This is a genomic window from Chryseobacterium metallicongregator (assembly GCF_031324065.1).
GTDB classification, from domain to species: Bacteria; Bacteroidota; Bacteroidia; order Flavobacteriales; family Weeksellaceae; genus Chryseobacterium; species Chryseobacterium metallicongregator.
The window spans coordinates 576,715-631,884 of record NZ_JAVIXS010000006.1 but is presented as its reverse complement, the minus strand read 5'-3'; the positions used below and the strand labels follow the sequence as shown (position 1 = coordinate 631,884).

The following is a 55,170-nucleotide window of genomic DNA, read 5'->3' as shown; positions in this document are numbered from 1 at the left end:
TTCAGATGGCCGAAAATATTCAAGGTCAGGATGCAGGAAAAGGCAATGAAATGATGAAAGACTTATTCAAAATGGTAAGTGATTATGCTGAAGTAAAAGCAAAAATTTCCAATACTATTTATAATGTCAACACGCTTCCTGTCTCAGAAGCTCTTCCTTCTCCCCTATCTTACACGGAAGTTTCTCCTGAAGCTGAAGATCCTGAAAAAAAAAACGAGTAGATCCGGTTCCGGAAGAAGTCTCATCAGAAAGAGAAAGTATGAGAAAAAGTTTTATAAGGGCTGATCAAGGGGGAAAATTAGTATTAAAGTCGGTTAAACTGACACAGCCACTCGTAAAGCCAGAGATTAAAGAAGCGGTAATTCCTTCTGTAGAAGCGGAAGTGAATTCCAAGAAAAAAACAATTATAGCCCAACTCATTGAAAAAATTAAAATAAATAAGAGATGAATTATTCCTCAGTAACCAAACCCGCCAAAATTTTAAATCTGGAAAGTTTAGATGATTTAAATGAACGACTTTACCTGCTTAAAAACAATGAAATCAGTTATCTGGACACCAAAAGTGCAGAACCTAAAAAAACGGAACATAATTCGGAACGATTTGTATTTAATCTTCAGACATCAGACATTAATCTTCAGCCTTCTTTAAGACTGGTCAACTGCATCGGCAGAGGAGGTAAAAGATACAATCACTTTCAGTCTTTTGTTGTGGAACCTAAAGATAAATCAACCGGAATTGCCGTGATCATGGTCAAGCTGGATGATCCAAAGATATTTTACTGCAATGTCAGAATTATGCCTCTTACTACCCTGAACGAAATTGCTGTTTCTGATTATGATTCAAAACTTCTTACGATCAATCTTGAAAGATCAAAATGTATACTGAAAGCAGATATTACAATCACACCGTCTAATACGGGTGAAGCACAATATTCTGTGCATGATGTGGATGTAAGTGCCATTTCCGAACTGGTTACCCAAGATGAAATGGTGGGATTAAAAAGAGAGTTGGAATTTCAGGCCTCCAAGCTGATTGCCCATTATTTTCAGGAAATTCTGAGTATCATCGTCAATGAAGTTCCATCTGGCAATAAACCACTGATGATTCCGAATGATTATGTCCTGACCCTTCCTCCGCATCAGTTAAAAGAAATGCTGACTGCCAGTGCTATTTCCGCATGTATAGCTTTGGAAATTACAGGATATAACGTTGTTAAAGACCTTAACCGCGACTGGAAATCTGCGTCTGCATTTATTAATTATCTGCTGTAAAGAATATATGTTTTTACCCATAAAAATAAAACGTATGCGCAGAAAAATCCGTAAGAAAGCTCCCGCTCCCAAGCCGCCTGTGCCTGTGACAGAACCTGAAATGGTAGAAAAAGAAATCATGCCTTTTGTTTTAAGACATGAAGATGAAATCATCAATTACATCAAGGAAAAAGCCATCAAAGAGACCATGAAGTCACTGGCTCCTCTTCTGGAAAAACTTGAAGAAGCTGTAAAACAGCATGAAGCAGCTCCTGTTCCTCTGGTCACTCCTCCACCGCCTGAAACTCCTGTAATGAATTATGAAGAACAGCTTAGAAAACTACAGGAAGCCTCAACAGCAAAGGTAAAAGAGAAAGAACTTAAAATAATGGAGCGAATGAATAAGCTGAATACAAGATTAGGCAACATCCAAACTTAGAACCACCAAAACAAATAAATATGAACGAAATTGATACGATAGTTACAGGAATGTCTACCGCTGTACCTCAGGCTATTTCCGCACAGGTAAGCGCACACTCCACCGGACAAATGCAGATCAATTCTGCATTGAACCAACAACGGAATGCCATAACCGGTATCAGCCATTATGTGATGGGATTAAAAAAAATGAGTCCAAAAAATATAAAGCTCAAGCAAATGGAAGCCATTAAAAAAGAACGTTTTTAATCCAGGTCTTTAAAAACTACGGATGCGGTTTATTTCCCTGCAAAGATGAAATCCGGTGCCCTCAGCATAATACAATCAGGTCAGCATTTATTCTCGCACCGCTTTTCAGATGCTGTCAATGCCCAAAAGCAATCATTCAGAATCCGTCTTTAGCCCAAAGGAATCCGGCATTGCCAGTATACCTGCAGCAGGAATTTATTTTTGAGACAGATATTAAAAATAAGGACCGCATCCTTTTACAAAAAAATATGCTTTAAACTCGCGCAGATTTTACAGATAGGGTTTCAACCATTGTATTCAGAGCCACCCTCAGATCCAATTTATTCATAACCTGTTAATACCAATGCTTTTGAAATATATTCATCTGCAGGATCTGTGGTGAGTTTAAAACTCCAACATAAAACTAGTTTACCTCAATAATTTATTAACCGAGATTAGATCTCAAAAAAAACAATTACAATTATGCCAGTTAATGAACAAATCACAGACGCAGTAACGCAATCGAACGTAAAAGTAGTAGGAGAATCTCCTGCAATGGCTTTGGCCAACGTGTATCAATCTGCAGCACATTCTACAGGAATCATGTTTGAAAATGCGGTAAATACGCAAAATCAACAGAACATTTTAGGCCAGGCAGCAACCACTCAAGGTATTCTGCAAATCTATAGCCTGGATACTGTAGCAGACGCAGTTTCTATTGCGAAGATCCTTAAGCCTTAATTTTTAAGCTATTTGATCAAAGTAATGACCTCAACCGGAAAGCCCGGTTGTTTTAACCCAATAAACCTTACTCATTATGCCAGTTAATGAACAAATCACAGACGCGGTAACGCAGTCTAACGTAAAAGTAGTAGCAGAATCACCTGCCATGGCGTTAAGTAATGTGTATCAATCTGCTGCACATTCTACAGGAATTATGTTTGAAAATGCAACGAACGCTCAAAATCAACATAATATTGTTACCCAGGCAGCCACTACACAGGGTGTAACTCAAATCTACAGTAAAGATACCATCGCTGATGCGCTTTCTATTGCTAAAATTCTTAAACCTTAAACCTATTCTGCAGACCGCAGATAAATTAACCCGCCGGAAAACCCGGTGATTTTAATCCAAATAAACAATAATCATTATGCCAGTAAACGAAAAAATCACAGACGCAGTAACTCAATCCAACGTAAAAGTAGTAGCAGAATCTCCTGCAATGGCTCTAAGTAACGTGTATCAATCTGCAGCACATTCCACAGGAATTATGTTTGAAAATGCAATTAACACTCAAAATCAACAAAATATTGTTACTCAGGCAGCCACTACACAAGGGGTTACTCAAATCTACAGCCTGGATACGATAGCCGATGCGGTTTCTATTGCTAAAATCCTTACTCCGTAATCCCATTTTGCCAAGAGCTTATATCCTTATCCGAACAGCCGGAAACTCCGGTTGTTTTTTAAACCAAAATAAACAATAATCATTATGCCAGTAAACGAACAAATCACAGACGCAGTAACGCAATCCAACGTAAAAGTAGTAGCTGAATCTCCAGCAATGGCTATGGCCAACGTATATCAATCAGCAGCACATTCTACAGGAATCCTGTTTGAAAATGCAGTGAATACTCAGAACCAGCAAAACATTGTTACTCAAGCGGCTACTACGCAAGGTATCGCACAGATCTACAGCCTTGATACAGTTGCCGATGCAGTTTCAATTGCAAAGATCCTTAATCCGTAATCACTTTTTGCGAACAGCTTAAATACCATTATCCGAACAACCGGAAATTCCGGTTGTTTTTAACCCAAATAAACAATAATCATTATGCCAGTAAACGAACAAATCACAGATGCAGTAACGCAATCGAACGTAAAAGTAGTAGGAGAATCTCCTGCAATGGCTCTTGCCAACGTATATCAATCAGCTGCCCATTCTACAGGAATTATGTTTGAAAATGCTGTGAATGCACAAAACCAACAGAACATTTTAGGCCAGGCAGCCACTACACAGGGTGTAATCCAGATATACAGCCTGGATACTGTGGCAGATGCAGTTTCTATTGCTAAAATTTTACATCCTAAATTATAGTGTTTTTAGATTTCTTGTTATCAGGGAGTACATCAATGTGCTCCCTGATTCTTTTTGGATCAAACTATTTATCAAATAATACAATTTCATCCGGATCTATCACCTTATTCTGTACAGCATAAATAACAAGTCCGGCCATATTTTTCACTCCGGTTTTGATCATCAGATTGGTCTTGTGAGTTTCTACTGTTTTGGGTGAAATAAACAATGAATCTGCAATTTCTTTGGTGCTCAACTGTTGGCAAACCAATTTTAGAACATCAATCTCTCTGTCCGTCAGTTCATTTTTGGAGAATGCATGAAATTCCGGAAGCTTATTGGAAAGCTGGGTTCTCATGACATCAATCTGGTCATTGGAGAAATAATGTCCTTTATGATAAACCGTTTTGATAACCGATAATAATTCCTCAAGTTCAATTTCTTTGGGCAAAAAAGCATGGACGCCCATTTTCAGCATTTGTCCCATAAATGAGCGCCGGTAGAAACTGGAAAGAACAATGATTTTTGTTTCGGTTTCTTTTTTGGCAAGTTCAGCCATGACTTCAATTCCATCGCCATTGGTCATCCTCAGATCCAGAATAAGTATATCTAAAGAATTAGAATCCTGCTCCGCAAGAAACTGATATCCTCCTGTAGAAGTCAGGATAACCTGATAGTCTCCATTATTTTCAATATAATTTTTCAAAAGCTGTACAAACAGCAGATCATCATCTACAATTCCGATTTTAATTTTTGAGTGTTCCATGTTTATTTTTATTGTATGGCCATACAGGCAATGAATTTTGTGCCTTTTTCAGGCTGGGTTTTAAGTTTATAAATTGCTTTAATTTTTTGTGCTCTGGACTGAATATTCCTCAGCCCAATACCTCCTGATTGTTTTTCAATGGCGAATCCACGACCATTATCCTCTATGGTTAATATTAAATAGTTCAGAGAGATTCTTAAGGAGACATCCACTCTGGTAGCTTCAGCATGTTTTAAAATATTGGTAATTAATTCCTGAATAATTCTGAAAAGGTTAAGTTTTACAGGGTTACTGATGGTTGTCCTTATCGTCATATGGCGGAAAATAACCTCTATATTTTTATTGATCTGATCAAGATAATCTGCAATTAAATCTTCCAGCTCTATCTCATCGAGATCAGGTGGCGTAAGATTATGAGATAACTCCCTTATCAGCTGCATCGATTTTTTTAAATCATGATTAAGATCTTCCGGTTTTTTATCATTGATATTCAAACGGATAAGATTCAATTGTGAAATAATATTATCATGAAGTTCTTCTGCCAGGCGTTCCCTGTCCTGTTCCTGCCAAAGCAGCATGTTGTCCCAATATTCCTTTTGGGTATTCCGGACCAGCCTTGAAACCTTCTGTTTGTTTTTCTTTATACTTTTCAAATAATTAATCACCAATAACGTAATGAATAGCGTTGTTAAAAAAAACAGCCCAATACCGATCCATATCCATAGAACTATCTGATCCTGATTTTCCCAACGCCACATCCCAGATTAATAAATGCTATATAAAAAGACAATAGTAAGATCCCTCTAAAAAGCCAGATAGGTGCTACCCAACTCAGATGATTGCTGATTAAAAAATTAAAGGTAGTGGATATGATACATTCTATAGAAAAAAACAAGAATACAAGGATGTTCACAATAAACATATCCCTGTCTGCCCTGCCTTCCCTAATGATTTTCATAAAATAAGAAGCGGCATAGCTACAAATAATAATACTGGTGATAATATTGGAATAAAAAGTAATCCGTGTATCGTTTTCCACATATAACAGGTTAGTAATCAATGCCAATATAGCATAACAATAGATCATCCATCTTAATTTCAGGGAAAGCTGGATATAATAATGGTTATAAATCACAGTAAGAATCATCAAACCAAAAAACTGACTCAATGTATAATTGTAGATATTGAGTGTATTTAATTTCATCAGCCGGTCCGTTAAGTCCGTCAGCTCCAGCATCAATTCTCCTGAGAGCAATATAATCACAGGAAGTTTTGTTTTGATCCCTTCTTTTATCAGTACAATCAATCCGGTACATAAGACCAGGTTAATCATAATTTGTAAATACAGGGATAGGCTGTTATACGAAAACACTGGTACTTTGCTTCAGAAGTTGATAATCATTAAGAGTATCAATAATCGTAAAAGGAGGCCTTGGTGTAGAATAATTTTCAGCAGTCTCGCTCATATGATTAATGGCCAGACTTTTCACTGTAATGATTTCGATATGATAAGGGAAGTCGGGGTCTTTTTTTTCCAGATCATTTGTAAGTCCAAAGAAACTGGTACATGTCTGCCCTTCTGTAATTCCTATATTTTCATAATCTGAAAACGGTATGGAAATCAATTGAAAAATATCTTCTGTTTTCTGAGCCTGCAGCCACGAACTTCCAAACATATTCCATCTGAAACTACGGTTAATGGCTGATTCCGCAGTAATAGGAGGAACATCTATCACCATATTATTGCTGCTTTCTATTTTTGATTCACTGAATTCTGCTAAAAAGTCTTTTATAAGAATGGTATTGAAATGAGCGTCTTTATCACTTTTAGAATCAATGAGAAAAAATTTCAGCTTACCTTCATGAATTCCCACATAGGCATGGATCATTGGGATCTCTGTAGTTCCAAGATTTCTTTTCCATTGTTCAATGTCTTCACCTGAAACGCTGAAGTGAGTTCCCTGATTCAAATAATTCAAAATTTCTGCTCCATTTGTATCAATTCCGTTTTTGTAAGAATCAATAAGATGTTTCCATTTTCTGATAGCTTCAAAGATGTTTTCAGTAGTCATGATAATATTTATTTGTGAATGATAATTATTTTATGAGTTGAAATTTACAAAAAAAACAGACTGATCTATTTTTTAAATCACATTCAGGTGGAAAATAAAATATAATTTTTTAAAAAAATACTTTTTCTTGTGTCTCTGAAAAATTAAACCGGAAATACCTCTTATCTTTGCACCGGAGACCTCCTCATTTAAATGTACTAACATGATTCCATTTCACGAACTTATATTTTTCATTCTGGCCGCACTTATTTTAGTAATCAGTCCTGGTCCAAATATGATTTATCTGATTTCAAAGTCTATAACGCAGGGAAAAAAGTCCGGGTTTATCTCATTAGCCGGAGTTGTCTGCGGATTTTTGTTCCATATCATCATGGTATCTTTTGGTCTCACCGCTGTTTTACTGGCTGTTCCGCTTGCGTATACCGTTCTTAAAACACTGGGAACTGTCTATCTTTTATATCTTGCTTATCAGGCTATAAAACCGAAAAGCAAAAATATTTTTGATGTTGACAAAAATATTGCCCATGATAGTCCGAAAAAGCTTTTCACCATTGGTTTTTTAACGAATGTATTGAATCCGAAAGTAGCTGTTTTTTACCTGTCTTTCTTTCCTCAGTTCATCAAACCAGAGTATGGTTCGATATTTACCCAAAGTCTGGAACTTGGGATCATTCAGGTTCTGATCAGCTTCAGCATCAACTTTATCATTGTATTAACAGCTGCAAGAGTTGCCTTATTCTTTTCCAATAATCCGGCCTGGATAAAAGTCCAGAAATGGTTTATGGCCAGCGTATTAACTTATTTAGCCATAAAAATGGCATTTTCAAAAGCAAAATAAAATCCGGAACAGGTTTCTTTCTGTTCCGAATTCCAGTGTATATTCATATAAAATCTGACTTGAAGAAAGCATCATGGTTATGCACCGCGAATTTGAGATTAATATTCCGAATGTAAAACCGTGAAAATACGTAATTTTACCGTTACGTATTATCCTCATCACAACAGGTTTAAAGATGAAACAGACCATTCCCACCTATGATTTAAACGGTATTACCCATCATCAGTTCCATGTCAAAAGGATGGATAAAAGGACTCATGATGCCGGGGATATTCTTCTGGACAAAGGCATACACCGAGACAGTCATTATATTTTTACCTGCATGGAAAGTGGTCATGTAAGAATGATGGTTGATTTTAAAACAGTTGAAGCCAGAGAATCCACTATTTTCTGTGTATTGCCTGGGCAGGTACATCAGGGACTTTTAATGAAGGAAGTCTGTGGATGGTTTGTGGCGGTAAAAGCAGAACTTGTTCCTGACACAGTGCGTTCTTTTTTTGATGAATCGTTGGGTGAAATACAACCGCTGCCTATGGATAAAAGTCTTGTCAAAAAGATTAATACAACAGCAAGTCTGCTTCATGCTTCCTATACGAACGAAATGCTTTCCACTAAAGAAGGATTTCTCATCGTTCAATCGCTACTTAATGCTTTTCTCGGAATGTTTGCTCTGATGTATTCCCGGAAGAATATTTCTCCGGCTTCAGATGAAAACCGTGCTTTACAGTTGTCAAGAGCATTCAGAATTTTGGTTCGGAAAGATTTTAAAACCATGAAAAGTCCATCTGAATATGCAGCAGCTTTACATATCACAAGAGGATATTTAACGGAAACGGTTCGTGAAGTTACAGGAAAGCCTGCGCAACACTGGATTCATCAGGAAATTTTGATTGAAGCCAAAAGATTACTGGTCTTTACCAATCTGAGTATAAAAGAAGTGGCTTATGAGCTTGGATATAGTGATCACACCTATTTCAGTCGTTTATTTTCCAAACTGGAAGATCAATCTCCATCAGAATTCCGGAATCAGCACCAATAGAGAACCAACCACGAATAGTCCAATTAATTCCCCGAAACCGCTATCGGTATTTTATGATTTTGCAACGTCCTTTGCAATAAAAATAATTTATGCCAAGCCTACCAAAATGGATCAATGACACCGTAGAAAATGTTTGGTCCTCCAAATTTAAAGAATGTACCGTTAGCCATATAGAACAGATTACAAATGATCTTCGACTGATACGCTTTGAAACTGAATTACAGGATGTACTTTATGAACCGGCCTATGCCATTGGAATAAGGATCAACGATAGGGATTTCAGGAATTATTCTCCTTTTAATTTTAACAAAGAAGCAGGAACTTTCGATGTTTTGTTTCATTTGCATGATATGTCTGCTGCGGGAAGTAATTTTATCACTCAACTCGTAAAAGGAGCTTCCATCAAGCTTTTAATGCCCAGAGGAAAACAATTTTTTACTCCTGATGCTAAAATTCATTTTTCTGTGGGTGATGAAACTTCTTTGGGAAGTTCTATTTCCATCAAGGAAGCCGTAGAGGAATGTGGTTCTTTATTCATTTGTCTTCATGAACTGGATGAGTGTTCCGCTCTGGAAAAACTTAATTTATATGGGTATCACAGTCCCAAAAATAATACCATGAGAATGATTGAAGCCTTGAATGACTTTCTGAGAGAAGAAAAAGAATCTATTTCTGATGATGAAGTTGTGTTTTATCTTACAGGAAACGGAGAAAGAATGTCATTAATCAGAAAATTTCTTAAAGCCAGAGGTGTATCACCAAAATGTATCAAATCACAGGCATATTGGATTGAAGGTAAAAAAGGATTGTAAAAATGGAGAAATAAAGTTTTTTCACTTTAACAATGAAACTTTATCTGATAATAAAAACAATTATTACCGGATAAAGTTATCATTGCTCAATACCTAAAAATATTGTGCGGGTTATTTCTGTTTCCTTCCTAATTCCTTCACTTTTCTCAACCATTTGGATCGCTGCTCCTCTTTAGAATTTCTGATAATTCCAATATAAGTCACCTTCACCGGTTTTACTCCACAGTATTCTAAAATAGATTTTCTAAGCTGATTTACACTAGGCCTGCCAAAAAACAGACGGTAATACCATCCCGGTTGGTCTAATGTTGTTATGATATGGGCTGTTTTGCCTTTTAAAAGTTTATCCCACCATACCGAATTTTCACGGTATTTATAAGCCATTCCAGGTAAAAAAAGTCGGTCTATAAATCCTTTCATTAAGGCAGGAAATCCTCCCCACCAAACCGGATGTACCCAAACCAAATGATCTGCCCACTGAATAACTTCCCAGGCTTTCACTAGATCAGGTTCAAGCTCTATTCTTTTCTGATATCCAAACTGTAAATTGGGATTGAAGTGTAAATCCCTTATCACTATTTCTTTTACCTCAGCTCCTGCTTCTATTGCTCCTGATCTGTAAGCTTCTGCTATCCCAAAATTGAAAGAATCTTTATTGGGATGTCCGTTGATAATGACTATTTTTTTCATCGTGTTATATTAATATTGATGGAATCATAGGCATTAAGCTGTGCCATTAATGATAAAGGCTCATGCAGCTGATGGCTGAAATAGACCTTGTTTTCATGAGGATTTCTCAACAGTTCTTCGGTATGCAGAACAGCAGATAAAGCGGTTAATTCCGCCTGTCCTTTTTCACTCTGCAAACTTAGTTTCTTTTGTCCTGACTGATCATCAACTACAATTTCAAAGACTGCCTGATCCCCGTTACCACTGGATCCAAAAATCATTTTTCGTTCTTTTAAAGATAAAATATTATAGATTCTGAGATACTGAAAAGAACCCAACAGCCAGGTAATGAATTTTGAGTTGTAGGTCATCTTCACACTCACATCGGAAATTCTTTCCACTTTGTTGAGAATATACAGATCCGGCACATCAAAATTATAAGCACTTCTTTTCCCTATTCCAAAGGAAAAATTAAAAGCTTCTGTATCCAGGAAATGTCTGATGGAAACCGGTTTGTCATTCTTATAATGTACAAAAGGAACGCCTACATTTTCTGCCATAAAGTGAGCTGAACTCTCGCCTGCACGATCCTTTACGGAATAATAGACAAAGAGTTTTACTTCATTAATATCTCCTGAGTCTGAAAGGATATTAGCCAATCCTGGGACAATCCCACCCATCCAGCCGGAACTGAAGACAATTCTACTGTTTATATCTGATTTCCCTGCAATATCATAAGCTTTCACCAAAGCCGGAGTAGGTTTTGTAATATCCAGATAATCTATTTGATGATCAATGGCAAAACGTAGTACATGATCTTCTTTATCATTCACAGAAAGAATAATGAGGTGTATTTTTTTGTCGGAAATAATTTTAAAAGATGAAGGATCTGTAACATCAATCTTCAGATCTTTATCTGTTTTTCCTCCTTTTCTTCCCCCGATAAAAACAGTAAGATGAGGATTTCTTGATTTCAGTATACGGGAAATTGTTTTACCTACCAGTCCATTTCCTCCAATTATAAGAATATTTTGCTCCATAACTTTTTTTGACAAAAGTAGAGCGCTCCAATTTCAATAAGCAGGACAAATGTCTAAAAAGAAATTTCCTTTCTGATACGGCTCAGGTGGCGTTGGGTAATGCCCAGATAAGAAGCCAGATACTGTAATGGAATATTTTGAATATAATCAGGATGTTTTTTTACTAATGTTTCGTAACGCTGGGCAGCACTGTCTCTTTGCAGCTGAAAAAACCGTGTTTCAAGTTCAAGATATTCCTGCTCTGCAATGATTTTTAAAAACTTTGTCCAGTTAAGACTGTTCTGAACGAGTTCATCTACAGCATCTTTTTTAAGGATAATCAGCTCTGCATTGGTAATGGCCTGCATACTTTCTTTGCTTGGGCAACCTGAAACAAATGATGAATAGGCCGCTATCATATGATTGGGAAACCGGAAGCAATACGTCATATCTTTTCCTTCATCAGAAGTATAAAAAGAACGGAAAATACCAGACTTCACCAATCCTACTTCTTTGCAAAGCTCTCCTTCCTGTATGAAATAATCATTTTTACGGATAAGTCTGAACTCAGAAAACTTCAGAAATTCTTCAATTTCATCTTCTGAAAACAGATTAAAGCTTCGGAAATATTCACGTTCCATGATATCAAATAAGTTTCAGCGAAAATAAATAAAAAAAATCATCTCAGGACGAGATGATCTACCGTTTTGAATTTACTTGAGTTATTTATGAAGATATGAATGATGTTTTGTTGTAACAAAGATAGGTGAACCTTATTTTTTATGCATCAGTGGAATCCCTGGAATTATATCCGTAAAAATACGGTTGTATAAAAAGAAAAGCCCTGCAGGAAATACCTTACAGGACTTTGGATTATCTAACAATATTCAGTTTACTGTTTACCATTCAAGGTTTAACGTTATGATTGTCATCTGCTTTCACCTTGAATCTTTATTAAAGAGGACTTACCAGCTGAAGGAACCATTCTTTAACTTCTCCTTCCAAATGTGGAGCAAGCTTTTCTTCACATGTTTTATGATAACCGTTCAGCCATGCGATTTCGCTTTCTGAAAGGATTTCTTTTACTACTGTATCTTTGAAGAACGGACAGAATGTTAATGTTTCAAATTCATAGAATGTTCCGTGAATTGTTTTTTCTGCTTCTTTTACGGCAATCAGGTTTTCGTGACGAATTCCATAGTGCCCTTCAAGATAGTAACCAGGTTCATTGGAGCATACCATTCCCGGAAGAAGTTCCTGAGGGTTCAGGTCTTTCCTGATGTTTTGCGGTCCTTCGTGTACATTCATGAAACTTCCTACCCCATGTCCTGTTCCGTGGTTGAAATCTTTCCCTTCCATCCATAACGGAAGTCTTGCAATAGCATCAAGATGTACTCCTTTTGTTCCTTTCGGGAATTTCACCATAGATAAACGGATTAATCCCTGTAGTACCAATGTCGAATTTCTTTTAAACTCTTCCGAAGAGGTTCCTAAGGCAAAAGTTCTTGTAATATCTGTAGTTCCTTCAAGGTACTGACCTCCTGAATCTACCAGGATGGTCTCCTCGTTGGTCACTTCTTTGCTTCCTTCTTTTTTGGCAGAATAGTGCATGATAGCACCATTGTCTTTATATCCTACGATAGACCCGAAACTTTCTCCGACAAAATTTTCACCTTCTGCACGGAAGCCTCTCAGTTTTTGTCCGATAGAAAACTCATTCATGGCTTCTTTTCCTGCATTGTGCGTTAGCCAATAAAGGAATTTCACCATTGCTACTCCGTCTCTTACCATTACTGTTCTGAAACCTTCCAGCTCAGTTTCATTTTTCTGGGCTTTCATCAGGTTGCCGGGAACGGGAGCTTTGATAAACTGATTGTCAGTTTTTAATGTTTCAAAAATCTGTTGGTTGCTGTTCGGAGAAACCAGAACTTTTTCGTTTTTGAAGGTCTTCAGGTAATTGTAGAATTCTTCGTAAGGCATCATTTTTACAAAGGAATCATCCATTTGTTTTCTTGCAGCCACTTCCATTTTCTCTAATCCTGTGAATAAAACAGCATCATTTTTAGTAATCACAATATATCCTAAGAATACAGGATTGCTTTCTACATCACTTCCTCTCAGATTCACTGTCCAGGCCACATCATCAAGACTTGATATAATGTGTACGGTAGCCTCCTGCTCTTCCATTTTCTGACGGATTGCAGAGATTTTATCGGATACTGATTTCCCGGCTCTTTCTATCGGATGTACGAAAATAGGATTAACAGATGGAGTTCCTCTGTCTTTCCAGACTTCTTTTAAAAGCGGAACATCTGCCAGTGTAATATTTTTGGAATTGAATTTTTGAGAAAGCATTTCCCAGTTAGCATGAGAAGCTGCAACAGCATTTACCGCCACTTTACCGCCTGCTGGAATTTCCGAAATAATCCAGTCGATATAATTGGGAGTTCCTTCCATTCCATCTTTGAAAAGATCAATTCCGGAATCCTTCAGCTCAATAGCAGCTTGTGTAAAGTATCTTCCATCTGTCCAAAGTCCACCTTTATCTTTGGTAATCACCACGAAACCGGCAGAACCTAAGAAACCTGACAGCCAAGCTCTCTCCTGCCATTCTTCAGGAAGGTATTCGCTCATATGCGGGTCTGCAGAATATACTATAAATGCATCAACATTATTTTTCTGCATTTCTTCACGAAGCGCAGCAACTTTTTCCTTTGAAGTCATTCTTTTTATTTTTAACCACCGAAAGTTACAAAAAATTTGATGTCGGAAAGGTAAATCTATCCGCTATTTTGCTTAATAATTCTTTATTGTTAAAGAGGTCTAAAAAAATCAAACCACTAAACATATTTCATTAAATAAATCATTTTTAAGTAAAAAAAACTACCACATTATCAAAATAATAAATTTTTGGAAGGATTATTGCTACATTCTATTGCATGAAACAGCAAAACTACAATAACCACAGAAAATTTTATCCGCCACATCATTTTATTTATCTTCCATTGCTTATTATATTGGAGATTTTAGGAATTTATAAAATCTGGGATGATCCCGGAAATCAACTGATCTGGATACTTTTTTCTGTTGTGATTTTTTTGCTTTTTTATCTGGCATTTATGACACGGCAGCATTATGCACTGGGACTTCAAAACCGTATGGTGGTTCTTGAATTTAAACAGCGTTATTTTGAGATCTTCAATAAAAGATCTGATGAAACTGCTGAGAAACTGAAATTCGATCAGATTGCTGCATTGAGATTTACTTATGATGATGAATTCAAAGAGCTTTTATACAGAGCGCTTCATGAAAACATCTCAGGAGATGAAATTAAAAGGTCTATCAAAAAATGGAGAGCTGACCGACTCAGAATTTAGCACACCCACAAAAATAGATACCTATGAAAAAATGGAGCTTTTACAGTATTATGATATTAAGTGTAATGACACTTACAAGTTGTGAAGCCGTAGAAACGATTTTTAAGGCAGGAATGTGGTGGGGAATAATCTTAGTCTGTGTGATAGTAGGGATTCTTTTACTGATTTTTTCGAAGGGTAAAAACTCTTAACCATGTTTTATGGAGAAGAATACAGATTTGGAGATGATTTCTCACCTTAAGCCTTCAAAAATTGTTAAAATAATGAAGGACCCGGAAGCTTCTGCAAAGGCGGTACATCTTGTATATACCACCGATGCAGAAACCGCCGGAATTATTCGTAAAAAAACCGGAAAGAAATATTCCTATTATAAAGATGGGGAGAAAATAAAGGATAAAGAAGAAATTACAAGGATCAATAAACTGGTCATTCCTCCTGCCTGGGAAAATGTATGGATCTGTGCTCTTGATAACGGCCATCTTCAGGCAACAGGCTTTGATGTAAAACAAAGAAAACAATACCGCTACCATCCTCTGTGGAGCGCTTTAAGAAATCACACAAAATTTTATAGAATGCTTCAGTTCGGGTATGCATTACCGGACATTCGTCTGCATGTAGAACAGGATCTCGCCCTGAGAAATTTTGAGAAACGAAAAATCCTGGCCTTAATTGTAAGCCTTATGCAAAGAACCAATATCCGTATCGGGAATAATGTATATGAAAAACTGTATGGTTCTTTTGGTCTTACCACATTAAGGGATAAGCATGTAAAAATAAACGGCCAGAAAATCACTTTTTCTTTTAAAGGAAAGAAAGGTGTTATGCATCAAATTGACCTCAGGAGTAAAAGGCTGGCAAGGCTTATTCAGAAATGTAAGGATATTCCCGGGAAAGAACTTTTTCAATATTTTGATGATGAAGGAAACCGTCATTCTGTAGATTCCGGAATGGTGAACGATTATATCAAAGAGATCAGTGGCGAGGATTTTACCGCTAAGGATTTCAGAACATGGTCCGGAACGGTAAGTGCTTTGATCGCTTTCAAAGAAATAGGATATGCTGAAAATAACACTCAATACAAGAAAAAAGTAAAAGAAGCCCTGGATATCGTTGCTGAAAATCTGGGAAATACATCGGCTGTCTGCAGAAAGTATTATGTTCATCCTTTAGTTATCAACCTTTACGAGAATAATACCATCAAAAAATATCTTGATGAACTGGAAGTTATAGAAGAAAATGATGGAAAAGCCGATCTGACAAAAGAGGAAAGACTGGTTCTGAAGATCCTGGAAAACGAGAAAATGTAAGGGAACCCAATCAATAGTGAATGGTGAATTTGCTTCGCAGTGAATTTTTTATTCTGTACTTCATCAACTCATTGACTATTCACTTGCGCAGCAAAGATTGACTATTGACATTACACAAATTCTATTCTTTATATCAGACAGAAATTCTACTATTGTTCAAGAACTGAACCCTGTATTCCTTCGGCGTAATTCCTGCAATTTTTTTGAAAAGCTGGGTAAAATGAGATGCGGTATGAAAGTTCAGTTCGTAGGCAATCTCTGCAATATCTTTACTGGAGTGAAGTAATGCTTTGCTATAATTGATATCAATCTCATTGATCCACTGTTTGGGAGATTTTTGAGTTACTCCTTTTACACACTTATTCAGATAACTTTCTGTAACGGACAGTTTATCGGCATAAAAAGCCACTCTCTTTTCCCCTACATGATATTTAAACAAAAGATCACGGAACTGAAGAGACAGCTCCATCGGACGAGTTGCAGATTTGTGATGGTTGTCAGAATCTGTGCTGAGCATTTTGATTAAAATAAGATGAAGCATAGTTACTACGACATCATTAACATTGAGGTTATTCAACCACAATTCCTGTTCCATAATCGGGAGAAGCTGTGTAATGGTTCCATACGTCAGGCTGTCCAGATTCAGGAAGGGAGTCATGAAGAAAATACTGCTTTTATGTTTTGGAAGTTCCTGTTCAGACAGAATATTATTTTCATAAGCAAGGAAGAATCCTTCAATATCGTCTGATAGCTCAACAGTTGCGGTAATTGTTCCTTGCTTAATAAAAATCACACCTCCTTTTTCAGCATGATATTCTTTATTTTCAAGATACTGTCTGATATGGCCGTTAGTAACGAAAATAATAAAATTGAATGTGGTACGGTACGGAATGACCGGCATCAGAATACCTTTAAGATAATTTTCTATCCGATACAGCTGTATATCAGCATTGTTAGCTAATATCTTGTCAGTAATATTGGGCAGAAAAAGCTTTTTATATTGAAAATTGGATAGCACTTCCATATCCTTGTTATGATTATTTAAAGTTATACAAAATTTGCAATGCAGAAATTAAAGAATTTGAAAATTTGAGAATGCACTAATCTGAAGATCTCTTCATTCTTAGACCATCACACTCTCAAACTCTTCCAATTTAAAACTTGTAGTACACTCCTACTCTTACTCCAAAAGGGCTTCCCGGTGTGTAGGTAAGATCTGTAATAGGTTCTGCTTCTCCTTTCAGCTGTGTTTCAGTTGCAAACTGGGCTTCATTCCACTTTACATTGAAAAGATTGTTCAGCTGAACATTTGCACCCCATTTCTGACGGTTATAGGAAAGCATCAAATCATTCACAAAATAGGCTTTCGTTCTGATACTGTTATCTTCTACGGCAGGTCTTGCTCCCAGATATCTGTACTGAAGTCCCAGAGAAAAACCATTCAGGAAATCCCAGTTCACAGATCCTGTACTGGTGACTACCGGAGCCAGCGGAACATAGTCCTGGCCTTTTTCTTCTTCAGTAAATCGTGCGTGGGAATAATTGATATCTGCATTCAGATAAAAGTTCTCCAGTGGCTGGAAGCGAACTCCAAGATCAGCACCAAAACGTCTTGATTTTCCGGAAGGCTCTACTACGGCATCATCACCTACATATACAAATTCCTGCTGAAGATCCATATACCATAATGCCGGAGTAATAATCAATGATTTGAACGGGTGCAATCTCACCCCGAAATCTGCACCTATAGAATAAGGAAGGGTATTTTCATTTTTATTGGGAACAACCACTCTCAGATCATTGGAGTGAAAGCCCATTCCTGTTTTCAGGAACCACATCACATTGTCATTCTGAGCGTATGAGAAATTCAATTTTGGACTAAGCCTTGTTGCTTCTTTTGATTGTCCGGACGGCAATTGCTCCACATCCAGCAGATTATGCATGTTGAAAATAAAATGATCTACTCTCAAAGCCGGATTGATGGTCCATTTTCCGACTTTCCATATCAATCCTGAATACGCATGAAGATTGGTTTCTGTTCCCGTCACATCTGATAATCTGTCCAGCAGAAGATCCCTGTGATAAACGTGATTAAGCTGTAGCGTATTAATATCATCATTTCTTAATCCGATTCCTGACGTCCAGTTTAAAGAACTGTTAGCCAAGGAAAAAGTCTTTGTATACTTTACTTCAGCTCCGTAAATATTTCTGCCGTCAGTCTGCTGAATCTCATCACCATGCTCTTTATCTTTTAAATTAAAGGTAAAATCAGAATACAGATTGAAGTTGTATTTTGAATAGAAAGCCATGGCATCAATCTGCTCGGAAGGAGAAATAATGTGCTTAAAGTTCATCTGAAGGTTTGTTCTGGAAGTTTTTCCGCCTTCTGTAGGATCAATACTTCCCCATCGTCCGATGATTCCCTCATCTACGGCACGTTCCGGAATTTGTCCGGAAGCATTCCATGAAGAATTGAATGTTGAGAACTGGATGTTGAAATAGTCTTTATCCGTAAGCCACTGGTTGTATTTTCCGAAGATATTGACTCTGTTAAAATTCTGTTTTACATCAAAAGGGCCGTCTGTATAATTGTATTCTGCAGCTATGTAAGCATTTTTTCTTCCCAGATCATCATGCAGAATATTGAACATTCCCAACACTCTTTTGGAGTTGAAAGAACCTCCTTCCAGCTTAATCATACTGTTTTTCAACCCATTGTATGTCTGAAAATCTACATATCCGGCTGTATTAAAGTCTCCACGATCCATGTAATAAGCTCCTTTTCCAAAATCGATATTATTGACCGTTTCAGGAATCACAAAGTGCAGATCAGAATATCCCTGACCATGGGCATGGGAAACAATATTTACAGGCATTCCGTCTACATTAACGCTTACATCGGTACCGTGATCGGCATCAAATCCTCTTAGAAAAAGCTGTTCTGCTTTTCCTCCTCCGGCATGTTGTGCAATAAACAGTCCCGGAACTTTTCTCAACAAATCCTGCGCTGAGCTGACCGGAAATTTATTCAGATCAACCTTTGTAATAGCAGACAGAAATGAACTGTGATTGATGGCTACTTCAGAAATCTGAAAAGGTTTATGCTGTAAAAAAATAACTTTATTTTTATCATCATCATTGGTCACCACCCATTTTACCTCATCGTATCCCTGACGGCTGATTACAAGGGTATCAGGAAGAGTTTTTACAGGAACAGCAAATGTTCCGTCTGTTCCCGTATGGGTATGACTGTTTCCGTGGTCGTATTTTACCAAAGCATCTGCAATGGGAAATTTGTCATCTGCATCTTTTATCAGCAACTGTTTTTCTGCTTCCTGCGCCATTATTTTTCCACTGAATGCCATGACCAGAAATACTGCGGCTATTTTTGTTATTTTCATTTTTTAGTTTAATTATATTTAAATTTTAGAAGTTAGAAATTAGAAGTTAGAGGAATATCAATAGTGAATTTTGCTTCGAAAATGAATCGTCAATCATCATGAAAAAACTTTAAACCTTGAACTTGAATATTGAACTGTCTCACTCTCAAACCCTCAAACCCTCCAACTCTAAGACTCTCTAACTTTTTATTTTTTTGTTTTAAGAAATATTTTTTGAATCAAAAGCGTAATCCATGTTCCCGCTACAAAAGGGAAAGTAAATACTCCTCCCACAATATCCAGACAGTGATTGTCTATCAATACGTCATCAATGGCAATGGTGATAAGAACAGCTATCAATACCCATAAACCATCCGTTTTTTTAACTCCGGAAAAAACGATAGCGGAAAGTACTGCGTTAAAACCAAATAATCCCATGTGGATTTCTTTGATAGGCTCTCCGTTCAATTGTGATAATCCTGCTCCCAATATAGAAGCGGCCAATCCATACAAAGCCGCTATGGGAGAACTTATGAAAACAGCCAGGAAGAAAATCATTCCTGAAAGTATTCCTCCCTGAAATATCACTTCCCCAAAACCGTTGGTACAAGCAAGAAAATCATCATATTCTGTAGGAATAACTTCACTACTTAACATCGCAGAAGGCGGAATATGCGTAAAATGATGGAGCGCAAATACCAATACCCAAGTGATAATGATGAAAGGAAAAGTAAACACCGGAATTTTCTTTTGAATAAAGAAATGCTGAATAACAGCAGCCAATGCACCTCCCAATACGATAAGAATCCAGATCAGTACTGTTGTCTGAAACAGAAAAGCCAACGCTACTCCCACCAGTGCTGCACTGAAGCCGTAAAGCCCTGCGTTGATTTCAGATTTGGTATAGTTAAGCTTCATCGCAGTAAAAGTTCCGGCTGCAGTTGAAAGCAGTACTGCCACTCCACACTGCCAGCTTCCCATAAAGATTCCTATAAGAAACAAAAGACCCGTCCATCGGTTTTCCTGGAGCATAATCTGCCCGATTCCTTTTAAAATATTGTCTATAAAGGGGAGTTTTTTGAAAAATTCGTCCATAGTTTTTTTAATTGTATTAATAATGTAGAGTGATTTTAGATGGTTGTTTTTTGTTGCTAGATGCTAGATGCCAGTTTCAGGGTTAGAGGTACTAGATGCGAGGGGCGGGGATTAGATTAAGATAAAAAGATACTAGATTGAAAGTCTATCATTTTTTAGCTTCAATTTTTTCTTCAACCTTCGAACTCTCATACTCTCTTACCCTCAAACTCTACCACTCGCATCCCGAAACTCGTTTACCATCCAAGAAAGACCATCCCGACACCGCAAACGGTTACTACCGCTCCGCTTACCACTCCCATATACCGTTCCAGTTTTTCAGTGTTGAATAATGTTGAGTAACCATATCTCCCCAGAAGAACCATTCCAAGCATGGTCAACACAGTTGTTGCTGTGAAAGAAGTGACCAGTACCGCAATTTCAGACATGGAATGTTTTACTCCTGAATAAAATAATAAAGGAATAAGAGGCTCGCTGGGTCCCATCACGAAAATCATAAAAAGCACAAGCGGAGTTACTTTTATTCTTTTTTGGGGCATTACCACTTCGCTGTGATTATGTTCGTATACATATACATCATCCCCCATCACATCAAAATGTTTGTGAGGTTTGTTTCTGATTGCCTGAATGAGGCCATATACCAGATAAACTCCTCCAAAGATCAGCAATGCCCATCCTGAAAAATTCCCTCTGATATCCTGAAACCAGGAGATTTTATTCAACTGCCATCCCAGAAAAACTCCGATAAATCCTAAAATCAGGGAACTGAACACATGTCCAAATCCGCAGACAACGGTTAATATGGCAGTTTTCATTCCGCTCCATTTTTTGGATTTGGAAATAACAATGAAAGGCAGATAATGATCCGGCCCTGAAGCTGTATGTATAAAACTTATTGAAACTGCACTTAAAAGAAGTGCCCAAACTGTACTATCCATTTTTATTAATTCTGTTATTTCAGATTCTTTATTAAGTTTTGGCTAAAGCCAGTGGAAGATTTCTTTCTATTAAGCGGGCTAAAGCCCACTTCTATTGAATATGCTTCTCGCAAATTTTGTAAATGAATCAATATGAGGATCCTTTTACTCCAACGACCAAAGGATTTCCTGAATATGAAGGAAAAAGTTGTACATCATTTCTCCGCCATGTCCCAAAGCTCTTACTACAAAACCATTATCTTCCATAGCGGAAACACCCACTTCCATTTCTTCATGATGCTGTGTTGCAGCTTCAACAATCTCCTCAATCAATCCGGTTTTATCTATATTTTCTTTCGTACTGTAAAAAATAAGGGTTCCCTGGTGGGTATATTGTTCCAGATTTCCGATGCTGTTGATTGGGATCATATCAGGCTGGATCAGGACATTATCTTTCACTACCAGTTTATTGTTGTGGTAGATTTCCATCACATTCTGAAAACGTTTCAGTTTAAAAACCTCTCCATAATGTTTTCTACCACAGGTAATAATCTCACTGATGATGATCTGACTGTTTTTCCCGATATGAATATTGGCTTTACTCTTAAAGTTTGAATCTTCGTGAGGAACAATTGGATGAGGAACATAAGCGAAAGAAGTTTCATCTTCCATAGAAACATTGAGTTCCTGAAGCGCTTTGTCCTGCATGTTGAAAAGCCTTTGGTAGGATTGTGACTGTAACTGCAGCGCTGCTCCTTTTTCAAGGGTAACCTCCAACTGATAGTGATCTCCATCCAGAATTCCCGGAGAGGAGCTCATTACCATCTGATAGAGCTTTTTGTCACTTTTTCGCTGTCCTACAGAAACCACTCTGAAAGGAAGTGAGACATAAAGATCTTTCACATAGGATTCTCCTCCCTTGAATCCTGCAATAATTTTTAAATGACTATCCATTTATCTTACCAAATTCGGTTCTTCAATTTCTTCTAAAAGAGCATATTTTTTAATCCAACCTATTACTTTATCCAGTCCTTCATCTGTTTTCAGGTTGGTGAACACGAACGGATTTCCTTTTCTCATTCTTCGGGCATCATTTTCCATGACTTCAAGGCTGGCACCTACGTGAGGAGCAAGGTCAATTTTATTGATGATCAATAAGTCTGACCTTGTAATACCGGGACCACCTTTTCTAGGAATTTTTTCTCCTTCTGCTACGTCAATGATGAAAATAGTAACGTCAGCAAGGTCCGGGCTGAATGTCGCTGAAAGGTTATCTCCACCACTTTCAATCAAAACCAATTCGATTTCCGGGAAACGTGCTGCCAGCTCATCTACGGCTTCAAGGTTCATACTTGCATCTTCACGGATGGCGGTGTGGGGGCAACCTCCTGTTTCTACTCCGATAATTCTGTCGTGGGGAAGAAGACTGTTTTTCGCCATAAATTCAGCGTCTTCTTTGGTATAAATATCATTCGTGATGACTCCAAGATCATAAGTTCCGAATAATTTTCTGCTTAAACGTTCTAATAGTGCAGTTTTTCCTGAACCTACAGGGCCTGCTACTCCTACTTTTATGTATTTTCTGTTTTCCATTTTTTTAAAAAATTTTGATTGAATTCTTAACGCCAGGCGCGCTAAGTTTTCTTTATTATGAATATTTTACAATCGCAAGGGCGTTTCACTTAGCAAAGAGCACCTTGTTTCACGTATATATTTTTTTTAATTGAGAATATTGTAAGGGATGCAAAGGCATTTCATTCGGCTAAGAAGCATATTCATTGAGTCTTGCGTTTCTTCATTTTCTTAGCTTTCCCAATCTTCTTTTATCTTTTGCCTTCCCCCCTTTTTGTCATTTATTTTTACTTTTTAGGACATATAAAGTCTTGAATACAATCTTTCATGCTGCATACATCTGATATCAAAAGCGGTATTACAAAGTCCCACCATATCCCTGTCCAACTCCATGGTTTCCCAGACTGTCTTTTCCATTACGGGATATAGTGAGAATAAAATATCTTGTCCGTCCAATTGCCCAAGAGGAACTAGTTTTACAGCATTGGTAATCATTCCCGCAACCGAAGTGTAATAGAATCCTAAAAGTGCTTCATACAAAGGAATTTTCATCAGATAAGCATACACTCCAAACACAATACAATAGTGAGAATTGGCTTCTTTATGCTGAACAGCTTTCTCAAAAGCTTCCATAAAAGAAAAACTTTCTCTTCTTTTGAAGATTTTAATCAGTCTGAGTCCCAGTTTCTGGCTCGCCTGGCGAATTTCCTTTGGACATTTTATCGCATTACATTCGTTATCCAGTTCTAAAAGCTGCTGTATATCTCCCTTTTTTGCCGCTTCATAAGCCAGTTTTACAAAAGCTCCGTCATTGAATTTAAGATTGTACTGAAGCATATTCTGTACAAATTCTTTCGCGGTTGCCAGATCATGTACAATTCTTTCCTGCACATACGTTTCAAGTCCGTTGGAATGGGTATAGCCTCCGATAGGAAGTGTAGGATCTGCGAGATGAAGCAATCCTGATAAGAAATTGATATTCATATTATTCATCTTTCGGAGCGGCCATTTTTAAGATTTTTGTAAAGATTGTGGAGCCCAGACTTCCGTGTCCATGAGGTTCTACATTCGATTTAAGAAGATTCAGCAGTTTCACAGATTGTTTCTCCGGTTTGAAACCGCTTGCCTCCAGCCATCTGAACATCGGCATTTCAAAAGGAAGTAATACTTTATCATTCTGAATGAAAAGCGGAATATGTTTGTTTCCGATCTCATAGCACACGGTACCCATTTCCAGCAGTGAAGCTGGTGACATCACAATGGCTTCTGTTTCCAAAACATTGATTGCTATTATTTTTTCTGCATCCTCAAAAAGAATATCTCCTTCACGTAATCGTTGCCCTTCTCTGAGAAATTTGATGGCAATATCAATTCCCTGTCTGGTTTTTTTACGCTGGATTCTTTTGGTGGTTTCAAACCATTCCAGATCAAGATAGTCTATGGTTTTCTCCGAAGGATTTTCAGCAATATTGCCTATGATTTGATTAATTATCATTTTTCGTTTTTTTTCTGAAGTCTAAGTTTTTGGAGATTCCTACCCCGAATGTTGAACCACTGATTCCGGCTACATAGCTTTTTGTCCAGCCTTCTTCTTTTGTTTTGGTCTGAAGCATTGAAAGTTCTGCGAATTTGAATTTCAGTGCCCAGCCTCCTCCTAATACGATTCCGATCAAAGGATAAGCACGAAGGCGGAATCCGTTAAAATTCTGCATAGCATCCGCTGCTGTCGAAAGTTGTTGTCCCCAAACATAGTGGGCATCCACCTGACCAATCAACACAAAATATTTTCCAAGCATTACCGAAGGACTATACCAGATTCCTGCTTCATTTTGTTTGTATACTACATTGTGGTCCACAGTATTCTGCGAGTAAGCATAATTAACCCCTATAAGATCATTATTATTAATGAAGTAGCCTACTCCAAGCGGTGCACTGGAAACAGTACTGCTGCTGCTTGACGGTGTTGTAATTTTAGAATAGTCTAATGAACCATACACCATAAACTGTCCTTTGGGTCCGTCTTCATCACTTTTAAGCCTGTGACCACCCAGAAACTGAGCATTCAGATGTCCTGAAAGTATAGACATACCCGTTATGGCAAGAGAAAAAACTGTTTTATTTAAATATTTCATTCTACACTTAGAGTTCTATAATTGTTTTACAATATGGTCTGATAAATCTTTTTTTGTTGTTTAATAAACCTAACAGGTTTTTGAAACCTATTAGGTTTTATTCGTAAAATTTATCTTAGAACAAGTAATACAGCTGTGTTAAAGGAAGTGTCTCTGCCGGTTCACAAGTGATGTATTCACCGTCTACCGTTACTTTATAGTTTTCAGGATTCACTTCAATTAAAGGCGTCTTATCATTGTGAATAAGGTCTTTTTTACCAATATTTCTACAGTTTTTCACCGGAAGAATCATTTTTTCCAGTTTGTAAGAAGCGATTGTTCCGTTGTCGATAGAAATCTGAGAAACGAAGTTCGCGCAAGTACCAAACTTGGCTTTTCCGTGAGCTCCGAACATATTTCTGTAAATAATAGGCTGAGGCGTTGGAATAGATGCGTTGGGATCTCCCATTTTAGCAGCAATGACAAATCCTCCTTTTACAATCATTTCCGGTTTTACACCAAATAAGGCTGGTTTCCAGATCACCAAATCCGCCAGTTTCCCTTCTTCAAGAGAGCCTACATATTCTGAAATACCGTGTGCTATAGCCGGATTGATGGTATATTTAGCCACATATCTTTTTGCACGATAATTGTCATTTCCGCTATCTTTATCTTCAGCCAGATCACCTCTCTGCTCTTTCATTTTGCTCGCTGTCTGCCATGTTCTGGTAATCACTTCTCCCGGTCTTCCCATCGCCTGAGAATCTGAACTCATGATACTGAAAACCCCCATATCGTGAAGGATATCTTCTGCTGCAATGGTTTCGGGACGAATACGTGAATCTGCAAACGCTACATCCTCAGGAATGTTTTTACTCAAATGGTGACAAACCATCAGCATGTCTAAATGTTCATCAATGGTATTGATGGTGTAAGGACGTGTAGGATTGGTAGAAGCCGGTAATACATTCGGATACATAGCTGCTTTAATGATGTCTGGTGCGTGACCTCCACCTGCACCTTCTGTATGGAAAGTATGGATTACCCTTCCATTGATGGCTCTCATGGTATCTTCCAGAAACCCTCCTTCATTCAAAGTATCCGTGTGGATGGCCACCTGAACGTCATATTTATCAGCTACTTTCAATGCGGCATCAATGGTTGCAGGAGTTGCTCCCCAGTCTTCGTGAATTTTTACTCCCAAAGCACCTGCTTCTACCTGCTCTTCAATAGGTTCTTCAGCTGAACAGTTTCCTTTTCCGAAAAAACCAAGATTCATAGGATATTCTTCTGCTGCTTCAAGCATTTTCTGCATATTGAACCTTCCGGGAGTAACCGTTGTAGCATTTGTTCCGTCATTTGGACCTGTACCTCCGCCAATCATTGTTGTGATTCCGCTGTATAAAGATGTCTCAATCTGTTGAGGGCAGATGTAGTGAATGTGAGTGTCAATTCCTCCGGCCGTTACGATATACCCTTTTCCACCATGAACTTCCGTTGAAGCCCCGATAATCATATTAGGTGTTACACCATCCATCGTATCAGGGTTTCCGGCTTTTCCGATTCCTACAATCTTTCCGTCTTTGATTCCGATATCTCCTTTTACAATTCCCCAGTGGTCAATAATTACGGCTCCTGTGATACAAAGATCCAAAACACCTTCATCTCTTTTAGCTGTCACATTCTGTCCCATTCCGTCACGAACTGTTTTTCCTCCTCCGAAAACAGCTTCGTCTCCGTAGTGGGTGAAATCTTTTTCGATTTCAATAATAATTTCAGTGTCTCCCAATCTGATTTTATCTCCGGCTGTAGGACCTAATATATTGGCGTATTGTTTTCTGTCTACGTGTAAGCTCATCTTAATGATTTTTAAAGTTTAACTCTTCAACTTTTGTAAGGCTTACTTTTTTTTGTTGTTCAGAATCTATCTGTCCGTCAACAAGATTGTTGAAGCCCATTGCTTTTTTGGTCCCTCCTATCTCTACCAATTCCACTTCTTTTTCTTCTCCCGGTTCGAAACGTACGGCAGTACTTGCTACGATATTCAATCTCTTTCCGAAAGCTTTTTCACGGTCAAAGCTCATCGCTTTATTGACTTCAAAAAAATGGAAGTGTGAACCTACCTGAATAGGACGGTCTCCTGTGTTTGTTACTTTTATTTTTACAGTTTTTCTGCCTTCATTGCAGATAATTGTACCTTCTTTTACAAAAATTTCTCCTGGTATCATAATCAGTAGTATTAGCGGATTGGATTGTGTACGGTTACCAGCTTAGTTCCATCAGGGAAAGTAGCTTCAATCTGAACATCATGGATCATTTCTGAAACGCCTGGCATCACATCTTCTTTGGTAAGAAGGTTTGCTCCTTCCTGCATGAGTTCAGCTACTTTTTTACCATCTCTTGCTCCTTCAAGCAAAAAGTGACTGATCAGAGCTATTGATTCCGGGTAGTTTAATTTAAGGCCTCTTGCCTTTCTTTTCAGAGCGAGTTCGCCTGCCAGAAATAGCATAAGCTTCTCCGTTTCTCTCGGTGTTAAGTGCATAATATTTTTATTTAAAATTGGACAAACAATATCCGGTTCACCTCTCCGTAAAGGCAAACAGACATGTTCAAAAATGTAGATTGGGAATGATTGTTATGAGTCTGTACTCGTGAGAATACAAACCATAGCAGATCATTAAAAATTGAAAAAGAATTAGCAGCCCGCTATCTGCAGGGAATGATACAGAATGTACCTTGGTGCTGTAATATAAATGCGGTTTTGAACAGCCGCAACCTGTGTATTGTAAGTGTAACCTGCAAAGAAATAGTGCAACCACTGCTGTGCAAGTATTGAGTAATCAAATTTTACTTTCTCCCAGTCATTGGAATCCTGCACATCCTGCACATCTGAAAAACTATAGATTTCAGGTTGTGTTTGCTGATCAGATTTCTGTTGTAAAAGATGAATTTTTGAAAGGACATCAGTGTATGATTGAGTTTTCCCTTTATGTGCAAAAAGACCTGCACACAACGCTGAGAAAAATATCACAAAAGAGAAAAATAAGACTCTTTTTTTCATACCTGTTAATAATGGTGTAAAATTAGAACAATCTTATCCCTCCGGCTATCAAAAAAATTATTTAAAATGTTCAAAATCGCAACAAATGTGAATTTATATAATTTTAACACTCTGCCATAAATCCTTTATTTACAGCAATTAATAACTGTTTTTAAACTATGACAAATATTTTATTGTCCTAATTCCTATAATTATAACAAAATGATGCATTTTTTTCTAAAAGCTAAAGAATTATCAAAACATACCAGGGTTTAACAAAATCTATCATCAAAAAAAGCTTAAATATTATCAGAAAACATATTTTATATTTTATTTGACAAAAACAGATGGTATTTTTTCTTTCTTTATAATTATTGTAAATTTGTATACACATCTTATTTAATTTAATAAAATAATAAAACGTAATATGTCAAAAGCAATTTCGCAAGTACCATTAGCGGTAAACGAGCCTGTAAACTCATACGAACCGGGATCTCCGGAAGTTAAAAGCCTTATCGACACGTATAAAAAAATGTGGGCTGAAAAGGTAGAAATCCCAATGATCATCAATGGAAAAGAAGTAAAAACTGAAACAAAAGTACAACTTCAGTCTCCACAGGATCATGCTCATGATTTCGGGTTCTACTATCAGGGTGGTATGCAGCATGTGGATGACGCTATCAACGCGGCATTGGCAGCTAAAAAAGAATGGAATGAACTAGGCTGGGAACAGCGTGCAGCAATTTTCTTAAAGGCAGCTGATCTTTTGGCTGGTCCTTACAGAGATGTGATTAATGCAGCAACAATGATCGGGCAGTCTAAAAATGTACACCAGGCTGAAATTGATTCTGCTTGTGAATTCATCGACTTCTTAAGGTTCAATGTAGAGTTCATGACAGAAATGTATGCTGAGCAGCCGGTTTCTGACAATGGAATCTGGAACCGTGTTGAATACAGACCATTAGAAGGATTCTGCTTTGCGGTAACTCCGTTCAACTTTACAGCGATTTCTGGAAACCTTCCTACTTGTATGGCTATGTTAGGAAATGTAGTGGTTTGGAAGCCGTCTGACAAGCAGGTATATTCTGCAAAAGTAATCATGGATGTATTAATTGAAGCGGGTCTTCCTGCAGGGGTTATCAATATGATCTTTACTGATGGAAAGGAAACTGCTGAAAAAGTATTGGCTCACCGTGACTTCGCTGGTCTTCACTTTACAGGGTCTACAAAAGTATTCCAGGGAATGTGGAAAATGATCGGTGATAATATCCACAACTACAGAACATATCCAAGAATCGTTGGAGAAACTGGTGGTAAAGACTTTGTTATTGCTCACCCTTCTGCTAACGTAGAAGCTGTAGCGACTGCATTGGTAAGAGGTGCTTTCGAATATCAGGGACAGAAATGTTCTGCAGCTTCAAGAGCTTATGTACCTAAATCTCTTTGGGCTGATGTGAAAAAAGTAATGGAAGCTCAGATGAGCACCATCAAAATTGGTTCTCCGGAAGATACTTCTAATTTTGTAAACGCTGTAATCGATAAAAATTCTTTTGAAAAATGTAAAGGATATATCGACAGAGCAAACGCTTCAGGTGAAGCTACTGTAGCTATTGGTGGTAAAGTGGATGATTCTAAAGGATGGTTCGTACACCCAACAGTAATTGAAACTACAAATCCTCAATACGAAAGTATGGTAGAAGAGATCTTCGGCCCAATCCTTTCTGTATTTGTATATGAAGATCAAGACTGGAAAGAAACTCTTAAGTTAGTAGATTCTTCTTCTCCATATTCATTGACAGGTTCTGTATTCTCACAAGACCGTTACGCAATCAATGAAGCGTACAAAGCTTTAGAGAATGCATCTGGTAACTTCTACATCAATGATAAACCAACTGGTGCTGTAGTAGGACAACAGCCTTTCGGTGGTGGTAGAGCTTCAGGAACTAATGATAAAGCAGGTTCTAAAATGAATCTTCTAAGATGGACCTCTGTAAGAAGCGTAAAAGAAACGTTTGTTTCTCCAAAAAACTACAAATATCCATATTTAGGGTAATAAACGATAAACAATCAATGATCATTGATAAATGATTTAACAGCCTCGGAATTTTTGTTTCGGGGCTTTTTTGTGGGATACGAGATTAGAAATTCGGGTTCAAGGTTCAAGGTTCAAGGTTACTGGCAGTTAACAAAGTACTTTCATTTCCATAACACACTCCCACCTCTAACTCCTATTCCCTATTCCCTGCTACCTGCTACCTAACATCTTTTAACAAACTTTACCGATATTTTACGATTCTTCAGGCCCTGTTAGGAATAATTGTTGATTTTTTCATTACGACAACACCACAAAATAGAAGAATATGAAAAAGTTATTGCTAGCAGCCGTTGGAATAGGAATATTTGCAGTGAGCTGTGGAACCAAAGAATCGACAATGTCAACGAGTAGCCGGGATTCAGCGGCAGTAGGTAATACGCAAAAAAGTATGACGCCTACTACTACTGACACCATGACTACAAAAATGACGAATCCTGATACTACCAAGATAAAAAGGGATTCTATGGCAACATCTCCTGTTAAGTAGTAATGATAACATTCAATCTAAAAATGGAAAATCTGCAGATGAAAGCTCTGCAGATTTTTTTATTTTTTATGAAGAAAAGAATTTTATCCATTTTGAGTTAAAATTTATTCCTTTTATTTTTGGTTTTGGCTACAGCCAACAGAAGGATGATTTATCTTTAGCTGGGTTAAAACCCAGCCCTATTGAATTTTAATAACAAGATCTTTTATCTTTTATCTTTTATCTTTTATCTTTTATCTTTTATCTTTTATCTTTTATCTTTTTAATCCTTATATTTGATTAACATCAACAATCAAAATTAACTATTATGAGAAAATTATGGATAGGGGCAGTTCTTGGACTTCTTTTCCTTGGAAGTTGTGCTCAAAACAAAGAGAAAAGAGAGGAATATAAAGATGCCCACAATAAAGATTCTTTAAGAAACAGGATGGGTGATTCTGCCGTAGCGAACTCCATACCTTCAACCGCAACCTCTGATACTTCAAAAGTAAAAACCGACAGTACGAAAGTTAAATAAAATCACAAATCCACAGAAATCTGTGGATTTGCACTTAAAAAAACTTGACTGAAAAAAAACCGGGCAATCAACCCCGATTATAATATATGGTTCATATTCCTGATCAGAAGAATATTTTCCTTAAAAGCTAAAAAAAGGGAATTGCAGTTTGGGCTTACTCTTATCTTGAAAGAAGAAAATAAAAATGATAAGCTGCAGCAGAATTACATCATGTCCCGTGAAACTGACGCAAAGATATACCAGCAAAGCTTTTCTTTAAAATAATAGGTTGTTCATTTTCACGAAAATGGTAAGGTAGAATAAAAAAAACAAGTTGTTTTTAATCATTTTCAGGAAAATGGACATTTTTGTCTGATTGATTTTCAGTATCCAGATATTTGATATAGGCTGATGGAGAGTGGTCTGTAACCGCTTTAAAGACGGCAGCAAATTTACTATGTGAAGAGAATCCGCATTCGTCAGCAAGGATACTTATCTTATATTGCCTGTACTTCTCATCATTGATCAGCTTATCTACAATATAATTGATTCTTAAACGATTTACATAGGTTTTGAAATCTGCATTTTTATGCTGATTGATTACATAGGACAGATATTTTGTATTGGTATTCAATTCACCTGCAAGAAAAGACAGAGACATCCCTTTATTGTTATAAAGATCACCTTTTTCAAAATCTTCAAGCAGTTCAAGCAATTTCGATTCTGTCTCGGAAGTCATCAGGGAATCATTTCTTCTTCGATCTTCTTCAGAATCTTTTTCATCAATTTCTTCCACAAATATTTTCGAAAACTCAGCATCGTCAGATTGAGCTAAAGGATAATAAGTTCTGTTACTGACCATATTTAACTGAGCTCTTATAATATTTCTGAATTTTGAACGCTGCTTTCTCTGCTTTGTCCTGAAGAAAACAAGTAAGCCTACCAGCGAGATAAACAGAATAATAATAGCTGTGTTTTTAATCAGATTCATATGCCCATCATTTTTATGACTCTTTCCTTTCAGAATCTCAGCACCTTTTGGTGTAAAAATTTGATTACGGGCCGCAATACTGTCATAAGCTCGGATATATTTCACAGCATATAGTGAAGCTTTAAAATTGTCTCCAATTCCTTCATAATAATCATTAATATTGGAATAAACAGCTTTTTTAAGCTTAAGACTTCTGGATGTATCCGCAATCTTTTCTGCTTTTTTAAGATATAACTCAGCATCTTTCCAGTTTTTCTCCTTCAGACGAATACCTCCTAAGCCATTATACACCAATCCCAGTGTACAACTTCCATTTTTCAGCAGGCCTTCTGCTTTTCGATAATAGTCTTCGGAAACAGAATAATCATTAAGCTTGAAATAGACATCTCCCAGCAGCTGATAAGAAGCTGCAGCTGTTCTGTTTTCGTTTTGGCTGTTTATTTTTTCAAAATATTTCAGAGATGACTCAATATTACGTATTGCATTGGGAAAATTCCCCATCTCCATTTCATAGAAGGCCATTTCCTGATTCAGCAGTCCTGCAGCTTCACTACTTTTCTGAAAATCAACAATCTGACCTGAAGCCTGAAGTCCTTTTACAATGTATTTTTTCGATCTTTCGTATAACCCTACCTGTCTATATTGTCTCGCAAGTAATCTGGTCACCACAGTCATCCATTCCGGATCATTGATCTGATTGATTACCGAGTGGGCATTTTCACTGTAACAGATTGCTTTTTTAAGTTCACCTGCATGATGGTATAGCTCTGAAGAGAGCACAAGGCATTTTATTTTCTCTGAAGGTTTTTGTGCCTTCATATAAAGAGAATCTGCGGTTTTGATTGCTTTGGGTAAATCTTTATAGGCGGTAACGGAAGAAGTCCTCTCACAGATGAGGTCAAAGTTATTTTTTTTCTGAGCGAATATGGGGACTGCTGTTGCCAGCAGAAATAAAAATTGCAAAAGACTTTTAGGCATAGAAAAATAAATTATTATTTTGATTTTATAATAATTCATCATTATTTTCACGGGGTGTCTTTTTGTTTTTTACAAAACTAGTGATATTTTATTTTTTATTAAAATATTATATTGAAATTTAATCATTTAACCCACAATAGTAATTTACATTAATTTTAATAATAAGACTAAAATAATAGATGATTATCTTCAATACAAGCTGATGCCTGTTTTAAAACCAAAGTTCCTGTATAATTATTTTCAATATGAACGGCTCATGTGTCATCATATTTATTACATTTGCATGGAATAAAAAGTTTTTATGAAAAAAATAGCAATACTTTCCTCAATCTTTATAGGAGCTCTTGCATGGGCGCAGGGAATTAAATTTGAAGAAGGCAATTTTGCCTCTATTCTGGCCAAAGCAAAAAAAGAAAAAAAACTGATCTTTATTGATGCATATGCTTCATGGTGCGGGCCTTGTAAACTGATGGTTAAAAATATTTTCCCACTTCAGTCTGTAGGAGAATATTACAATTCTCACTTTATCAATGCTAAAATTGACATGGAAAAAGGAGAAGGAATTGAGCTGGCAAAAAAATATAATGTAAAAGCGTTCCCTACTTACCTGTTTATTGATGGAAGTGGTGAAGCTGTACACCGAACTTTAGGATATGTGGAAGAAAAAGACTTTATCCAGTTTGCAAAAGACGCAGAAGATCCGAACAAAAGACTTACTTCTCTGAAGCAACAGTTTGAAAAAGGAGAAAAAGATCCTGAGTTTTTAAAGAATCTTGCCGGCCTTACCATGTATAACGACGCTGAGTTTGCCGGGAAAGTTCTTAACCGTTACTTTCAACAGAAAGCAAGCTTAGATCAGGAAGATATCCAAATGCTACTTTCGGGAGTACAAACTACAGACAGTCCTTTGTACAAAATTTTCCAGGATAAAAAAGCTGATATCGTTAAATTCTTCCCGGAAGATAAATATGAAAAGTTTGATAAAAATATTAAACTGAATACTGTTTCTAAAAAAGCCTATAATCCGGATACTAAGAAATGGGATGATAACTATTTCATGACTGAAACCCAAAAATTCCTAAGCAAAGAGGAAGCTGACAAGATCTTAAAAAGAATGAAAGCCAACAGAGCTTTGAAGAATAAAGATATTCCTGAATATGAAAAACTAATTCTTGACCTTTACAAAGATTATACTGCTGCCGGTTCTGAAGAACTGAATTCTCTTGCCTGGAACTTCTTTGAAAATGTAAGCAATAAGACTTCTCTGGAAAAAGCCATTACATGGGCACAGGAATCTGTAAAGAAAGATCAGAACTTTGCCAATACAGATACTTTGGCGAATCTTTACAATAAAGTTGGTGATAAGAAAAATGCTAAAATGTGGGCTGAAAAGTCTATTGAACTGGCAAAAAGTACCGGACAGGATTCTTCTGACACGGAAAAGCTATTGAAGAGTCTTTAACAGATACTCTGATAAAAGCAAAAAAACCGCAAAACTTCAGTTTTGCGGTTTTTTATTTATTGTATATATGCTTAGTTATTATACACTAAAACCTGCATCTTAGTAAGCATAGATTCTGTATCACCATTATACCCCAAATACGTAGAAGGAACAAAATTAACAGTAGCACTTCCTGACCAGGCAGCATATTGAACTTTAAAAGTATAAGTTCCTGCTGTAAGGGTTACTGATTTCAAAAAAGTTACAGGAACCGGCATACTTGACAACGCTGTTCCTCCGGGGAAAGTTCCAGCTTTAGAGGCAAAGGCGGAAGAAATTTTCACCCCATTTTGTAAAAGCATAAAAACACCTTGACTCGAATTGCCGTCTAATAATGTTGAATACCCTAAAATAGTAAATAAAAAGGTCTGAGTTTTTCCCGCAGGAACCGTCAAAGTAATGGTAACACCCGGAACATCAATTGTTGTTCCCTGAGTAGCTGTAGCAGCAGTAGTTCCCTGAACATAATAAGCATTGTTAATTGTTCCGCTTATTGTATTCAGTGTTTGCCATGAAGGAGCTACCGCAGATCCGTTAGAAGTCAAAATCTGGCCGGAAGTTCCTGCTGATCCGGCTGTTGTGGCATTTCCACCCACGTTTATTTCATTTACAACCTGTAATGAACCATTGACATGTAAGGTTTTCTGAGGAGTTGAAGTTTGTATCCCTACTTGCGCTACATGAAATAAGGGAACTAAAAAAGCCCCAAGTAATAAATAGTTTTTCATTTTTTTGTTTTTAGAATTTTTAACATAATAAAATTACGACAAAAAGTAACCCAAAAATTCACAACGATATGAATATTTTCAATCAAAAAAAACAAACTATATTATAAATTCTATAATTGCAAAAGCTTCACTTATAAATATTTAAAATATAGAGATAAAAGAATTAAAACTTAAAAAAAAGCCTGTGGTTTTTAGTCTTATTTTAAAAATGTTTAGTTATTATATACCAGCACCTGCATCTTAGTAAGCATGGCTTCTGTATCACCATTATAGCCTGCATAACCAGAAGGGACAAAATTAACAGTAGCATTCCCAGACCAGGCAGCATATTGAACTTTAAAAGTATAAGTTCCTGCTGTGAGATTTACTGATTTCAAAAATGTCACCGGAACAGGCATACTTGCCAACGTTGCTCCTCCGGGGAAACTTCCTGCTTTAGATGCAAATGCTGAAGAAATTTTGACCCCATTTTGCAAAAGAGTAAAAACGCCCTGACTTGAATTACCATCCGTTAAGGTTGCGTATCCTAAAATAGTAAATAAAAAAGTCTGAGTTCTTCCAGCGGGTACCGTCAAAGTAATCGTAGCCCCTGGTACATCAATTGTAGTTCCCTGACTAGCTGTAGCAGCAGTAGTTCCCTGCACATAATAAGCGCTATTGATAGTACCGCTTATTGTATTCATCGTCTGCCATGAAGGAGCCGTCCCAGGCCCGTTGGAAGTCAAAATTTGTCCTGTCGTACCAGAAGAACCAGCTGTCGTGGCATTTCCACCTACGTTTATTTCATCTACTACCTGTAAAGAGCCATTGACATGTAAGCTTTTTTGAGGGGTTGCAGTTCTAATACCAACTTGAGCATATAGGGACAAGGAGAATAATAGAGTCCCAAAAAATAAGTGTTTTTTCATTCGTTGTGTGTTTATAGATTACCAAGACAAAAGTATATTAAAAAATATAAAAATCAGTAACAATTAATAAAAACACAACGATTTATCGAAAAAAATCTATAAAATCAATTAATTTATTAAAAAAAAATAAAATTTATACAAAACACTTCCCCACATGAATCCGCTTCCGAATGCTGAAAGAAGTACAAGATCTCCTCTGTTTATTTTTCCCTGTTCGATCGCTTCACTTAGGCCAATAGGAATAGAAGCAACGATTGTGTTTCCGTATTTCTGAATATTGTTGAAGATTTTTTCGTTTGGTAATCCGAATTTCTCATGAACAAACTGAGCAATTCTAAGGTTCGCCTGATGTGGAATGAACTATTAATATGCAAAGTTTTTAAGAAACTTGAAGTATTACTTTAAAAAAGTCCAAGATAATAAATAGCCTTTCGCATTTTATTCTATATTTATTTACTAAAATTACTTTACAAATCTCTTCCCAACTCAATATTCCATACATAATTGGAAGTGATTCTTGAAGTAAAGGTAATACTTCCTCCATGGTCTGATGAAGCACTGCTCGAATGAGATGCTGTACTATGTACCCTTTGAATACTGGAACTCCCCAACCGGAAAATCCACAAAATAAGAAGAAAGATTGCAGGATCCATTGTTATGGTCTGCTTCATACGTAAAAGTAATCATGTAAAGCCCTGGAGTAAATGTGATCTGAGAAGCTCCCGTATAAGTAACCCCACTGCCTGAACTGTTGGCTATCTCCAATACAGGAGCAAGAATCTGTGTCTGCCCAGCAATTTGGGTACTTAAAAAATTATTCATAGTGGAATTTAATTGATAAATGCCGGTCTTGGGATACCTAAAGTATTCAAAGTAGAAACATTCACAACAGTACTTCATTAGCTACCATCATTATAATAGATACCATAATGATTTTAAAAAAAACGTTTAATTTATTAAATGATGAAAAAAATTAAAAATTAAACAAAACACTCCCCCAGGTGAATCCGCTTCCGAATGCTGAAAGAAGTACAAGATCGCCTCTTTTTATTTTTCCCTGCTCGATCGCTTCACTTAAAGCAATAGGAATAGAAGCAGCAGTTGTATTTCCGTATTTCTGAATATTATTGAAGATTTTTTCGTTCGGTAATCCGAATTTCTCCTGTACAAACTGAGCAATTCTCAGGTTCGCCTGATGTGGAATGAACATATCAAGATCTTCAACTGTTTTTCCTGCTTTGTTCAATGCTTCCATCATTGTTTCAGGGAATCTAGTTACCGCATGTTTGAATACAAAGTTTCCGTTCATGATCGGATATACTTCTTTATTCGTTACATTTTCAGGATCTTTTCTCATTCTGTCACTCCATCCGTATTTTGAACCCGGGAACTGAGTACAAAGATCATCAGCATATTTTCCTTCAGAATGCATATTCATCGCTAAGATATCTCCTGCATTTTCATCTTCTGATGCAGAAAGAACAACCGCTCCTGCCCCATCTCCGAAAATAACAGATACTCCTCTTCCTTCGTCAGAAAAATCCAATCCGAAAGAGTGAATTTCTGCTCCTACCACAAGGATATTTTTATAAGTACCCGATTTGATAAATGCATTCGCCACACTCATAGCATATACAAATCCTGAACACTGATTTCTGACATCCAATGCTCCGATGGTGTCACATCCCAGCATATCCTGAAGTAATACTCCACACCCAGGAAAATAATAATCCGGTGAAAGCGTTGCAAAAACAATATAATCGATATCTTTTGAGGTAAGGCCGGCATTCTGGATCGCTTTTTCTGCAGCTTTAAATCCTAAATAAGCAGTGGTTTCCTGAGAATCGTTTCTGTTTTTTCTATGTCTTCTTTCCTTGATCCCTGTTCTTTCCGTAATCCATTCGTCATTGGTAGTCATTAGTTTTGCCAAATCATCATTGGTAACAACGTTATCTGGAACATAAAATCCCACCCCTTTTATGGTACTTTTAATCATATAGTTTTTTAATTTTGGCAAAGATAAAACTTATTTAACACATACTTTTTCAAAATATTAGTATTTTTACTTTATGCCAATTGATACGATATACAGAACCTCCCAGTGCGAATGGGTAGATGTAGAGGCTCCTACTTTAGAAGACCTGAAATTTCTTCATGAAAGATATGAAATCAACAATCTTCTCCTGGAAGATACAATGGATCCTAATCACCTTCCAAAATATGAAGAAGACGGGAATGTAAAATTCTTTTTACTCCGTGAAAGCACAGAACTGGAAAGAAAGAATCTCAATACAATAAGTGATATCAGCACCAAAATTGGAATCTTTCTGGTGGAAAATACCATTATTACCATCCACAGGATGAAAACCAGAAGTATTTCCGAGACCAAGAAAAAAGTGTCTTTAATTCAGGAAGACCTTAAACCTCAGCAAATCATGCTAATGATTGCTATATTGATCATGAAAAGTTTTGATGATGAATCTTTAAGTTTGTTTGAAACAATGGACAATATTGAGAATGAAATTTTTCTTAAAAACACCAATCATACCAGCCAGATCCGCCGTCTTTACAAACTGAAACGAAAATCTGGATTAAATTCCCGTGTACTGGTAATTTCTACAGATGCTATTGACAAATTTAAATTACTGAATTTACAGGACTCAGAAATTGTGGATTTAAAAGATAAACATAAAGACGTGGTTGCCGATTTTGATCATTTGAATATTCAGATTACCAACCTTATTTCTATGTTCCTGGCACTTTCGGATCAAAAGGCCAATCAGGTGATGAAGGTTCTGGCAATTTATTCAGTCTATTTCTTACCCATCACTTTTATTGCTGGAGTTTACGGAATGAACTTCGATAATATGCCTGAGCTTCATCATAAGTATGGATATTTTATCACATTGGGAGCAATGGCAACCGTTGTCATCAGTACCTTTATTTATGTGAGACGAAGACAGTGGTAATTAATCTTTAATAAACGCAAAGGCTCGAAGTTTTTACTTTCAATAAAATATAACTTGGTGATTACTTTTTGTCTTTAACCTGAACACCATCAAAACAAAATACCATGACTTCTGAAAACCTCAACAAAATTCTTGAAGATCCTTCTCTATCAAAGGCATCCAAAGATAAATTGCTTGCTTTGCACGAGAATATCTCTTCCAAAGAATTCTCTGATCTCCTGGATCAGTCCGGGAATCAGTATGTAGAGTTTGTACAGGAAGGTGGTGGTGTCTGGGGAAGCGCATTGGTAGGCTATCTTTATGGACTGGAAATATTCGGAATCCGTTTTCTGAAAGTAGCAGGAACGAGTGCCGGAGCTATTAATACCATGCTTATTGCTGCCTGTAAGACCAAAGAAGAAGCTAAAAGTGAGCTTATCAAGGATATTCTTTTCAGCTGGAATTTTGCAGATTTTATGGATGGGAAAACCTATGTAAAGACCACTCTGCATGCGATGCTGAACAACAAAGACTTCTTTAGGATCAATGCTGTTATTGCCGCTATTTTTTTTATGATTCTGATCAGTATTCCCTTTCTGGCACCTTCAATGACGATCATGAATGCGAAGCTGATGTTTCTGATTCCTCTGATTCCGGCTGTCATCCTCTTTTTTTGTATCCAAAAACTGTATAATAATTTCAGGAAAGAAAACAGCGGACTGAATCCCGGAAATGTTTTTCAGAATACCATGCAAAATGCGCTGGATCAATTTGGAATAAAAACTGTTGCCCATCTCAACGAAAAATTCATCCAGAAAGAAAAGGAGCTTAATCTCAACTATCGCTATGGAAACGGCCAGGAATATTATCTGATGGCTTTACAAAGCATTGAAAAAATTAAAATCAAAAATCAGGAACATATTGACCCAACCCGTTACAGAATTTTCTATGAAAGCGCCGTCAACAATGATTATTATAAAAACACCCCTTCTACCTTCTAAAGTCTGAATATGTTGTTATTACCACAGATATCAATGCTAAAATTAAGGTAGAACTTCCTACAATGGCCAATCTCTATTGGTCTGAAGAGGAGCTGAAACACATCAGCCCGGCTGAATTTGTGAGAGCTTCTATGGCAGTTCCTTTTTTCTTTGAACCTTTTCAGAAACAGATCAATAAGGATGACGATTCTGTAAAGTACGCCTGGAAATACTGGATGAATACAAAACCTGATGATATTAATCCTGCAGGAGTTTTCATTGATGGTGGAAGTATTTCCAACTTTCCTATTGACCTGTTTCATGCGGATGAAGTTTTTTATCCGAGAATGCCTCTTTTCGGGGTACAGCTGACAAGCGATTCTGCGATTCTTTCTGAAAGAGGAAAAACCAGTGAAGAAATTCTTAAAACACCATTCAGCTATGCCGGAAATATTATCAGTACTCTGAAAGGTTTTAATGATAAGACATTCCTTACCAAACATACTTTTTACCGTTCGTACAGTATACAGAGTGTCAACTGTGGTACCAGCAGCTGGCTGAATTTCTTCATGAAAAAAGAGGAAAAGGAAGAACTTTTTAACAGAGGTTTTCAGGCCGCTCTTGATTTCCTAAATACGTTCAGCTGGGAAAAGTACAAATATGAAAGAATGATGCTTACGATGAAAGAGAAAAAAATATTAAAGGAAGAAGATACGCCTACGGTTGGATAAGGATTTTTAAGTATTTTAGCTTTTTAAATAACCATGAAAAAGAGACATGTTTTTATCCTGGGGATGGTCATGATCCTTATTTTTATTTCGATTCCTGTTATTCATGTTCTTAAAACAAAATGGAGTGAATCTGATGTTAAAAATGAAATCCCAAAAGGATATACCAATGATGCAAGCCAACTGAATTTAACGAAGATTGATACACTCATTAAAGTTCCTGATTCAAAACCCGAAATTGAAAACCAACTTCGTCAGATCATACAATACGCAAAGGAAAAAAAATTAAAAATCTCCATTGCCGGTGCCCAGCACAGTATGGGCGGACATACCATCTATCCTGACGGAATCCTTCTGAATATGCTTCCTTACAAACATATGGAACTGGATGAAAAGAACAATATTCTTACCATTGGCTCCGGAGCTCTTTGGGAAGATGCGATCAAATATCTGGACAAACATGGAAAATCTATTGCTGTGATGCAGGCTTTCAGTTCTTTTTCAGTGGGTGGATCAATGAGTGTAAACGGTCACGGATGGCAGAAAAATCTTCCTCCAATTTCTTCCAGTGTAGTTTCATTTTCACTGATGGATCAGAGTGGGAAAATTCTCAATTGCAGCAGAGAAGAAAACCCTGAGCTTTTTAAACTCGTGATTGGTGGATATGGTCTTTTCGGGATTATTCTTGACATTAAATTAAAAGTAGTTGATAATGTAGCACTTCAGTATAAATATATCCGTTTAAGTACTGATAAATATCCCAGCTATTATAAAAAATTCATCTCAGGAAACCCTGATGTCAACCTGGTTTTTGGAAGGTTGAGAATTTCTGATAAGCATTTCCTTGAAGAAGCAACCATTAATTATTTTGAGAAAGCCAATGAAAAACCTTTACCGCTTCCGCTTCAAAATGCCAAAAATGAAGAAACAAAACGCCTTGTATTCAGAAGTACAGTCAACAGTGAATATGGGAAAAGACTTCGCTGGGATCTGGAAACCGGAATGAATAAGATGACAAAAAATGCAGTATATTCCAGAAATGAGCTTCTGAATGACCATGTTTCACTCATTGAAAATAAAGACCCAAATTCTACAGATCTTCTTCAGGAATATTTTATTCCGGAGAGAAACTTCAGTCAGTTTATTAAAGATATAAAACCTGTTTTGAAAAGCTCCGGTTTAGATTTACTTAATATCACCATCCGTGCAGTGAATAAGGATGAAGACAGTTATATGAATTATGCAAGGGAAGAGGTATTTGGATTTGTATTTTTATTCAATCAAAAGAAAACGGAGAAACAGGAACGGGCCATGAAACTTCTGACCAATCATCTGGTAGATATTGCACTGAAAAACGAAGGTACTTTCTATCTTCCCTACCGCCTTCATATTGGCAGAGAGAAAATGAGAAAGGTATATCCGCAGGCAGAATCTTTTTTTGAACTGAAAAGAAAATATGATCCTTCGGAGATATTTGATAATAAATTTTACCAACACTATAAATAAAATATGACTAAATACATCTGCCAATGCTGTGGAGAAGAGAAAGAAGACTGGCCTGCAATAGCCTATTCATATCCTTATTTTTACTCCTGCTTATCTGAAGAAGAACTAAAAAATGTTGAACTCAGTTCAGACCTTTGCGTTATAAAAGAGGAAGAAAATACCCATAGATTTATCCGTACTGTTCTTGTACAGGAAGTCACAGATGATTGCAGAGATCTGGATTATGGAATCTGGGTATCCCTGAGTGAAAAGAGCTTTGATGAATATGTGGAAAATTATGACAATAAAGAATTTGAAGCTGAGTATTTCGGGTGGCTTTCTACCTATCTTCCGGATTATGAGTTTGAGGAAAGTGTTCCTACAACAGTGGTGGTAAATAATGCTATCGGTCGTCCTTTTGTATATCCTCATCAAAGCTATGATCATCCGTTTGTGGACGATTTTTATAATGGAATTACCAAAGAGGAAGCAGAGAAAAGAATTAATAGGGTTTTAAATAAAGAATAGATGAAGTTAATTTACAAATATCTATTTTTCATCGGATTATCACTGTTTATCTTATCCATTATAATGTTTTTTACATCTATTGGATTATTTACAGCCAAAGGAGACTATCCTGAAATCATCATCAAACTAAGTGAAATTTCTTTTGTCCTATGGCTTCCTTTTCTAATCATGGGAATATTTTTAACTATAGTGGGAATAGTTGGTAGATTGAAAAAAGTTCAATAAAAATAGATTAATTGAATATGAAAAAATTTATCCTAGAAAAATTCCATATTATTCTTTTGGTACTCACTTTAGGATTAATCATATTCTGCATGGTAGACGAGAATTTATGGGTAAAAAAAATGCTCAAATCCCCTAAATATACAATTGGAGAAGCTGTTACGGATTGGCATCCAAAGAACAACAATGGTGTAGGAACAGATTACAAATATCAGGTTAGCAATAAGATATATTTTAAAACAACAAATTATTCTTACAAAAAAGGAGATAAATTCCTCATCATTTTCGATTCTATAAAACCTAAAAATGCAAAAGTTCTTGGCATTTATTCTATTGAGAACTATCTTATAGATTTAAAAGTTCCTTCAAAAGGCTGGAAATATCAGGATGTGCCTTTTAATATTGATAGTAATACCATAAAGAAATATTTACAAGACTGGAATGTAGAACCTTTTGAATATATTCAGCAATAAAGTTGAACTCCTTTAATTCAAGAGTCCAACTTCATTTTTATATTGTTATAAATTATCCAGGAATTCCAGATACATCGGAACACTTCTGTTGATCCATTCATCGGAAGAATCTCTTTCAATTCCATAATAAACAAAAGGTTCTTTATAATCTGCCTTTATATAATCAAAAGTTAGCTCGTAAGGTCTGAAAAGTTCATCCATTGTATATTTATATACTCCGGATGCAGTGTAAGCTTCTTCATCTATGCCTGCTGTAACAGCCAGTGACATTTTCTTTCCAGCCAGCTTAAATCCACTGGTACTTCCATACGCCCAGCCATACAAAATTACTTCATCCAGCCATTGCTTTAAAAGTGGCGGACTGCTGAACCAGTAAAAAGGAAACTGAAATACAATTTTGTCATAAGATTCCATCATCTTCTGCTCTTCCGCTACATTGATTTTTCCGTCAGGATAAGCTTCGTACAGTTGATGAACAGTATATTTTTCAGGATATTTTTTTAATTCGTCAATCCATTTTTTATTGATAACAGATTTTTCAATATCAGGATGGGTAACAATTACTAAGGTCTTCATTATGTTTAAATTTCTATTACAAAATTACAACACGTAACTTACATTTTGTACATTAGCAACCTATTGTACGGTACTATAAAAAATGTAAGTAATGACTAAAATAAAGGAAACTTCCACCAATTTTGCCAATAAAAAAGCACTTGCCGATGAATGTCCGGAAATCTATGCTTCCAACACGATCGGAGGGCAATGGGCTTTGGCTATCTGTTGTTATCTGATTAATGGAAAAATGCGTTTTGGAGAATTGAGAAAAAAGCTTCAGAACATTACAGAACGTATGCTTACCCTTCAGCTCCGAAGATTGGAAGAAGATAAAATCATCACCAGAACAGTATATGCTGAAGTTCCTCCACGGGTAGAATATGAACTTACAGAAATAGGCTACAAACTGAAGCCCATTATTCTGGAGTTTGAAAAATGGGGTAATGAGCATAAAGAACTGATGAAAGAGACTTCAAAGAATAATTGAGATTCCTACGGAATAACACAGTCTATGCATAATGTCAAATATTTCTCTTTGTCATTCCGTAGAAATCCAGCCATATTACTTAGCCGTTTTTCCCTTCCACAAAGGTTTCTGTTCTAATACTTTTGAGTGTATCGGACAGGTTTCATGGTGGGCCCCCTTGAGATATCCGGTGCTCATGAGAAACTCGTTTACAATTTCACCCCCTGTAAATTTGAAGGTTTTCTTGAATAATTTCATCCATTCCTGCAATATCATTGGATGATGATGTTCCAGCCATTTCTCGAACGAACCAAATTCCTTCTGTAATTCTATAATCGTTTTTGCATTTTCAATGGCAGCATTTACTTTCAGTTTATTCCTGATAATCCCCGGATCGCTTAACAGTCTTTCACGGTCTTCCTCCGTATAACCGGCTATTTTCTGAATATTAAAATTGTCATAAGCTTTTCTGAAGCTGTCTTCTTTTTTCAGAACGGTTTCCCAGCTTAATCCCGCCTGATTGATTTCAAGAATCAGTCTTCCAAACAACTCATTATCATCATGAATAGGAAATCCATAATAGTTATCATGGTAATTTTTGTGCAGTTCTTTTCGGCTTTCGGGCTGCATTCCTTCTATAGCTAAACAATAACTCATTGAAATATTCTGTTTAAATTCTAAATAATGTGGTAAAGATAAGACAGGTTTGTGACAACTGTACGTCAGTAGTATTTTAATATTAATAATAATTCCATGTGCTTCAGGTATTTCTTCTCAGAGAATATTTAGTAGTTTAGAGAACTTAAAAACAATATCATGAAATCTGTGTTTTCCCTTCTTTTTATTATATGTTCAGTCTTCTTCAAAGCACAGAATTTATATTCAAAAGCGTATGGAAATCCCAAAAAACCTCCCGTTATTTTTATCCATGGCGGACCGAGCGGAAATGCCACTTTGTTTGAAGCAACTACCGCTCAGAAGCTTGCTGCTAAAGGATTTTATGTGATCGTTTACGACAGACGTGGTGAAGGACGCTCAAAGGATGAGAATGCTACCATGACATTCAAAGAAAGTTTTGAGGATTTAAAAAGTATTTATACCACTTACCATATCAAAAAAGCCAATATTCTTGCCCACAGTTTTGGAGGAATTATCGGAACTTTATTTACACATCATTTTCCTGAGAAGGTAAAAAAGCTGACGTTGGCAGGAGCTTTATTTACCCAACAGGAAACCTATGATCATATTTTAAAACAGGCTAAAGAGCATTTTAAAAATGATCCTGCCCGGCTTAAAGAGATTTCAGAAATAGAAAGTCTGGACAAAAATTCTGCTGCTTATAGAAAAAGATGTTATGATATGGCTGGGAAACTTGGATTCTTTGATATGCCTCATCCTACTCCCGAAAGTGAAATGCTGAGAACAGAATACAAAGCAGGGGAATTTTACAAAAACAATATAAGAAATGCTGATTCTCCAATTAAATTCTATCAAAATGAACCTTTGAATAACCTGGATAACACAATAGTTTTAAAAGATATTCGAAAAAAAGGAACTCCCGTTTTTGCAGTGTATGGTAAGAATGACGGCATATTTTCAGAAAAACAGCTGAATGATCTTAAAAATATTGTCGGGAAGAACCATTTCAGGCTAATTGATAACTGTTCCCATTACTTATTTGTAGATCAGCAGGACAATTTTTTAGAATTTATTAAACTTACATTGAAATAAAATGTAGTTTTGTAATCATGCACAATTCAGGAGTCCATATGAAAACCTATAAAGCTATCATTACGATGCTTATTTTGGTGTTTTCATTATCTCCATGTTCTGTGAAAAGAAATGTTCTTGATATTTTTGACATTCAGTTCATCAGCGGACTGAATAAGATCAAAACTACCTCTTCACTTTCTTTCAGTTGTGATTCTGCATCAGCTACTTCCGGAATTTCAGTTTCAAAAAACAAAACTCAGAGCCAATACAGAAATTCTTTTTCTGAATTTTCTTTAACAACCGGAAATTCTGTTGAAAAAAAGATTTCTTTCAATAACTACTCAGGGTATTCTACAGGAAACAGCCCACCGAAGTATATTTTATTTAAAAGACTGAAGCTTAATCTGGTTTAATTTTTTTTAGCCTAATTAAAAATCAGTTTTTTACAATACAATATTAATTTCAATGAAACATATCTTAAACCGTCAGTCTTCAGAGCTGGCCGGATTATATACTTTATCCCTCCGCATGGTTATCGGATGGACCTACTTTTCAGCGTTCTGGCGCAGATTGATCCTCGAAAACAAGCTTATTCCTGATGAAAAGGGATATATCGGGGAAAAATTCAATCATTTCTTACCAAATGCTCTGGGAATAAAACCCATTATTGAATATCTTGTTACCCATCCGGATGCCTTAGAGCGCTCCATGATCATCTTTACCATTATTGAAGCGGTTGTAGGATTATTCATTATTCTAGGATTATTTACACGGTTAATGAGTATCGGAATTTTCAGTCTTGCCCTCGGAATATTACTGGGTTCCGGCTGGCTGGGAACAACCTGTCTTGATGAATGGCAAATAGGTGTTTTAGGTATTGCAGGCGGATTTGTACTGTTTCTTACAGCAAGCGGATCTTATTCTCTGGATTATTATTTCATAAAGAATAACAAAAAATTCACTCAAAAAAGAGCATTTCAATGGTTGGGTTCAGGAACTTTTCCTGTCTCAAACCCAAAAGTTTTTGTGCTGGCAGGCTCCTTTATCATATTTGGTTTAACACTTTTTACCAATCAGTATTTCCATGGAGGTGTATGGGGAACCCTGCATAATAAATCGGTAAAACCGAAACTGGAAATTTCAAATATTTCTCATACTAATTCGGATTTAAAATTTGAAGTGTACAGAACGGAAGGAGCCGATGTGTATGGTTCTTTCCTGATAGGCATTCATATTCTGGACAAAAATGGAAATATTTTAAAAGCACTGGATCATAAAGAACTTGCCGGATTGTCTAAAGAAAATATAAAAAACCATTACGTTGCCAAAGTGAAACCGGGGAAACACAGTCTGGTCGTTCCATTGGGAGCAAAGGCTGATGTAACCGTGAGTATTGATGATATTCTTCAGAAAAGCGAAATTCATGCACTTAAACTGATTGATATCAGCGGGATTGATTGGATAGAGAGGATTGATTAGGGATTCGCGGTGCGGGGCTTCGGTTTTATGTTTTGGCTGAAGCCGATCCTTCCTTATAATAGAGAAAGCGGACTAAAGTCCGCTTCTATTGATATCTGAAATTATTATTTCAATATTCTGCTCTATTTTTCTGCGATAACTACATGGTAACTGCATGAGCTATCCGGATCAAGCTTGAGTACTTTTACTTCAAGTAAAACATCCAGTCCCATAGTGTCGCAAATACCCTGTATAAAAGGTTTTATGACTGGCCATTTCAACAGCCCTGCAATTTGCAGACTATGAGTGATTTTATGGTAACGGTCTATGCCTTTAATGAGCAATTCGCATTTATAGTCATTTAATTCTTTAAATTCAAAATTATATTCGGGACTGGATGTAAAAATTGCTCCTATCAGTATTTTGGCTACAGCCGGAATCCCAGGCTGCAGATTAGGTTTTGCTTCGAGAGTTCTCAGTGTCATTCTGGATGCGAGATCATACATGAATGTACTGGAAAGCTGCTCAATTGCATCGGCTCCGTAAAGTCTGCCAATCTGCTTGAGCATTCCGCCATAAAAAGCTCCTGTAATATCTGACAGACGCTGGGTAAGTTCTGTAAAAGTTCCGGGAAAGAAATCTGCAATAATCTGAGCCTGGTTCATTTCAGGAAGATAGATATCGTTTTTTCTGAAATCGGATAATGCCACATAGGTTTTCGGAAGTTGAATTTGATTCATAGTTAATAAGTTATTACTGTTATTAGTTCATCTTAAGTACAATAATGAAGAGAAAAGTCCCATCTATCCATCTGGAATTTTGTCATTATAGAATATAAAAACAAAGTAAAAAACTATTGGGTAAATGGATTTTAATAACTGATGTTCAGATAACAATCCGGTACTGCATTTTGGTCAATCCTTTTTGAAAGGATTGTTGAGAGATGAGGGAATCTATTCATATTTTTTCATTTGATATTGTAAAGCTAGAAAAAATAAATAAACTCTCCAATAAGTGATATTGTTTTTTATTTAATAAAATGAAAACTAAAAGTTATTGGATTTTACTATTCTACATCAGAAACAGCATAAAAAAACCTTCGAAAATCTCGAAGGCTTTTTTATTTAAAATTTAGTGCATAGCTTCACTCAAATCTATTTTTTCTTTGCTCTTTCGTTCTTTTACGAGTAAGATAAACGGAATACATATCAGGAATATGATTCCAAGGTAAAGAAAGACATCCATATAAGATAAAACAGTTGCCTGTTTCGTTACGGATAGGTCGAGCATTTTATACGCGGCATTCATTGCTGCATCAGGAGTCATTCCTTTCGCTATAAAATTTGCTTTAAGGGCGGCAAGCCTTTGCTGAACTTCAAAACTGTTTTCGTCAAGGTGGGAAATCAGGTTATTCCTGTATTTCTGGCCTGCATTGGCAATAAAGGTTGTGATAGCTGCAATCCCGAAAGATCCTCCCAGCTGTCTCATCATCCCTGTAAAAGCGGCTCCCTGACCAATCTCCTGCCCTTTCAATGTACTTAATGACAAAGAGGTGATTGGAATAAATAACAATCCTAAACCTGCTCCTCTTACGATCAGCATCCAGAAGAAAGCTTCTTTACTGGTATCCGGTGTCAGAATTTTATATCCCCAGAAACTGTAAACGAAGAAAATAAAAAGTCCTAATGAAACCAGAATCTGTTGTTTTGCTCCTTTTGCCAGCAACCTACCAATGATAGGCATCATGAAAGCCGTCGTTAATGCAGCCGGAATCATCAAGGCTCCTGACTGAAGTGCCGTCCATCCCAAAATACTCTGAGTATAAAGAGGAACAATAAATGTAGAACCATACAATCCGAATCCAAGCACGAAAGACATCATAGTTCCAATTCTTAGGTTACTATTTTTAAGTACCCTCAGCTCAACGATTGGATATTTAAAGGTAAGTTCCCTCCAAAGGAATAAGATAAATCCTAAAACAGCAGCTACTGTAAACGCTACAATCATTCCGCTGGCAAACCAGTCTTCTTCATGACCTCTCTCAAGAATGAACTGTAGTGAACCTACTGTTACTGCCAGTAAAGCAATCCCAATCCAGTCAACATCCGAGACTTTACGTTTTTCTGCATATTTCGGACTTCTTACAAACTGCAGTGTCATCAATGTTGCTGCAATTCCAATCGGAATATTAATATAGAAAATATATGGCCAGCTGAAATTATCAACGATATACCCTCCAAGAGGTGGACCAAGTGTAGGACCGATAATTACTCCCAGACCATAAATAGCCTGAGCCATACTTCTTTTTTCAATCGGATAAGATTCCGTAATGATCGTTTGTGAAGTTACCAATAAGGCACCCCCACCGATTCCCTGCATCAATCTGAAAAACACAAGTTCCCAGATATTGGTCGCATTTCCACATAAAAATGAAAATATGGTAAATATAATGATGGATGCCGCAAAGTAATTTCTACGCCCAAACTGCTGGGAAAGCCAGCTCGTCATTGGTACTATAATTACATTACCAATGGCATAAGCCGTAATTACCCAACCCACTTCAGAAAGTGTAGATCCAAGATTCCCCTTCATTTCATTCAAGGCAACATTGACAATCGTGGAGTCTACAATTTCAAGAAGGGCACAAAGGATAGCCGTAATCGTAATGATTACTCTACGCGCTCCATATTCTACTAATGAATCTTGCATAAGTTTTTTTCGATGTAAAAAGTCAATGGTGAATTTTGTTTCACAAGTGAATGGTGAATTTTAAAGCTTCTCATTTTAATTGACAGCAAAGCTAATTCACTATTGACAACGAAGTTCATTGACTTTTTACAGTTTTAAATGTTATTTCAAAGCAACCTCTGCTTTCACGTTCATTCCTGTTCTCAGTCTTTTGGCAATATCTTTATCAAGATTTACAAAATCAATCTTTACAGGAAGTCTCTGAACTACTTTTACGAAGTTACCACTCGCATTATCCGGAGGAAGAATAGAGAAAGTAGCTCCTGTAGCCGGAGAGAAAGAGCTTACTACACCTTCAAATTCTTTATCAGGGAAGGCATCAATCTCAATTTTCACTTTCTGGCCTTCTACCATTTTATCAACCTGCGTTTCCTTAAAGTTAGCTACCACCCACTTCTGGTCGTTTTTAACCAAAGCAAACAACTGTGCCCCAGCCTGCAGATACTGACCTGCCTGTGTAGGCACTTTTCCTACGTATCCATCTTCAGGAGCAAGGATTACGGTGTATGATAAGTTCAGTTTTGCATTTTCTACATCTACTTCTCTTTGCTTAGCTACAGATCCTGCTACACTGATTTGTTGTGAGCTTGCAGCCGTCTGAGAAGAAGCAATGTGAGTTTGCTGAGCAATTTGATTTCTCTGGTCAACCAAAACCTGTAACTGTCTGTCTGCAGATTGTTTTGCCGCTAAAGCCTGCTCATATTGCTGTTCTGTAATAGAGTGATCTTTTACAAGATTAGCATATCTCTTCAAATCCTGAGAAGTTTTCCAAACGTTTACTTTTGCTGCTTCTATCTGAGCGTTAGCAGTTACTACCGCTGCTTCTGAAGAACCTATATTTTTTGAAGTCGCTGTGGTAGTAGCTTCTGCATTGGAGATATTACTTTTAGCTGTAGATAATGCTGCCTGAGCCTGGTCAAGAGCCATTTTCTGATCTCTGTTATCCAAAATCACCAATGTATCTCCTTTCTTTACAAACTGGTTGTCTTTTACTTTTACCTGAGCTACATAGCCGGAGATTTTAGAAATTACCGGTGCCATATTGGAAGTAATCTGAGCATCGTCTGTCTCTTCATGATACTGTCCATAAGTAAAGGCTCTGTAACCGTAGATTCCTCCTCCGATTACTACTGCTGCTAAAATGATAGGAAAAACTAAACTTTTTTTCTTTTTAGGTTCAGCTGCCTGTGTATTATTATTTTCCATTTTGGTTTCGATCTGATTATTTAATTGTTAAAGTTCCTGTTGTCTGTAATAGTTTTCTGTATGCCAGTGCAGCATCTGCCTTAGCATTGATCACTCCAACGTTGGCAGCAATCTGTGCCGCGTCTGCATCCAGTAATTCAGTCATGGTTGCAAGACCGTTATCGTATTTATTTTTTGTTATTCTGTAATTTTCATTAGCCTGCTCGGCAGATTTTTCGAAAACAGCAATTCTCTTTTTTGAATAGTCTGTGTTTTGGTATTCTCTGTTTACATCAAGCTTAATGTTATCATTCAGTAATTCATCCGTAGCAGCAAGCTGTTTTTCTCTCGCCTGCGATTGTCTCAATGAAGAATTTTCTTTCCACAGGTTAGATAAGTTGTAAGAAACTCCGATTCCTACGTTAATTGCATTGTATACGGTAAGAAACTTAGGAATATCAGCTGCTACATAACCTCCTGTAAAGGCAATAGAAGGAAGATTTTCTGCTTTTGCTGCTTTTGACCCCAATTCTGCCGCTTTTCTCTGTTGAGCCAAAGCCTGTAAATCTTTACGGTTTTCTCTGGCTTCGGTCACATAAAAATCAACAGGTTTTACGTCTGATCCTTCCTCTATATAATTTTCATCTACGGTAAGTTCCGTAGTTTCAGGAAGACCTAATAAAAGATCCATATTGATGTTGGCAATATTGTAGTTATTCTTAGCTTCTAATAGTTGAAGTTCAATATTTGAAGTCTGAAGGTTAGCCTTTAATCTGTCGTTTCTTGCAATCAATCCGTTGTTTTCCATTTTCAGGAAGGTTTCATCTCTTTTTTGAGAAGCGGCAAGATTTTCTTCAAAAACCTTGATAGACTGGTTCGCTTTAAACAGATTGTTATAAGCCTGAGCAACGTTGTAAGCAATGGCAATTTTATCATTCTCAGTGCTTAGTTTAGAAGCTTCTACCAGATATTTAGCGGATTGAATCCCATATTTGATTCTTCCGCCGCTGTAGATTGGAACGCTAAGATTAGCCGAACCGTAAAGTACCTGATGTACTTCAGGACCGCCTGCTCCGCCTGAAAGATCGGGAAGTTTGATATCAACATTCGGTTTTACCGGAAGGTACATATAGCTACCTGACACTTTTAATTCCGGTAGTTGTCTGTTTTTAGCCTCCAAAAGATCAGCTGTAGCCTCTTCGATCTTGGCTGCATCGATCTTGAGATTCTTGCTGTTCTGGATTCCCAGCTGCACGGCTTCGTCAAGAGAAAGTGTTTTTTTCTCCTGAGCATTTACATTTGCTATTCCTACGAATAGTGATAATGCAATCACTGAGTTATTTATTCTCTTCATAACCTAAAAGGTCTTTTAGTAAATATTTAATATGTTTATTAAGTTCTGTGTAGTATTTTTCATCAAAAGCTTCTTCATCTTCTGTTTCATTCAGGAACTCTTTATACATTTCTTTCGCATTGAATGCATAAAATAAGGTTCCGCTTACCGTGGAATGAAGCAGATAAATAGGTGGGTTTTTGGTGAAAATTCCATTTTTAAGACCACTTTCCAATATTTGGGAATACATAGAAAGGAATCCCATTTTGGTTTGCTTCAAAAATTCTACAATCTGAGGATTCTTTGTATGCAGCTGCTCTCTCTGCATAATTCTGTAGAAGCATTTTTGAGTTCTGATCTTGTGAGAAAACTGATCAATGACTTTTTCAATTTTCTGCCACTCGTTGATATCTGTTCTTCCCAAAAGATCTTTTGAAAAAAACTGACCTTCATTCATTCTGTATTCCACTAATTTCTCATAAAGTTTTTCCTTAGAGCCAAAATAATACGAGATCATAGAGATGTTTACATTAGCATCCTTTGCAATTTCTCGGGTGGAAGTCCCTTCGAATCCCTTTTCTGCAAAAAGCTTCTCGGCTGCAAATAATATATTTTCTTCTTTTGAAATCATGTTAGTGTTCATTTTTCAGGGCGCAAATGTACACAAGTTTTCATTCAAATCAAACGATTGATTGATTTTTTAATATAGATTTAATTTATTGCAAAGAAAAGACAGTTTCTATAATAGATGCTAAAACCGAAGGAAAGGTGTTTTTAATGAAATAAAGCTCAGGATAAGTTCATATTCATTTAATAATTGAGAAAAACTCAATGGAAAATTTTTAGTTTTAAGATCTTTTTACATTGAAGTATGTATAAAAAAAGAGGGAAAGTAGAAACGAAATGGCAATCTCTTTATCATAAAAACAAAACTCCGGCATTAACCAGAGTTTTATTTATGTGTTTTTATGTATATATCTTGATAGTTTAATTCCCAGATCCGTCCAGACAATTTTTGGATTTCCGTTTCTGGTCAGATGAAGATCGGCTGTATTAATTTCTTCTAAAATACTCTCTATATTGGCACCATTGATAAATTTTGAAAATCCACCCCAATTGAAGCCGTTCGCATTGATCTTTTTATAAACCAGATTCTCAGACTGATAATTCTGAAGCAATGCCAGCCTGAAAATTTCAGAACAATAATTAAGGAAGTTCTTCTGTTTCTCCCTGTTCCATCCTGCAATTTCTCTTGCCCAGACAATAATGCTTCTAAGATATTCCGGTTTCTTTTTTACCATAAAGGCATCTCTCACCCACTGTACAAAAAGCTTTTCAAACTCATTGCTTTTATCTCCAGAATTCAACAGTTTTATGGCATCATTGAGATCTCCCTGTGCTTCATGAACAATCTCTCTCACTTTTTCTTCAGAAACAGAAAAATTCTTTTTGAGATGATTTTCAATATCTTCATCATTAATTCTCGGGATCTCTACAATCTGTGTTCTGGAAAGAATAGTAGGAAGGATGTCGTTTGTGCTTTCAGCAGTAAGAAGAATGACAGTCTTTGCTGGGGGTTCCTCTAAGAATTTCAAAAACTTATTGGAAGCTGCTACATTCATTTTATCTGCTCTCCAGACGATAAGAATTTTGGTTCCTCCTTCAAAACTTTTTAAAGAAAACTTTTGATTCTGATCATCCACTTCATCTGCAGAAATAAATAACTGTTTATTTTCCGATTCTAAAAAGGCAGTCCAGTCATCATAGTTTGCGTAAGGAGAAGCCAGGATCATTTCTCTGAACTCATCAAATTTGTTTTTGCTTAATGAGTTTTTATTGTCCGTAAAAACCGGAAAACTGAAATGCAGATCCAGGTGATTGAGGTGTTCCACCTTCGCTGCAGCATGTTCATTTTCCTGACTGAAAATTTCCCGTGCATACGCCAATACCATAGGCAGTGTTCCGTATCCCTCTTTTCCTACAAAAAGTTGGGCATGGCTCACTCTGTTTTCAGCAATGCTTTCCCTAAGAAGTTTTTTCAGATTCGTCTGTCCGGCGATGTTCTCCCAATTCATGTTTCAAAGATAAAAAATCTTATTTCATTTCATAAAATTAAGTCTGCTTAAAATGCATAAAAATATAGATTATACAT

Annotated in this window: 64 protein-coding genes and 1 pseudogene (1 of these 65 only partly in view); 30 read left to right on the top strand and 35 right to left on the bottom strand. The window is 36.7% G+C overall.

Annotated elements, in window-relative coordinates; all coding sequences use genetic code 11:
* The 10 genes from REB14_RS11450 to REB14_RS11405 form a co-directional block, all read left to right on the top strand.
* Nucleotides 1–221, top strand: the 3' portion of a protein-coding gene (locus REB14_RS11450; RefSeq protein ID WP_309522237.1) for a hypothetical protein. Its footprint begins 295 nt before the window's first position; 221 of the gene's 516 nt are visible here — the last part of the coding sequence; the start codon falls outside the window, past its left edge; its stop codon occupies nucleotides 219–221.
* Between the two features lie 38 nt (nucleotides 222–259).
* Entirely contained in the window at nucleotides 260–448 is a 189-nt protein-coding gene (locus REB14_RS11445; protein ID WP_309522236.1) for a hypothetical protein, read from the top strand.
* Nucleotides 445–1,272, top strand: a complete 828-nt coding sequence (locus REB14_RS11440; RefSeq protein ID WP_309522235.1) for a hypothetical protein — start codon at nucleotides 445–447, stop codon at nucleotides 1,270–1,272. Before REB14_RS11445 ends, REB14_RS11440 begins: the two co-directional genes overlap by 4 nt.
* 34 nt (nucleotides 1,273–1,306) lie before the next feature.
* A complete protein-coding gene (locus REB14_RS11435) occupies nucleotides 1,307–1,690 on the top strand; it encodes a hypothetical protein (RefSeq protein ID WP_309522234.1) in 384 nt (127 codons plus the stop codon).
* A gap of 20 nt (nucleotides 1,691–1,710) precedes the next feature.
* Nucleotides 1,711–1,938: a RebB family R body protein gene (locus tag REB14_RS11430; RefSeq protein ID WP_156106485.1), complete on the top strand. Its 228-nt coding sequence runs from the start codon at nucleotides 1,711–1,713 to the stop codon at nucleotides 1,936–1,938.
* 462 nt (nucleotides 1,939–2,400) lie between these two features.
* Nucleotides 2,401–2,658 (top strand): RebB family R body protein, encoded by a 258-nt coding sequence (locus tag REB14_RS11425; RefSeq protein WP_034697220.1) that lies wholly within the window; start codon nucleotides 2,401–2,403, stop codon nucleotides 2,656–2,658.
* A gap of 76 nt (nucleotides 2,659–2,734) precedes the next feature.
* The gene (locus REB14_RS11420) at nucleotides 2,735–2,992 is read left to right on the top strand and encodes a RebB family R body protein (RefSeq protein WP_034697223.1); all 258 of its coding nucleotides are present in this window, start codon (nucleotides 2,735–2,737) and stop codon (nucleotides 2,990–2,992) included.
* A 76-nt stretch (nucleotides 2,993–3,068) separates the two neighbouring features.
* A complete protein-coding gene (locus REB14_RS11415) occupies nucleotides 3,069–3,326 on the top strand; it encodes a RebB family R body protein (protein ID WP_034697225.1) in 258 nt (85 codons plus the stop codon).
* A gap of 84 nt (nucleotides 3,327–3,410) precedes the next feature.
* Nucleotides 3,411–3,668, top strand: coding sequence for a RebB family R body protein (locus REB14_RS11410; RefSeq protein WP_034697227.1), 258 nt, complete (start codon nucleotides 3,411–3,413; stop codon nucleotides 3,666–3,668).
* Between the two features lie 84 nt (nucleotides 3,669–3,752).
* Nucleotides 3,753–4,016: a RebB family R body protein gene (locus tag REB14_RS11405; protein ID WP_034697228.1), complete on the top strand. Its 264-nt coding sequence runs from the start codon at nucleotides 3,753–3,755 to the stop codon at nucleotides 4,014–4,016.
* Between the two features lie 64 nt (nucleotides 4,017–4,080).
* On the opposite strand, the gene REB14_RS11400 is transcribed toward REB14_RS11405, so the two are convergent.
* Genes REB14_RS11400 through REB14_RS11385 form a run of 4 tightly spaced genes read right to left on the bottom strand, consistent with a single transcriptional unit; the run spans nucleotide 4,081 to nucleotide 6,833 of the window.
* Complete coding sequence (locus tag REB14_RS11400; RefSeq protein WP_079242509.1) at nucleotides 4,081–4,761, bottom strand: response regulator transcription factor; 681 nt, start codon at nucleotides 4,759–4,761, stop codon at nucleotides 4,081–4,083.
* Nucleotides 4,762–4,769: 8 nt separating this feature from the next.
* Complete coding sequence (locus tag REB14_RS11395) at nucleotides 4,770–5,519, bottom strand: sensor histidine kinase (RefSeq protein WP_079242510.1); 750 nt, start codon at nucleotides 5,517–5,519, stop codon at nucleotides 4,770–4,772.
* Nucleotides 5,489–6,094, bottom strand: coding sequence for a hypothetical protein (locus REB14_RS11390; RefSeq protein ID WP_079242511.1), 606 nt, complete (start codon nucleotides 6,092–6,094; stop codon nucleotides 5,489–5,491). The genes REB14_RS11395 and REB14_RS11390 overlap by 31 nt, the downstream gene beginning before the upstream one ends.
* A 25-nt stretch (nucleotides 6,095–6,119) precedes the next feature.
* Nucleotides 6,120–6,833: a hypothetical protein gene (locus REB14_RS11385; protein WP_079242512.1), complete on the bottom strand. Its 714-nt coding sequence runs from the start codon at nucleotides 6,831–6,833 to the stop codon at nucleotides 6,120–6,122.
* A 202-nt stretch (nucleotides 6,834–7,035) separates the two neighbouring features.
* Between REB14_RS11385 and REB14_RS11380 the strand changes: the two genes are divergently transcribed.
* The 3 genes from REB14_RS11380 (at nucleotide 7,036) to REB14_RS11370 (ending at nucleotide 9,522) form a co-directional block, all read left to right on the top strand.
* Nucleotides 7,036–7,671, top strand: a complete 636-nt coding sequence (locus tag REB14_RS11380; RefSeq protein ID WP_309522233.1) for a LysE family translocator — start codon at nucleotides 7,036–7,038, stop codon at nucleotides 7,669–7,671.
* A 175-nt stretch (nucleotides 7,672–7,846) separates the two neighbouring features.
* Entirely contained in the window at nucleotides 7,847–8,710 is an 864-nt protein-coding gene (locus REB14_RS11375; protein ID WP_309522232.1) for a helix-turn-helix domain-containing protein, read from the top strand.
* Nucleotides 8,711–8,799: 89 nt separating this feature from the next.
* The gene (locus REB14_RS11370) at nucleotides 8,800–9,522 is read left to right on the top strand and encodes an FAD-binding oxidoreductase (RefSeq protein WP_079242515.1); all 723 of its coding nucleotides are present in this window, start codon (nucleotides 8,800–8,802) and stop codon (nucleotides 9,520–9,522) included.
* A gap of 111 nt (nucleotides 9,523–9,633) precedes the next feature.
* Here REB14_RS11370 and REB14_RS11365 read toward each other — a convergent pair whose 3' ends face one another.
* The 4 genes from REB14_RS11365 to REB14_RS11350 all read right to left on the bottom strand — a co-directional run bounded on the left by REB14_RS11365 (nucleotide 9,634) and on the right by REB14_RS11350 (nucleotide 13,934).
* Nucleotides 9,634–10,212, bottom strand: coding sequence for an NAD(P)H-dependent oxidoreductase (locus REB14_RS11365; RefSeq protein ID WP_309522231.1), 579 nt, complete (start codon nucleotides 10,210–10,212; stop codon nucleotides 9,634–9,636).
* Nucleotides 10,209–11,231 carry a saccharopine dehydrogenase gene (locus tag REB14_RS11360; protein ID WP_309522230.1) on the bottom strand — a complete coding sequence of 341 codons (1,023 nt, stop codon included), beginning with the start codon at nucleotides 11,229–11,231 and terminating at the stop codon, nucleotides 10,209–10,211. Before REB14_RS11360 ends, REB14_RS11365 begins: the two co-directional genes overlap by 4 nt.
* Nucleotides 11,232–11,284: 53 nt before the next feature.
* Nucleotides 11,285–11,851, bottom strand: coding sequence for a Crp/Fnr family transcriptional regulator (locus REB14_RS11355; RefSeq protein WP_079242518.1), 567 nt, complete (start codon nucleotides 11,849–11,851; stop codon nucleotides 11,285–11,287).
* 313 nt (nucleotides 11,852–12,164) lie between these two features.
* Nucleotides 12,165–13,934, bottom strand: coding sequence for an aminopeptidase P family protein (locus REB14_RS11350; protein WP_309522229.1), 1,770 nt, complete (start codon nucleotides 13,932–13,934; stop codon nucleotides 12,165–12,167).
* Between the two features lie 215 nt (nucleotides 13,935–14,149).
* Between REB14_RS11350 and REB14_RS11345 the strand changes: the two genes are divergently transcribed.
* Genes REB14_RS11345 through REB14_RS11335 form a run of 3 tightly spaced genes read left to right on the top strand, consistent with a single transcriptional unit; the run spans nucleotide 14,150 to nucleotide 15,894 of the window.
* Nucleotides 14,150–14,587 (top strand): DUF6526 family protein, encoded by a 438-nt coding sequence (locus tag REB14_RS11345; protein WP_123279485.1) that lies wholly within the window; start codon nucleotides 14,150–14,152, stop codon nucleotides 14,585–14,587.
* Nucleotides 14,588–14,610: 23 nt separating this feature from the next.
* Nucleotides 14,611–14,778, top strand: a complete 168-nt coding sequence (locus REB14_RS11340) for a phosphatidate cytidylyltransferase (RefSeq protein WP_079242521.1) — start codon at nucleotides 14,611–14,613, stop codon at nucleotides 14,776–14,778.
* Nucleotides 14,779–14,787: 9 nt separating this feature from the next.
* Nucleotides 14,788–15,894, top strand: coding sequence for a DNA topoisomerase IB (locus tag REB14_RS11335; RefSeq protein ID WP_309522228.1), 1,107 nt, complete (start codon nucleotides 14,788–14,790; stop codon nucleotides 15,892–15,894).
* A 133-nt stretch (nucleotides 15,895–16,027) separates the two neighbouring features.
* Here REB14_RS11335 and REB14_RS11330 read toward each other — a convergent pair whose 3' ends face one another.
* The 13 genes from REB14_RS11330 to REB14_RS11270 all read right to left on the bottom strand — a co-directional run bounded on the left by REB14_RS11330 (nucleotide 16,028) and on the right by REB14_RS11270 (nucleotide 28,030).
* Entirely contained in the window at nucleotides 16,028–16,918 is an 891-nt protein-coding gene (locus REB14_RS11330; RefSeq protein WP_079242523.1) for a helix-turn-helix domain-containing protein, read from the bottom strand.
* Nucleotides 16,919–17,048: 130 nt separating this feature from the next.
* Nucleotides 17,049–19,295, bottom strand: a complete 2,247-nt coding sequence (locus REB14_RS11325; RefSeq protein ID WP_309522227.1) for a TonB-dependent receptor — start codon at nucleotides 19,293–19,295, stop codon at nucleotides 17,049–17,051.
* Nucleotides 19,296–19,481: 186 nt separating this feature from the next.
* Nucleotides 19,482–20,369, bottom strand: a complete 888-nt coding sequence (locus REB14_RS11320) for an urea transporter (protein WP_309522226.1) — start codon at nucleotides 20,367–20,369, stop codon at nucleotides 19,482–19,484.
* A 236-nt stretch (nucleotides 20,370–20,605) separates the two neighbouring features.
* Entirely contained in the window at nucleotides 20,606–21,307 is a 702-nt protein-coding gene (locus REB14_RS11315) for a membrane protein (RefSeq protein ID WP_047421274.1), read from the bottom strand.
* Nucleotides 21,308–21,451: 144 nt separating this feature from the next.
* Nucleotides 21,452–22,240, bottom strand: a complete 789-nt coding sequence (locus REB14_RS11310; protein ID WP_309522225.1) for an urease accessory protein UreD — start codon at nucleotides 22,238–22,240, stop codon at nucleotides 21,452–21,454.
* Nucleotides 22,241–22,879 carry an urease accessory protein UreG gene (gene ureG / locus REB14_RS11305; protein ID WP_034697252.1) on the bottom strand — a complete coding sequence of 213 codons (639 nt, stop codon included), beginning with the start codon at nucleotides 22,877–22,879 and terminating at the stop codon, nucleotides 22,241–22,243.
* A gap of 273 nt (nucleotides 22,880–23,152) precedes the next feature.
* On the bottom strand, nucleotides 23,153–23,842 hold the full coding sequence (locus REB14_RS11300; RefSeq protein WP_079243961.1) for an urease accessory protein UreF: 690 nt from the start codon (nucleotides 23,840–23,842) through the stop codon (nucleotides 23,153–23,155).
* Nucleotide 23,843: 1 nt separating this feature from the next.
* Nucleotides 23,844–24,353 carry an urease accessory protein UreE gene (gene ureE / locus REB14_RS11295; protein WP_309522224.1) on the bottom strand — a complete coding sequence of 170 codons (510 nt, stop codon included), beginning with the start codon at nucleotides 24,351–24,353 and terminating at the stop codon, nucleotides 23,844–23,846.
* Nucleotides 24,343–24,990, bottom strand: a complete 648-nt coding sequence (locus tag REB14_RS11290) for a hypothetical protein (protein ID WP_079242529.1) — start codon at nucleotides 24,988–24,990, stop codon at nucleotides 24,343–24,345. The genes ureE and REB14_RS11290 overlap by 11 nt, the downstream gene beginning before the upstream one ends.
* A 115-nt stretch (nucleotides 24,991–25,105) precedes the next feature.
* Nucleotides 25,106–26,827, bottom strand: coding sequence for an urease subunit alpha (gene ureC, locus REB14_RS11285; RefSeq protein ID WP_309522223.1), 1,722 nt, complete (start codon nucleotides 26,825–26,827; stop codon nucleotides 25,106–25,108).
* Nucleotide 26,828: 1 nt separating this feature from the next.
* Nucleotides 26,829–27,197, bottom strand: a complete 369-nt coding sequence (ureB, locus tag REB14_RS11280; RefSeq protein WP_309522222.1) for an urease subunit beta — start codon at nucleotides 27,195–27,197, stop codon at nucleotides 26,829–26,831.
* Nucleotides 27,198–27,208: 11 nt separating this feature from the next.
* Nucleotides 27,209–27,511, bottom strand: coding sequence for an urease subunit gamma (gene ureA / locus REB14_RS11275; protein ID WP_034697260.1), 303 nt, complete (start codon nucleotides 27,509–27,511; stop codon nucleotides 27,209–27,211).
* Nucleotides 27,512–27,664: 153 nt separating this feature from the next.
* Entirely contained in the window at nucleotides 27,665–28,030 is a 366-nt protein-coding gene (locus tag REB14_RS11270) for a hypothetical protein (protein WP_034697262.1), read from the bottom strand.
* Between the two features lie 406 nt (nucleotides 28,031–28,436).
* Here REB14_RS11270 and pruA point away from each other — a divergent pair, with 406 nt between their 5' ends.
* The 3 genes from pruA to REB14_RS11255 all read left to right on the top strand — a co-directional run bounded on the left by pruA (nucleotide 28,437) and on the right by REB14_RS11255 (nucleotide 31,108).
* Complete coding sequence (gene pruA, locus REB14_RS11265; RefSeq protein WP_079242532.1) at nucleotides 28,437–30,062, top strand: L-glutamate gamma-semialdehyde dehydrogenase; 1,626 nt, start codon at nucleotides 28,437–28,439, stop codon at nucleotides 30,060–30,062.
* A gap of 379 nt (nucleotides 30,063–30,441) precedes the next feature.
* Nucleotides 30,442–30,591 carry a hypothetical protein gene (locus tag REB14_RS11260; protein ID WP_309522221.1) on the top strand — a complete coding sequence of 50 codons (150 nt, stop codon included), beginning with the start codon at nucleotides 30,442–30,444 and terminating at the stop codon, nucleotides 30,589–30,591.
* Between the two features lie 307 nt (nucleotides 30,592–30,898).
* The gene (locus tag REB14_RS11255) at nucleotides 30,899–31,108 is read left to right on the top strand and encodes a hypothetical protein (RefSeq protein WP_079242534.1); all 210 of its coding nucleotides are present in this window, start codon (nucleotides 30,899–30,901) and stop codon (nucleotides 31,106–31,108) included.
* Between the two features lie 319 nt (nucleotides 31,109–31,427).
* Here REB14_RS11255 and REB14_RS11250 read toward each other — a convergent pair whose 3' ends face one another.
* Nucleotides 31,428–33,056 (bottom strand): tetratricopeptide repeat protein, encoded by a 1,629-nt coding sequence (locus tag REB14_RS11250; RefSeq protein ID WP_309522220.1) that lies wholly within the window; start codon nucleotides 33,054–33,056, stop codon nucleotides 31,428–31,430.
* A gap of 301 nt (nucleotides 33,057–33,357) precedes the next feature.
* On the opposite strand from REB14_RS11250, the gene REB14_RS11245 reads away from it, so the two are divergent.
* Nucleotides 33,358–34,518 (top strand): thioredoxin family protein, encoded by a 1,161-nt coding sequence (locus tag REB14_RS11245; RefSeq protein WP_309522219.1) that lies wholly within the window; start codon nucleotides 33,358–33,360, stop codon nucleotides 34,516–34,518.
* Between the two features lie 71 nt (nucleotides 34,519–34,589).
* Here the strand turns inward: REB14_RS11245 and REB14_RS11240 are convergent, their stop codons facing one another.
* From REB14_RS11240 to REB14_RS11220, 5 genes and pseudogenes are all read right to left on the bottom strand, one after another.
* A complete protein-coding gene (locus REB14_RS11240) occupies nucleotides 34,590–35,285 on the bottom strand; it encodes a hypothetical protein (protein WP_079242537.1) in 696 nt (231 codons plus the stop codon).
* A gap of 212 nt (nucleotides 35,286–35,497) precedes the next feature.
* A complete protein-coding gene (locus REB14_RS11235) occupies nucleotides 35,498–36,193 on the bottom strand; it encodes a hypothetical protein (protein WP_309522218.1) in 696 nt (231 codons plus the stop codon).
* Between the two features lie 108 nt (nucleotides 36,194–36,301).
* Nucleotides 36,302–36,550: pseudogene (locus REB14_RS11230) on the bottom strand (3-oxoacyl-ACP synthase III family protein); the annotation flags it as partial.
* A 222-nt stretch (nucleotides 36,551–36,772) separates the two neighbouring features.
* Nucleotides 36,773–37,015 carry a hypothetical protein gene (locus REB14_RS11225; RefSeq protein ID WP_309522217.1) on the bottom strand — a complete coding sequence of 81 codons (243 nt, stop codon included), beginning with the start codon at nucleotides 37,013–37,015 and terminating at the stop codon, nucleotides 36,773–36,775.
* Between the two features lie 151 nt (nucleotides 37,016–37,166).
* Complete coding sequence (locus REB14_RS11220) at nucleotides 37,167–38,189, bottom strand: 3-oxoacyl-ACP synthase III family protein (protein WP_309522216.1); 1,023 nt, start codon at nucleotides 38,187–38,189, stop codon at nucleotides 37,167–37,169.
* Nucleotides 38,190–38,262: 73 nt separating this feature from the next.
* Here REB14_RS11220 and REB14_RS11215 point away from each other — a divergent pair, with 73 nt between their 5' ends.
* The 6 genes from REB14_RS11215 (at nucleotide 38,263) to REB14_RS11190 (ending at nucleotide 43,557) form a co-directional block, all read left to right on the top strand.
* On the top strand, nucleotides 38,263–39,162 hold the full coding sequence (locus REB14_RS11215) for a magnesium transporter CorA family protein (protein ID WP_034699967.1): 900 nt from the start codon (nucleotides 38,263–38,265) through the stop codon (nucleotides 39,160–39,162).
* A gap of 104 nt (nucleotides 39,163–39,266) precedes the next feature.
* Complete coding sequence (locus REB14_RS11210) at nucleotides 39,267–40,142, top strand: patatin-like phospholipase family protein (RefSeq protein WP_309522215.1); 876 nt, start codon at nucleotides 39,267–39,269, stop codon at nucleotides 40,140–40,142.
* Nucleotides 40,143–40,204: 62 nt separating this feature from the next.
* Complete coding sequence (locus tag REB14_RS11205) at nucleotides 40,205–40,852, top strand: patatin-like phospholipase family protein (protein WP_309522214.1); 648 nt, start codon at nucleotides 40,205–40,207, stop codon at nucleotides 40,850–40,852.
* A 33-nt stretch (nucleotides 40,853–40,885) separates the two neighbouring features.
* Nucleotides 40,886–42,355 (top strand): FAD-binding protein, encoded by a 1,470-nt coding sequence (locus REB14_RS11200; RefSeq protein WP_309522213.1) that lies wholly within the window; start codon nucleotides 40,886–40,888, stop codon nucleotides 42,353–42,355.
* A gap of 3 nt (nucleotides 42,356–42,358) precedes the next feature.
* Entirely contained in the window at nucleotides 42,359–42,862 is a 504-nt protein-coding gene (locus REB14_RS11195) for a DUF2199 domain-containing protein (RefSeq protein ID WP_309522212.1), read from the top strand.
* Between the two features lie 242 nt (nucleotides 42,863–43,104).
* Nucleotides 43,105–43,557, top strand: a complete 453-nt coding sequence (locus tag REB14_RS11190) for a hypothetical protein (RefSeq protein ID WP_309522211.1) — start codon at nucleotides 43,105–43,107, stop codon at nucleotides 43,555–43,557.
* A 45-nt stretch (nucleotides 43,558–43,602) separates the two neighbouring features.
* Here REB14_RS11190 and REB14_RS11185 read toward each other — a convergent pair whose 3' ends face one another.
* Nucleotides 43,603–44,133 (bottom strand): NAD(P)H-dependent oxidoreductase, encoded by a 531-nt coding sequence (locus REB14_RS11185; protein ID WP_309522210.1) that lies wholly within the window; start codon nucleotides 44,131–44,133, stop codon nucleotides 43,603–43,605.
* A gap of 91 nt (nucleotides 44,134–44,224) precedes the next feature.
* Here REB14_RS11185 and REB14_RS11180 point away from each other — a divergent pair, with 91 nt between their 5' ends.
* Nucleotides 44,225–44,602: a winged helix-turn-helix transcriptional regulator gene (locus REB14_RS11180; protein WP_309522209.1), complete on the top strand. Its 378-nt coding sequence runs from the start codon at nucleotides 44,225–44,227 to the stop codon at nucleotides 44,600–44,602.
* Between the two features lie 75 nt (nucleotides 44,603–44,677).
* Here the strand turns inward: REB14_RS11180 and REB14_RS11175 are convergent, their stop codons facing one another.
* Nucleotides 44,678–45,238: a DNA-3-methyladenine glycosylase I gene (locus tag REB14_RS11175; protein WP_309522208.1), complete on the bottom strand. Its 561-nt coding sequence runs from the start codon at nucleotides 45,236–45,238 to the stop codon at nucleotides 44,678–44,680.
* 159 nt (nucleotides 45,239–45,397) lie between these two features.
* Here REB14_RS11175 and REB14_RS11170 point away from each other — a divergent pair, with 159 nt between their 5' ends.
* From REB14_RS11170 to REB14_RS11160, 3 genes are read left to right on the top strand one after another with little or no spacing between them, the layout of a single operon-like run.
* Entirely contained in the window at nucleotides 45,398–46,312 is a 915-nt protein-coding gene (locus REB14_RS11170; protein WP_309522207.1) for an alpha/beta hydrolase, read from the top strand.
* Between the two features lie 17 nt (nucleotides 46,313–46,329).
* Complete coding sequence (locus REB14_RS11165; RefSeq protein WP_079242550.1) at nucleotides 46,330–46,707, top strand: hypothetical protein; 378 nt, start codon at nucleotides 46,330–46,332, stop codon at nucleotides 46,705–46,707.
* 52 nt (nucleotides 46,708–46,759) lie between these two features.
* Nucleotides 46,760–47,773 carry a TQO small subunit DoxD gene (locus tag REB14_RS11160; RefSeq protein ID WP_309522206.1) on the top strand — a complete coding sequence of 338 codons (1,014 nt, stop codon included), beginning with the start codon at nucleotides 46,760–46,762 and terminating at the stop codon, nucleotides 47,771–47,773.
* A gap of 122 nt (nucleotides 47,774–47,895) precedes the next feature.
* On the opposite strand, the gene REB14_RS11155 is transcribed toward REB14_RS11160, so the two are convergent.
* From REB14_RS11155 to REB14_RS11130, 6 genes are all read right to left on the bottom strand, one after another.
* On the bottom strand, nucleotides 47,896–48,492 hold the full coding sequence (locus REB14_RS11155; protein ID WP_309522205.1) for a hypothetical protein: 597 nt from the start codon (nucleotides 48,490–48,492) through the stop codon (nucleotides 47,896–47,898).
* Nucleotides 48,493–48,883: 391 nt separating this feature from the next.
* Entirely contained in the window at nucleotides 48,884–50,461 is a 1,578-nt protein-coding gene (locus REB14_RS11150; RefSeq protein WP_309522204.1) for a DHA2 family efflux MFS transporter permease subunit, read from the bottom strand.
* 141 nt (nucleotides 50,462–50,602) lie between these two features.
* Nucleotides 50,603–51,706: an HlyD family secretion protein gene (locus REB14_RS11145; RefSeq protein WP_079242554.1), complete on the bottom strand. Its 1,104-nt coding sequence runs from the start codon at nucleotides 51,704–51,706 to the stop codon at nucleotides 50,603–50,605.
* A gap of 16 nt (nucleotides 51,707–51,722) precedes the next feature.
* Entirely contained in the window at nucleotides 51,723–53,039 is a 1,317-nt protein-coding gene (locus tag REB14_RS11140) for a TolC family protein (protein WP_309522203.1), read from the bottom strand.
* Nucleotides 53,023–53,649, bottom strand: coding sequence for a TetR/AcrR family transcriptional regulator (locus REB14_RS11135; RefSeq protein ID WP_238594272.1), 627 nt, complete (start codon nucleotides 53,647–53,649; stop codon nucleotides 53,023–53,025). Before REB14_RS11135 ends, REB14_RS11140 begins: the two co-directional genes overlap by 17 nt.
* 325 nt (nucleotides 53,650–53,974) lie before the next feature.
* Nucleotides 53,975–55,093, bottom strand: coding sequence for a DNA polymerase III subunit (locus REB14_RS11130; protein WP_079242557.1), 1,119 nt, complete (start codon nucleotides 55,091–55,093; stop codon nucleotides 53,975–53,977).
* Between the last annotated feature and the right edge of the window lie 77 nt (nucleotides 55,094–55,170).

What these genes read in the sequence shown, in the direction of transcription:
- REB14_RS11445 (WP_309522236.1), top strand. Translation starts at nt 260, where the DNA reads ATGAGAAAAAGTTTTATAAGGGCTGATCAAGGGGGAAAATTAGTATTA.
- REB14_RS11440 (WP_309522235.1), top strand. Translation starts at nt 445, where the DNA reads ATGAATTATTCCTCAGTAACCAAACCCGCCAAAATTTTAAATCTGGAA.
- REB14_RS11435 (WP_309522234.1), top strand. Translation starts at nt 1,307, where the DNA reads ATGCGCAGAAAAATCCGTAAGAAAGCTCCCGCTCCCAAGCCGCCTGTG.
- REB14_RS11430 (WP_156106485.1), top strand. Translation starts at nt 1,711, where the DNA reads ATGAACGAAATTGATACGATAGTTACAGGAATGTCTACCGCTGTACCT.
- REB14_RS11425 (WP_034697220.1), top strand. Translation starts at nt 2,401, where the DNA reads ATGCCAGTTAATGAACAAATCACAGACGCAGTAACGCAATCGAACGTA.
- REB14_RS11420 (WP_034697223.1), top strand. Translation starts at nt 2,735, where the DNA reads ATGCCAGTTAATGAACAAATCACAGACGCGGTAACGCAGTCTAACGTA.
- REB14_RS11415 (WP_034697225.1), top strand. Translation starts at nt 3,069, where the DNA reads ATGCCAGTAAACGAAAAAATCACAGACGCAGTAACTCAATCCAACGTA.
- REB14_RS11410 (WP_034697227.1), top strand. Translation starts at nt 3,411, where the DNA reads ATGCCAGTAAACGAACAAATCACAGACGCAGTAACGCAATCCAACGTA.
- REB14_RS11405 (WP_034697228.1), top strand. Translation starts at nt 3,753, where the DNA reads ATGCCAGTAAACGAACAAATCACAGATGCAGTAACGCAATCGAACGTA.
- REB14_RS11400 (WP_079242509.1), bottom strand. Translation starts at nt 4,761, where the DNA reads ATGGAACACTCAAAAATTAAAATCGGAATTGTAGATGATGATCTGCTG.
- REB14_RS11395 (WP_079242510.1), bottom strand. Translation starts at nt 5,519, where the DNA reads ATGTGGCGTTGGGAAAATCAGGATCAGATAGTTCTATGGATATGGATC.
- REB14_RS11390 (WP_079242511.1), bottom strand. Translation starts at nt 6,094, where the DNA reads ATGATTAACCTGGTCTTATGTACCGGATTGATTGTACTGATAAAAGAA.
- REB14_RS11385 (WP_079242512.1), bottom strand. Translation starts at nt 6,833, where the DNA reads ATGACTACTGAAAACATCTTTGAAGCTATCAGAAAATGGAAACATCTT.
- REB14_RS11380 (WP_309522233.1), top strand. Translation starts at nt 7,036, where the DNA reads ATGATTCCATTTCACGAACTTATATTTTTCATTCTGGCCGCACTTATT.
- REB14_RS11375 (WP_309522232.1), top strand. Translation starts at nt 7,847, where the DNA reads ATGAAACAGACCATTCCCACCTATGATTTAAACGGTATTACCCATCAT.
- REB14_RS11370 (WP_079242515.1), top strand. Translation starts at nt 8,800, where the DNA reads ATGCCAAGCCTACCAAAATGGATCAATGACACCGTAGAAAATGTTTGG.
- REB14_RS11365 (WP_309522231.1), bottom strand. Translation starts at nt 10,212, where the DNA reads ATGAAAAAAATAGTCATTATCAACGGACATCCCAATAAAGATTCTTTC.
- REB14_RS11360 (WP_309522230.1), bottom strand. Translation starts at nt 11,231, where the DNA reads ATGGAGCAAAATATTCTTATAATTGGAGGAAATGGACTGGTAGGTAAA.
- REB14_RS11355 (WP_079242518.1), bottom strand. Translation starts at nt 11,851, where the DNA reads ATGGAACGTGAATATTTCCGAAGCTTTAATCTGTTTTCAGAAGATGAA.
- REB14_RS11350 (WP_309522229.1), bottom strand. Translation starts at nt 13,934, where the DNA reads ATGACTTCAAAGGAAAAAGTTGCTGCGCTTCGTGAAGAAATGCAGAAA.
- REB14_RS11345 (WP_123279485.1), top strand. Translation starts at nt 14,150, where the DNA reads ATGAAACAGCAAAACTACAATAACCACAGAAAATTTTATCCGCCACAT.
- REB14_RS11340 (WP_079242521.1), top strand. Translation starts at nt 14,611, where the DNA reads ATGAAAAAATGGAGCTTTTACAGTATTATGATATTAAGTGTAATGACA.
- REB14_RS11335 (WP_309522228.1), top strand. Translation starts at nt 14,788, where the DNA reads ATGGAGAAGAATACAGATTTGGAGATGATTTCTCACCTTAAGCCTTCA.
- REB14_RS11330 (WP_079242523.1), bottom strand. Translation starts at nt 16,918, where the DNA reads ATGGAAGTGCTATCCAATTTTCAATATAAAAAGCTTTTTCTGCCCAAT.
- REB14_RS11325 (WP_309522227.1), bottom strand. Translation starts at nt 19,295, where the DNA reads ATGAAAATAACAAAAATAGCCGCAGTATTTCTGGTCATGGCATTCAGT.
- REB14_RS11320 (WP_309522226.1), bottom strand. Translation starts at nt 20,369, where the DNA reads ATGGACGAATTTTTCAAAAAACTCCCCTTTATAGACAATATTTTAAAA.
- REB14_RS11315 (WP_047421274.1), bottom strand. Translation starts at nt 21,307, where the DNA reads ATGGATAGTACAGTTTGGGCACTTCTTTTAAGTGCAGTTTCAATAAGT.
- REB14_RS11310 (WP_309522225.1), bottom strand. Translation starts at nt 22,240, where the DNA reads ATGGATAGTCATTTAAAAATTATTGCAGGATTCAAGGGAGGAGAATCC.
- ureG (WP_034697252.1), bottom strand. Translation starts at nt 22,879, where the DNA reads ATGGAAAACAGAAAATACATAAAAGTAGGAGTAGCAGGCCCTGTAGGT.
- REB14_RS11300 (WP_079243961.1), bottom strand. Translation starts at nt 23,842, where the DNA reads ATGAATATCAATTTCTTATCAGGATTGCTTCATCTCGCAGATCCTACA.
- ureE (WP_309522224.1), bottom strand. Translation starts at nt 24,353, where the DNA reads ATGATAATTAATCAAATCATAGGCAATATTGCTGAAAATCCTTCGGAG.
- REB14_RS11290 (WP_079242529.1), bottom strand. Translation starts at nt 24,990, where the DNA reads ATGAAATATTTAAATAAAACAGTTTTTTCTCTTGCCATAACGGGTATG.
- ureC (WP_309522223.1), bottom strand. Translation starts at nt 26,827, where the DNA reads ATGAGCTTACACGTAGACAGAAAACAATACGCCAATATATTAGGTCCT.
- ureB (WP_309522222.1), bottom strand. Translation starts at nt 27,197, where the DNA reads ATGATACCAGGAGAAATTTTTGTAAAAGAAGGTACAATTATCTGCAAT.
- ureA (WP_034697260.1), bottom strand. Translation starts at nt 27,511, where the DNA reads ATGCACTTAACACCGAGAGAAACGGAGAAGCTTATGCTATTTCTGGCA.
- REB14_RS11270 (WP_034697262.1), bottom strand. Translation starts at nt 28,030, where the DNA reads ATGAAAAAAAGAGTCTTATTTTTCTCTTTTGTGATATTTTTCTCAGCG.
- pruA (WP_079242532.1), top strand. Translation starts at nt 28,437, where the DNA reads ATGTCAAAAGCAATTTCGCAAGTACCATTAGCGGTAAACGAGCCTGTA.
- REB14_RS11260 (WP_309522221.1), top strand. Translation starts at nt 30,442, where the DNA reads ATGTCAACGAGTAGCCGGGATTCAGCGGCAGTAGGTAATACGCAAAAA.
- REB14_RS11255 (WP_079242534.1), top strand. Translation starts at nt 30,899, where the DNA reads ATGAGAAAATTATGGATAGGGGCAGTTCTTGGACTTCTTTTCCTTGGA.
- REB14_RS11250 (WP_309522220.1), bottom strand. Translation starts at nt 33,056, where the DNA reads ATGCCTAAAAGTCTTTTGCAATTTTTATTTCTGCTGGCAACAGCAGTC.
- REB14_RS11245 (WP_309522219.1), top strand. Translation starts at nt 33,358, where the DNA reads ATGAAAAAAATAGCAATACTTTCCTCAATCTTTATAGGAGCTCTTGCA.
- REB14_RS11240 (WP_079242537.1), bottom strand. Translation starts at nt 35,285, where the DNA reads ATGAAAAACTATTTATTACTTGGGGCTTTTTTAGTTCCCTTATTTCAT.
- REB14_RS11235 (WP_309522218.1), bottom strand. Translation starts at nt 36,193, where the DNA reads ATGAAAAAACACTTATTTTTTGGGACTCTATTATTCTCCTTGTCCCTA.
- REB14_RS11225 (WP_309522217.1), bottom strand. Translation starts at nt 37,015, where the DNA reads ATGAATAATTTTTTAAGTACCCAAATTGCTGGGCAGACACAGATTCTT.
- REB14_RS11220 (WP_309522216.1), bottom strand. Translation starts at nt 38,189, where the DNA reads ATGATTAAAAGTACCATAAAAGGGGTGGGATTTTATGTTCCAGATAAC.
- REB14_RS11215 (WP_034699967.1), top strand. Translation starts at nt 38,263, where the DNA reads ATGCCAATTGATACGATATACAGAACCTCCCAGTGCGAATGGGTAGAT.
- REB14_RS11210 (WP_309522215.1), top strand. Translation starts at nt 39,267, where the DNA reads ATGACTTCTGAAAACCTCAACAAAATTCTTGAAGATCCTTCTCTATCA.
- REB14_RS11205 (WP_309522214.1), top strand. Translation starts at nt 40,205, where the DNA reads ATGGCCAATCTCTATTGGTCTGAAGAGGAGCTGAAACACATCAGCCCG.
- REB14_RS11200 (WP_309522213.1), top strand. Translation starts at nt 40,886, where the DNA reads ATGAAAAAGAGACATGTTTTTATCCTGGGGATGGTCATGATCCTTATT.
- REB14_RS11195 (WP_309522212.1), top strand. Translation starts at nt 42,359, where the DNA reads ATGACTAAATACATCTGCCAATGCTGTGGAGAAGAGAAAGAAGACTGG.
- REB14_RS11190 (WP_309522211.1), top strand. Translation starts at nt 43,105, where the DNA reads ATGAAAAAATTTATCCTAGAAAAATTCCATATTATTCTTTTGGTACTC.
- REB14_RS11185 (WP_309522210.1), bottom strand. Translation starts at nt 44,133, where the DNA reads ATGAAGACCTTAGTAATTGTTACCCATCCTGATATTGAAAAATCTGTT.
- REB14_RS11180 (WP_309522209.1), top strand. Translation starts at nt 44,225, where the DNA reads ATGACTAAAATAAAGGAAACTTCCACCAATTTTGCCAATAAAAAAGCA.
- REB14_RS11175 (WP_309522208.1), bottom strand. Translation starts at nt 45,238, where the DNA reads ATGAGTTATTGTTTAGCTATAGAAGGAATGCAGCCCGAAAGCCGAAAA.
- REB14_RS11170 (WP_309522207.1), top strand. Translation starts at nt 45,398, where the DNA reads ATGAAATCTGTGTTTTCCCTTCTTTTTATTATATGTTCAGTCTTCTTC.
- REB14_RS11165 (WP_079242550.1), top strand. Translation starts at nt 46,330, where the DNA reads ATGCACAATTCAGGAGTCCATATGAAAACCTATAAAGCTATCATTACG.
- REB14_RS11160 (WP_309522206.1), top strand. Translation starts at nt 46,760, where the DNA reads ATGAAACATATCTTAAACCGTCAGTCTTCAGAGCTGGCCGGATTATAT.
- REB14_RS11155 (WP_309522205.1), bottom strand. Translation starts at nt 48,492, where the DNA reads ATGAATCAAATTCAACTTCCGAAAACCTATGTGGCATTATCCGATTTC.
- REB14_RS11150 (WP_309522204.1), bottom strand. Translation starts at nt 50,461, where the DNA reads ATGCAAGATTCATTAGTAGAATATGGAGCGCGTAGAGTAATCATTACG.
- REB14_RS11145 (WP_079242554.1), bottom strand. Translation starts at nt 51,706, where the DNA reads ATGGAAAATAATAATACACAGGCAGCTGAACCTAAAAAGAAAAAAAGT.
- REB14_RS11140 (WP_309522203.1), bottom strand. Translation starts at nt 53,039, where the DNA reads ATGAAGAGAATAAATAACTCAGTGATTGCATTATCACTATTCGTAGGA.
- REB14_RS11135 (WP_238594272.1), bottom strand. Translation starts at nt 53,649, where the DNA reads ATGATTTCAAAAGAAGAAAATATATTATTTGCAGCCGAGAAGCTTTTT.
- REB14_RS11130 (WP_079242557.1), bottom strand. Translation starts at nt 55,093, where the DNA reads ATGAATTGGGAGAACATCGCCGGACAGACGAATCTGAAAAAACTTCTT.